Origin of the sequence: Dactylosporangium sucinum (genome assembly GCF_014647515.1) — a bacterium.
In the GTDB taxonomy this organism is placed as follows: Bacteria; Actinomycetota; Actinomycetes; order Mycobacteriales; family Micromonosporaceae; genus Dactylosporangium; species Dactylosporangium sucinum.
This window is the reverse complement of the sequence record NZ_BMPI01000088.1, coordinates 1-43,554: the sequence shown is the minus strand read 5'-3', so window position 1 is coordinate 43,554 and position 43,554 is coordinate 1. Positions and strand designations below refer to the sequence as shown.

Sequence of the window (43,554 nt, the reverse complement as noted above, 5' to 3'; positions counted from 1 at the left end):
ATCTGAACAACACCCACCCACACCCGGGGAGCCGGCCACCAGCCGGCCCCCCGGGTTTCGCGTTCCTGGCGGCCGTCAGGTGACCGGCAGCAGGCCGATCTGCTGCATCAGGGTCACCCGGTCCGGGGACACGATGAACTCGGAGACCTTGCCGTCGACGACCCGCATGAAGCCGATGCCGTAGTACAGGATCTGGTTGCCGGTCGGCGGGGCGCCCATGAGCTCCACGGTGTGCGTGCCCTCGTACCGGTACCGGAAGGCTACGGTGTTGCCCTCCGCGATGAGCTCCTCCAGCGGGTGCGTCAGGTCCGGGATGCCGTCGAAGAAGATCTTCGCGAAGTCGATGGACTCCTGCAGGCCGATGGTCGGGAATCCGAAGACGGTGAACTTGAAGTCGTCCGTGCACATGGAGACCGGGTGCTCGCGGCCCCGGTCCAGCAGCTCGAAGTACTGGCGGACAACGGCCTTGCTTGCCTCGGCGGCGCTTTCCTCGGGCATGTTCGATCCTCTCTGCCGCTCCCCGGCGAGGTACGGCGGTGTCGAGGTCGACTCTCCGGCGTCGGTGGGCCGCGCTCATCAGTCATTCGCCTGCGAGCTCGCGAGCCGCGGCGGCCGGCGACCGAGGACCACGTACTGGGCACGGCTCAGAACGGGTAGCGGGCCGTGTCGCCGCGGACGGTCACCCACCGGGTCTCCGTGAAGGCCGCCACGTTGGCCGCCGCACCGCCGAAGCGGGCGCCCGTGCCCGAGGCGCCCACGCCGCCGAACGGGGCGTTGGCCTCGTCGTTCACCGTCTGGTCGTTGATGTGCACGATGCCCGTCGGGAGGCGGTCGGCCAGCGCGAGTCCGCGCATCACGTCGCGCGTCACGATGCCCAGCGACAGGCCGTACTCGCTCGCCGCCGCCAGCGACGCGGCCTCCTCGAAGTCGGTGAAGCGGGCCACCGGGGCGACCGGGCCGAAGATCTCCTCGGCGAAGGCCGGGGTGTCCAGGCTCGCGTCGGCGAGGACCGTGGCCGGGTAGAAGAGGCGGTCGTACGAGCCGCCGGCGGCCAGGCGGGCGCCCCGGCCGGTGCTCGCGGTCACCAGGTCGTGGATCTTGTCGCGCTGGCCCGCGTCGATGACCGGGCCCAGGGCGACCTGCTCGCGGGCCGGGTCGCCGACCGGAAGGCGCGCGGCCCTCGCGGCCAGGCGCTCGACGAAGTCGTCGTACAGCCGCTCGTGGACCAGGTGCCGGCCGGTGGTCATGCAGATCTGGCCCTGGTGGAAGAAGCTGCCCCACGCCGCCAGGCCGACGGCCGCGTCCAGGTCGGCGTCGTCGAGGACGATCAGGGCGGAGTTGCCGCCCAGCTCCAGGTGGGCGCGCTTGAGGTGGCGGCCGGCCAGTTCGCCGACGCGGCGGCCGGCCGCGGTCGAGCCGGTGAAGGAGATGACCCGGACCAGCGGGTGGCTGACGATCGCCTCGCCGGCGTCGGCGCCGCCGGGGAGGACCTGCAGCACGCCCGGGGGCAGGCCGGCCTCCTCGAAGACGCGGGCGATGGTGACGCCGCCGGTGACGGCGGTGCGCGGGTCGGGCTTGAGGATGACGGCGTTGCCGAGGGCGAGGGCCGGGGCGACCGAGCGGATGCCGAGGATGATCGGCACGTTGAACGGCGCGATGACCCCGACGACGCCGGCCGGGCCGCGGCGGGCCATCGACAGGCGGGGCTGCTCGCTCGGCAGCAGCTCGCCGTAGGGGCGGCTCGGCAACCCGGCCGCCTCGTAGCACTCCTGTTCCGCGGTGTGTACCGCGAAGCCCGCCATCCCGGGGACGGCGCCCACCTCGCGGATGTTCCACCAGGAGATCTCCTCGGCGTGCGCGGCGAACAGCGCCCCGGCGCGGCGCAGGACCGCGGCCCGCTCGGGGTGCGGGGCCGCCGCCCACCCGCGCTGCGCGGCGGCCGCCGACTCGGCCGCCCGGGCGACGTCCGAGGCCGAGGCCAGTCCGGCGGTGCCGAGCGGGGCGCCGGTCGCCGGCTCGACCACCGTGCGGGTGCCGCCGGAGCCGGGGACCCAGGACCCGCCGACGAAGATCTTGCCGTCCCACTGTGCCGCGTCCAGGAACATGCCGCCGAATGTAGGACCGCGTTGTCCGCTCCATCAACACGGTGTTTCAACTATTCGAACACTGCGCGATACCCCATGCGCGTCGAGATCTCGCCGGCCGTGCGCCGCAGCGGCCCCTCGATCTTGGTGACGAGCGAGTCCAGCGAGACGGTCCACGTCGTCAGGTGGGCCGCGACGTTGATCGCCGCCACCACGTGCCCGGTCCGGTCCCGCACCGGCGCGGCGATCGAGCGCAGGCCGGGCGCCAGCTCCTCGTCGCTGACCGCGATCCCGCTCTGCCGCACCCGGGCGAGCGCGGCCATCAGCTGCTCCCGGGCGACGATCGTCTTCGGCCCGCGCCGGGCCAGGTCGGTGCGGTCCAGCAGCGTCCGCAGGGCCACCGGCTCCCGGTGGGCCAGCAGCACCTTGCCCATCGACGTGCAGTACGCCGGCAACCGCGACCCCACGTGCAGGTTCAGGTCGACGGCCACCCCGGCGCTGCGGCGGCTGCGGCAGCGCTCGACGTAGACGATGTCCGGCCCGTCGAGCACCGCCATGCTCGCCGCATACCCCGTCTCGTCCGACAGTGCCTGCAGGTGCCGGTGCGCGACCCGGGTCACCTCCATCGAGGACAGCGCCGCGAAGCCGAGGTCGACGACCCGCGGGCCGAGCGCGTACTTGCGCGTCTCGGCGTCCTGCTGGACGTACCCGAGCGCGGCCAGGGTCGCGACGTACCGGTACGTCGTCGAGCGGTTGAGCCCGACCGCCCGGGACAGGTCCGCGACGCCGAGCAGCGGGCCGGCGCTGGTGAACGCCGACAGGATCGCCAGGCCGCGCTCCAGCGACTGCGACAGGGAGGCCGGCGGGCCCGCGGGTTCCTCTGCGTCAAGGGACATGCCCAACCGTAGCAACGGCGTTTTAGTATTCGAAACACCTGACCCGAGCCGTGGGTGACGCCCCGAGCGCCGAGGAGCACCGACATCGTGACCGACGAGCTGCCCCTGGTGTCGCACCACATCGCCGGCGAGTGGGTCCCGTCGATCGGCGGCCGCGAGCACACCGACGACGACCCGTGGACCGGCCGCCCGCTCGCCCGGGTCGCGTCCGGCGACGCCGACGACGCGCGCCGCGCGATCGAGGCCGCGCACGCCGCGTTCGACGGCTGGGCCCGGGCGCTACCGGCCACGCGGCAACGGATCTTCCTCCGCGCCGCCGGTGTGCTCGATCGCCGCCGCGGCGAGATCCGGGACCTGCTGGCCGCGGAGACCGGCTGCGGCGCCCACTTCGCCGGGGTACAGCTCGACTTCTGCCAGTCGCTGCTGGAGCAGGCCGGCGCCCTCGCCTACGCGCCGACGGGCCAGGTCCTGCCGTCCGACGTGCCCGGCACCCGGGCCCTCGCGGTGCGCCGGCCGGTCGGTGTGGTCGCCGCGATCGCCCCGTGGAACGCCGCGCTCGTCCTCGCCGGGCGCGCCGTCGCAGGACCCCTCGCGCTGGGCAACACCGTGGTGCTGAAACCCTCCGAGGAGTCGCCCATGTCCGGCGGTACCATCTGGGCGGAGATCTTCGCCGAGGCCGGATTGCCGCCGGGCGCGCTCAACGTGGTCACCCACGCCTCGGGCGACGCCGGCATGATCGCCGAGGAGCTGGTCACCCACCCGCGCGTGCGCCGGGTCAGCTTCACCGGCTCCACCGTCACGGGCCGCCGGCTGGCCGAGCTGGCCGCCCGCCACCTCAAGCGCCCGGTGCTGCAGCTGTCCGGCCACAACTCCCTCATCGTCCTGGCCGACGCCGACCTCGACCACGCCGTGGAGGCGGCCGCGTACGGCGCGTTCGTCCACCAGGGCGAGGTGTGCATGTGCGCGCGCCGCATCCTGGTGGAGCACGCGATTGCGGCGGAGTTCACCGAACGCTTCACCGCGAAGGTCGCCACCCTCCCGGTGGGCGACCCGCGCGACCCGTCGACGGTGATCGGCCCGCTGATCAACCGCTGGGCCCTGTCGCTGGTCACCCGGCGCGTCGACGAGGCGGTGGCCCTGGGCGCCCGCGTGCTGACGGGCGGCACCCCGCAGCCGCCGTGCTACCCGCCCACGGTGCTGGCGGAGGTACCGCCGGAGGCCGAGATCGCGTTCGAGGAGACCTTCGGCCCGGTGGCGATCCTGGAGGTCGTGGCCGACCGCGAGGAGGCGGTGGCACGGGCGAACGCGTCCCGCTTCGGCCTGACGGCGGGCATCCTGACCGGGGACACGTACGGCGCGCTGGACCTGGCCCGGCGCCTGGAGGCGGGCATCGTCCACGTCAACGACCAGCCCGTGAACGACGAGCCCCAGATGCCGTTCGGCGGCGTGAAGGACAGCGGCTGGGGGCGCTTCGGGCTGGGTTTCGCGGCGGAGGACTTCACGGAGCTGCAGTGGGTCACGCTCCGCGACACCCCCCGCGCTTTCCCCTTCTGACCGGTCACCGAACGTTGGCCGAGTTCGAGCGCCGGCGGCCCCGACCCGTCCGGGTCACGGCCGCCGACGCCGCCGCGGCTGAGCGCTCCCGCAATGCACCTCCGCCGGGGAGATCGACGGCGTGGTGGCGGTGCGGAGGCCGCACACCCGGACCCCGCTACGCGAACTCTCCTCGCACTACGGTGCGATGCTGCGCAGCACGCAGAACTCGTTGCCCTCCGGGTCGGCCATGACGACCCAGCTCTGCTCGCCCTGGCCGATGTCGACCCGCCGGGCGCCGAGGCCGATCAGGCGCTCGACCTCGGCGTCCTGGGTCACGTCGAACGGCATGACATCGAGGTGCAGCCGGTTCTTCGTGAGCTTGTCCTCGGGGACCTTGATGAACATGACCGTCGAGGGCATCGGCTCCCGGCGGACCGCCTCCACGGTCGGCTCCCACGAGGCGATCTCGACCTGGTCGCCCTTGTCCTCGATGACCCGGTACTCCAGGACGGCCGCCCAGAACCCGGCCAGCCGATGCGGGTCCCGGCAGTCGACCACCACCTGCAGCAGTCTGCTCGTCAACGAGCCTCCCCCCGTTTCGCCGGCGTCGTTTCGCCGAGCGCGACCGACTCTACCGCGGCCGGCGGCCGGCGGCCGGCGGCCGGCGCGGCGAGCGAGACCTGTGCGCGCCTGACCGGCGCCGGACGTCGCGGGCACGGAGGCCGAGCTGCGCCTCCCCGGGGGCCGGTACGCGATCGGGCGCACCGGCGGCGGCTCGACCCGTAGGTCACGGCCGGCGGGCCTGCTCGGTGGCCGGTGTGGTGGCGACCAGGCGGCGGGGCGGCTCCGGGGTGCCCGCCAGCCGTTGCTGCTCCTGCGCGACGATCATCCGCGCCAGCTGTACCTCGGAGATGTCCACCGCGCCCGGGGCGGCCTGCGCGATCGTGCTGTGGCGGACGTACGCGTCGAAGAGCTGGGCCTTCGAGCCGAGGAGCTCGATCATCCGCTCGTCGACCGAGTCGGCGATCAGCAGGCGGTGCACCTGGACGGTACGCACCTGTCCCATCCGATGTGCCCGGGCGATCGCCTGGGCCTCGATCGACGGCTTGACCTGCGGCTCGCACAGGATCACCACCGAGGCGGCCTGGATGTTCACGCCGACCCCGGCGGCCTCGATCTGGCACACCAGCGCGGCCGGCTTCCGCGATGCGGAGAACTCGTCCACGATGCGCTGGCGGTCGGCGACCGGTGTCGAGCCGGTGATCGGACCGCGGGCGTCGGCGCCGAGGGCGGCTCCGGTGGTCTCCAGGACGTCGCGGAAGTACGAGAAGACCACGACCTTGCGGCCGTTGGCCATCGCCTCCCGGGTCAGTTCGAGCAGGCGGGTCAGCTTCGCCGAGTCGTGCGGGCGGCGGACGGCGAACGCGGCCCGGCGCATGGCCATGAAGTTGCCCTCGCGCACCGCCTCGCGGTACGCGGCCCCGTCCTCGGCGCCGAACTCCTCCCACTCGTCGACCTGGACCAGCTCCGGCAGCTCGGTGAGCACGTCGGGCTGGTTGCGGCGCAGGTACACCGGGGCCGCCGCGCGCCGGAACGCCTCGACGCTGATCGCGGCGTGCTCGGGCCCCATGCCGGCGGCGACGTCCGGCCGCAGGTGCTCGATCAGGGCGCGGAACTCGTCGATCCGGTTCTCCATCGGGGTGCCGGTGAGGAACAGCACCCGCTCGGACTCCGCCGCGACCCGGTTGACCGCCTGCGACCGCTTCGCGTTCGGGTTCTTCACGTAGTGTGCCTCGTCGACGACCAGCAGCGCGGGCCGGGGCGGGGGCAGCCCGAGCGCGCCGAGCGAGCCGAACGTGACCACGCCGACGCCGCCCGCGTTGCGCCACCGGGCCACCGCCCGGGCCCGGCCGTTGCCGTGCAGGCTGACGACCGGAATCGTCGAGTGCCTGGTGATCTCGCGAGACCAGTTGATCAGTACACTGGCCGGGCAGACGACGAGGAAGTGCGTGGCGCCGCGGGCGGCCAGGTGCGCCATGGCGGCGATGGCCTGCACGGTCTTGCCCAGCCCCATCTCGTCGCCGAGCACGACCCGCCGCTGGACCAGGGCGAACCGGGCGCCGAACGACTGGTATCCGCGCAACCGGAGGCTGTCGTTGAGCCGGGACGTGTCCAGCTGCTGCGCGCCGACCCGCTCGACGATGTCGGCGGGCAGGAACCCTTCGCTCGCCGCGACGTCGCCGCCGAGTCCGACGACCTGGCTGAGCAGGCCGTAGTAGTCCGCCGAGCGCTGCTCGAAGTCGCGCCAGGCCTGCCTGTCGCCCGGCGTTCGGACCGCGCGCGCCTCCCGGGCGGCCCGCGGCAGCCCACCGGCCTCGGCGGTCTCCACCATCGCTCGCACCCGCCGCGCCGCGTCGTCGGCGACGGCCTTGTCCCCGGCCCGCATGAACAGCCGGCGCACCCGACCCGCCGAGGCAGGTCCGGCGACCGGTAGCTCCCTCGCCAGCTCCGCGGCAAGCTTGCCCGCGTCATGCTCGTGTGCCCCGGCCGCGTGCCACACCGCGCCCCAGCGCGCGAGCGCCCGCACCAGCCGGGTCATGTCCGCGTTCTTCGGGTCGAACTCGATCCGGAACTGCAGCGAGTCCCGCGCCGCCCGCTTGAGCTGCTCAGCGGCGTGGATGGTCTTGCGGGCGGTGCCGTCACCGATGCCGGGCACGGCGGTCAGCCGGTCCGCCCCGGCCTTGAGCACGTCGGCGACCGAGCAGATCCCGTGCGCCGGCAGCTCGTCCAGCCGGGCCCGCCCGTCCACGGTGTCCTTGACGGTCTCGATGGACATCTTCCCGATCGCGGCCCAGACCTGGGGCTCGCTCGCGATGGCGTACGCCTCGACGACCTCCGCACGCGCGGCCTGGAGGATGTCGACGATCGCCCCGGCATCGTCCTGTACCTCAGCCGCCCGGGCAAGCAGCGCACGCGTCTCGCGCCGGCTCGGCGCCGTCATCGGCCCGGCCGGGGTGCCGTGGGGTACCGCAGAGACATGCCCTTGAACGTACCGACAGACCGCCCGCGGCGCTGGTTACCCCACCCCAGCGCGGCGCGTGCCGCGGGCGTCACCGGCGTATCGTCGGGTTCGTCCGCTATGCCCGGGGACCGCCTCGGCGTACGCCGGCGTCGAAAGTCTCCGGAAAAAGATGTGGGCGTGCCTGTCGATCGGGGCTGGCCGTTTTCGTAGCCCTGGTGAGAGCCCGGCACCGAGCCGGTCCGCACACCCGTTGGAGGGCACCATGACCACCACCGTGCGCACGACCCGCGCCACCGCTTCGACCATCGGTGCGTTGATCGGGACCGGCGTCGTCGCCGCGGCTGCCGCGAGCGCCGCCACCATGGCCGTCGCCGCCGCCGGCCACGCGGCGGGGATCAGCCTCGACATGGCCGGCGCCCCGATCCCGGTCTCGGGGTTCGGCGTGCTGACCGCCGTCTTCTCGCTGGTCGGCGTGGCCATCGCGGCGCTGCTGTCCCGCTTCGCCCGGCGTCCGCGGCGCACGTTCGTCCGCACGACGGTGGCGCTGACCGTCCTGTCGCTGGTGCCGGACGTGATCGCCGACGCCGGGGCGGCCACCAAGGTGCTGCTGATGCTCACCCACCTGGTCGCGGCCGCGATCGTGATCCCCGCTGTCGCGCGCCGCCTGGCCGCCTGATCCGGCGTTTCCCGTCGCCGTCCCACCGTCGAACCACCGGAAGGACCGTCATGAAGCAGTACCTGCTTGCCGTGCACTCCGTCGAGGGCGCGCCGGCGCCGTCCGACGAGCAGACGCAGACCATGTTCAGGGAGACCGATCGGATCAACGACGAGCTGCGGGCCGCGGGCGCCTGGGTCTTCGCCGGCGGCCTCCTGTCGCCGGACAGCGCCACCGTCGTGCGGATCGAGAACGGCACCACCACCATGAGCGACGGGCCGTTCGCCGAGACGAAGGAGCACCTCGCCGGGTTCTGGGTCATCCGGTGCGCGGACCTGGACCAGGCGCTGGCCTGGGCCGAGAAGTGCGCGGCGGCCTGCGGCCCGGTCGAGGTGCGCCCCTTCGACGACCTGTCCCAGGCCTGAACAGGCGCCGGTCACCCGACATGGACCTGGCGAGCATCTACCGCGCGGAGTACGGCCGCTGCGTCGCCACCCTGGCCCGCCTCCTCGGCGACATCAACCTCGCCGAGGAGGCGGTCCAGGACGCCTTCGCGACGGCGCTGCAGAAGTGGCAGACCCCGCCGCCGAATCCGGGCGCCTGGATCGTGACCACCGCACGCAACCGGGCCGTCGACCGGCTCCGCCGCGAGTCGATCCGCGAGGCCCGGCACGCCCAGGCCCTGCTGCTGCACCAGCAGGACGAGCCCCAGGAGGTGGGACCGGTGCAGGACGACCAGCTACGACTCATCTTCACCTGCTGCCACCCGGCGCTCGCTCCCGACGCGCGGACCGCCCTCACGCTCCGCCTGCTCGGCGGCCTCGAAGTACCGGAGATCGCCCGGGCGTACCTGGTCCAGGAGGCGACCGTCGCCCAGCGGATCGTGCGCGCCAAGAAGAAGATCCGCGACGCCGGCATCCCCTACCGGGTACCGGCCGAACATGAGCTGCCGGACCGGCTGCCGCCGGTGCTCACCGTGCTCTACCTGATGTTCAACGAGGGCTACGCGGCCACCGCCGGACCGCTGATCAGGACGGACCTGTGCGCCGAGGCGATCCGGCTCGCGCGCGAGCTCGCCGCGTTGATGCCCGACGAGCCCGAGGTCCTCGGCCTGCTCGCCCTGCTGCTGCTGACCGAGGCGCGCCGCCCGGCCCGGCTCGACCCGACCGGCGCACTGGTGCTGCTGGCCGACCAGGACCGGTCGTTGTGGAACCGGACACTCATCGCCGAGGGCCACGACCTGGTCCGCCGTTGCCTGCGGCGCAACCGGCCCGGCCCGTACCAGGTCCAGGCGGCGATCAGCGCGGTGCACACCGACGGCGCCGCCACCGACTGGCCGCAGGTCCTGGCCCTCTACGACCAGCTCCTCGCGCTCGCGCCGACCCCGGTCGTCGCGCTCAACCGTGCGGTCGCCGTCGCCGAGGTGCACGGACCGGCGGCGGCCCTCGCCGCCCTGGCGGACGTCGACCTCCCGGGCTACCACCGGCTGCCCGCCACCCGGGCCGAACTGCTGGCCCGGCTCGGCCGCGACGCAGCGGCCCGAGCCGCCTACGACCAGGCCATCGCGCTGGCCACCAACGAGACCGAGCGTGCCTTCCTGCAGTCCCGTCGAACCCTGCACGGCTGAGTTGCGTGCGTCCGGTCATCTCCGGCCTGCTGCGGCGCGGTCGGCGGTGCGGCGGCGGCGCAGGTGGGGTTGCGCGAGCTCCGGCGGCACGTAGGAGACGTCGATCGGGCCGAGGTCGACGCCGGGCGGGACGACCTCGTCGATCCGGTCGAGGATGTCGTCGTCGAGGGTCGTGCCGGCGCCGGCGAGCAGGTCGTCGAGGTGGGCCGTGGTGCGCGGGCCGATGATGGCCGACGTGACCGCCGGGTGGGCGACGGTGAAGGCCAGGGCGAGGTGGGTCAGCGTCAGCCCGGCCTGGTCGGCGATCGGGATGAGCCGCTCGACGGCGTCGAGCTTGCGCTCGTCGGTCATGTGTCTGGGCACCCAGTGCATCCGGGCCCGGGCGGCCCGCTCGCCGCCGCCCTTGCGGTAGCGGCCGGTGAGCAGGCCCATGGCCAGCGGGCTCCAGACGAGCGTGCCGAGCCCGTAGCGTGCGCAGACCGGGAGGATCTCGCGTTCGATGCCGCGGTTCAGGATCGAGTACGGCGGCTGTTCGGTGCGGAAGCGGGCCAGTCCGCGCCGCTCGGAGACCCACTGGGCCTCGACGATCTCCGCGGCCGGCAGGCTGGAGTGGCCGATCGCGCGCACCTTGCCCGCACGTTGGAGGTCGGTCAGCGCGCCGAGGGTCTCCTCGATGTCGGTGCCGGGTTCGGGGTGGTGGACCTGGTAGAGGTCGATGTGCTCGACGCCGAGGCGACGCAGCGAAGCATCGACCGCGGTGAGGATCCAGCGGCGGGAGTTGCCGCGCCGGTTGGGATCCGTGCCCATCGGGCCGTTGACCTTGGTGGCGAGCACGACGTCGTCGCGGCGGCCGCGCAGGGCCCTGCCCACGATCCGTTCGGTCTCGCCGTCGCCGCCGTAGACGTCGGCGGTGTCGATGAAGTTGATACCGGCGTCGAGGGCCCGGTGGATGATTCGGATGCAGTCGTCGTGGTCGGGGTTGCCGTTCGGGCCGAACATCATGGTGCCGAGGCAGTAGGGGCTGACCTGGATGCCGGTGCGGCCCAGGGGACGCGTGCGCATGCATGGCTCCTTCTCATGGCCGGGGGATCCGGCACCGGGACGAGTCGGCCGGGCTGGCGCCGCCGCGTCCCGGTGCCGGAGGGCGGGGATCAGGCGTCGGCGTACTGGGCGGCGACGTCGAGGATCCAGGTGATGCCGAAGCGGTCGGTCAGCATCCCGAACGCCGGCGCCCACTGCGCCGGGCCGTACGCCTCGACGATGGTGGCGCCATCGGCCAGCTTCTCCCACAGCGCGCCGACCTCGTCGACGGTCTCGCCGCGGACGGACAGGAAGAAGGGCTCGCCGGTCAGCGTCATGCCGTGCTCGCGCCGCGTCGCGGGCGCCGGCGCGATGCCGGCTCCGGCCTGGCTGGGCACGTCGTAGGCCATGACGCGGAAGCCGTCGCCGGCCGCGACCTGGCCCCAGACGACCTTGCCGGCGTCGGGCAGTTCCTTCGGCATCCCGAAGTCGCCGTACGTGATGACCATGATCTCGCCGCCGAACACCGACCGGTAGAACTCCAGCGCCTCCCGGGCGTTGCCGCGGAAGTTGAGGTGGGCGGTGGTGGTGATGCTCATCGAGACTCCTGGTGAGAGTTGTTTCCGGTCACGGTGTCCGGCCGGCGTCATCACCAAGGCTCGGCGGCATAGGTGACAGGATGTGGCACCTACCGTGGGTAGATTCGGACGCATGCCGAAAACCTCCGCTCGACTGCTGGCCCTGCTGTCGCTGCTGCAGACGCGCCGCGACTGGCCGGGCACGCTGCTGGCCGAGCGGCTCGCCATCAGCCTGCGGACCGTGCGCCGCGACGTCGACCGGCTGCGCGAGCTCGGCTACCCCATCGCCGCCGTCAAGGGACCCGACGGCGGCTACCGGCTCGGCGCCGGCACCGAACTCCCGCCGCTGCTGTTCGACGACGAGCAGGCCATCGCCCTCACCATCGCGCTGCAGATCGCCGCGACCACACTGGGCGACGGCACCGGCGAAGCGGCCGCACGGGCGTTGACCACCGTCCGGCAGGTCATGCCGTCCCGGCTCCGGCACCGCATCGACGCCCTCCAGATCACCGCCGTCGAACGGCCCGCCTCACGGCCGGCCGCCCCGATCGACCGCGATGCGCTCCTGGCGATCAGCTCCGCCGCGCGGGCCCACGAGATCCTCCGCTTCGACTACGGCTCCGAGACCGCGGACGAGCCCCCGCGCCGCGTCGAGCCGCACCACGTCGTCACCTGGGACGGGCGCTGGTACCTCGTCGCGTGGGACCTCGACCGGTCGGACTGGCGCACCTTCCGCGCCGACCGGATCACCCTGCGCATCCCCAACGGACCCCGCTTCACGCCCAGGGAGCTGCCCGGCGGCGACGTGACCACCTTCGTCACCGGCAGGTTCCGCGGCGCCGACGAGGGCACCGTCGCCTGGCCCTGCCAGGGCACCGCGATCCTCGACCTGCCCGCCGCCACCGTGGCCCGCTACACGCGCGACGGGATCGTCGAGGAGCTCGGCCCGGACCGCTGCCGGCTCACGCTCGGCTCGTGGTCCTGGCCCAGCCTCGCCGCCGCCCTCGCCCGCTTCGACACCGAGATCGAGGTTGCCGGCCCGGCCGAGCTCGTCGCCGCCTTCGGCCACCTGGCCCGCCGCTTCGCCAGGACCGCCGCCGGGACTTCCTGACGCTGATCTCGCCGCGGCCGCGCAGTTCCCGGGTGATTGACAAAAACTTCTTGTACGTAAAGACTTGTTTTCGCCATGAGAAATGTCGTCTACCTCGACCAGATCGAGCAGGCTGAGGCCCTGCTCAAGCCGCAGCGGATCGAAGTGCTGCGGCAGCTCGCCGAGCCCCGGTCGTGCACCGAGGTGGCGGTCGAGCTCGACCAGACCCCGCAGCGGGTCTACTACCACGTGAAGCGGCTGCTGGAGGCCAGCCTGGTCCGTCAGGTCGCCGAGCGCCGGGTGCGCGGGATCCACGAGGGGATCTACCAGGCGGCGGGCCGGTCCTACTGGCTGTCCCCGAGCCTGGTGGGCCGGATCGGGCTGCGCCAGACCCGCGACCGGCTCAGCCTGGGCTACCTGGTCGACCTGATGGAGGACGTGCAGGCGGACGTCGCCGCGCTCGACCTCACCCGGCCGGACCTGCCGTCGATCGGCGTGTCCGGGGACATCCGGGTGCGGCCGGAGCAGCGCAAGGCGTTCCTCGACGAGTTGCAGCAGACGCTGCGAGACCTGTTCACCCGCTACGGCGGTGCCGAAGGTGACGCGTTCCGGCTGGCCGTCGCCTGCTATCCGAAGGGAGATCCCGATGACCGAGTTTGACCTGCGCCTGCGCGCGGTCGTTCCGGCCCCGCTGAAGGTCGTGTACGAGGCACTGACCGACCCGGCCGCGCTGCGCGTCTGGCTGGCCGAGCACGCCGACGTCGACCTGCCCGGCAAGTACGAGTTCTGGGGCCGCTTCACGCCGGACGGCGCCGAGCCGCACCAGCGCGTGCTGCACGTGGACGAGCGCACCATCCGGTTCGCCTGGACGCTCGACGGCGTGCAGACCACGACGCAGTTCGAGGTGGCCGAGGACGAGGACGGCACGCTGGTCACGCTGAGCCAGACCGACCTGCCCCGGTTCGAGGAGGTGCTGGCCGACAGGGCCGGTGCCCGGGGCGCGCTGCAGACGTTCTGGTCGCTGGCGATCGCCAACCTGGCCGACTATGTCGCCGGTCGCGAGCTGACGCCCAAGTGCGACTTCACGTCGGCCGAGTTGCACGCCGCAATGGTGATCGACGCGGCGCCGGACGAGGTGTTCGACTCGATGATCCAGCCGGAGGTGTTCCGCCAGTGGTTCGGCGCCCACGTGGACATCGAGCCCTATGTGGGCGGCCGCTTCGCCATGGGCGGGTTCGAGCTGGACCCCGGCGGGGCCAAGTTCGTCGAGTTCGAGCCGGGCCGCAAGGCGACCCTGCTGTTCGCCGACAACGAGACCACCAGCTGGGAGCTGGAAGGCTCGGACGGCAAGACCCGGCTCACCGTGGTGCACAGCGGGTTCGACCCCGCCAACCCGCCCTACCCGGGCTGGGCCGGCTGGCTCGGCGGCCTCGCCGGGCTCCGGCGCTACCACGAACTGCCGCACTGGCGCTCGATCTGGCGCCAGGTCGAGGTCGCCGGCGTCCCCACGGGCATGTTCGCGATCGACCAGTGAGACGAGCGCCCCGGAACGCGTTCCGGGGCGCTCGTCAACCCCGGCCGACCGCCCGGCTCGTACCGCACCGAGGGCGTCTACGCTGCGCCCATGCGTACGAGTCGCCGCTGCGTCAAGTGTCAGTGCCCGCGCCTGTGGCACGTCGACCCCGTCATGATCCCCGACACCGACAGCAGCAATCTCGTCGAACTCCTGCCGGGAGTCGCCCGGTTTGCTTCCGGATCGGCGGCCGGTGGGGAGTTCGGCAAGCGCATCGAGGCGGGGCGCTTCGAGGTGTGGATCTGTGCGGCGTGCGGGTACACGGAGTGGTACGCGCTCGAGGTCAACGAGATGCTCGCGTGGCTCACGCGCAATCCCCGCTCGGGCGTGCACTACTCGGACGCCGACGCGGCGACCGGACCGGCCGCGGCCGGCTGACCTCCGGCGCGGTGGATGCAACCGGCCCCGACGGCGCTCAGGCGACCGGGAAGTTGTAGTACGTGTCCCGGATCGGCTCGTCGCGAAGGGTGTAGTGCCACCACTCCTTCGCATAGTTCGTGAAGCCGCCGGCCGACATGAGGCCGACCAGCAGCGCACGGTGCTCGCGCTGCGCCGCGCTCACGCCCGTCGCCGCCGTGTGCGCCAGCGGGTCGAAGCAGTCGAAGCCGGTGCCCATGTCGATGGTGTTGTCCGGGAACCGCTGGTCCGCCGGGGCGGTGCACGGCACCAGCGGGTCGTCCCCGCGATACAGCGGCTGCTGGGGCGCCGGCGTCGCCACCAGCGTCAGGTCGAGCGTGCTGCCCCGGCTGTGTGCGGTGGGCCCGCCGATGTACCCGTCGTCGAAGAGGGCGGACTTGTCGACCTTCGGGTAGAACTCGCCCTTCATGCGCTGGTCGGCGTCCCCGGACCAGCGGACGAAGTCGTCGACCGCCTGCTGGGGGCGATAGCAGTCGTACACCTTGAGGCTGTACCCGCGCGCCAGAGCGCTCTGCTGCACCCGGTGCAGGGCCTCGGCCGCCTGGCGGGTGACCAGGCAGCGCGCCCGCAGGTATCCGGTGACCGGCCGGCCGACGAAGTTGTGCGGGGTGGCGTACCGGATGTCGGACATGATGCTCTTGTCCACGTCCGACAGGTCCACGAAGCCGGCCGGCACCGGCGCGAGCGACACCGACGGGCTCGGCGGCACCGGGGACGGCGACCCCGGGGCCGCCGGGGCCGCGGGGGCCGCGGCGGAGGCGGACGGCGTCGGGGTGGGCCGCGCCGGCCCACCACACGCGGCCAGCAGCAGGCAGGTCATCCCGGCGATCAGCAGGCGCACGCCCGGATTATTCGGCGTGCGCGCCGGTCGATGCGGTGCCGGGCGCCCCGCCTGCCACCCGGCGAACGGCCGTGCCCGCCGCACGCGGTCGCCTGGCCGACGTCGAGCGGCGCGCCCGGTCGAGCGCGCCTTCGGTGGACGCTCAGTCCTTGGCGTTGAGGACGTCGACGACGAAGCGGAGGGCGCCTTCCGGGGCGCCCTGCGGTGGGTTGTCGCCGTAGGCCAGGCGGGGCGGGATGTCGAGTTGGACGCGGCTGCCGACCCTGACGCCGACGAGGCCCTGGTCCCAGCCGTCGATGACCTCTTGCTGGAGGTCCTTCTCACGCATGCCCACCCGGGCATCGAACGTCTGCTGCTTCGTCCACGACGAGTCGGCGATCCGGCCGTCCCGCAGGGTCATCATGACGTAGTTGACGGTGATGGTCTGGCCGGCCCGCACCGGCGCGCAGCGGCCCTCGATGAGGACCGTCTTGCCGAGCGCGGTGACGTCGGCGTTGCCGCGGGCGACCGTCGGCTCGGTCGCGAGGCGCTTGTCGAAGCCGGGCAGCAGCGGCGGGTACCCGTCCGTCGCCGGGCCGTCGCAGACGGCGGGGCCGGCCGCGCTGGACCGGTTGTCCCCGACGAGGCGCACGGCGACGAACGCGCCGGCGGCCAGGGCCAGCACGACGAACACGGCGGCCGCGACGCCGGCGATCAGCAGGCCCTTGCGCCGTCCCGCGGACGCCGGCGGCACCGGCCAGGGACCCGGCGGTGGCACCTGACCCGGGAACGGCGCGGCCGGCGCGGCCCCGGCGGGCGCTACGAATGGCGGGAGGTGCCCGGCCGGCGCGGCGGCCGCGGGCGGGAACGGACCCACCGGCGGAGCGCCCACCGTCGGCGGGAACGGACCGGCCGGCGGGGCGCCCACGGTCGGCGGGAACGGACCGGCCGGCGGGGCGGCCACGGTCGGCGGGAACGGACCGGCCGGCGGGGCGGCCACGGCTGCCGGCTCGGCGGGCGCCGGCTGCGACTGGAACGGCGCCGTCGGAGCATCGGACGGCACCTGAGGGACCGCGGCCGCAGGCGCTGCCGGTGGAGCCGACATCGCGGACACGGGCGGAGCGGAGACGACGGGCGGGGCGGACACCACGGCAGCGGACGGGGCGGCCTGCGGCGGCGGGCCGGCCGCGACCAGGGCACCCGACGCCACGAGCAGCTCCGGCTGGGGCATCAGCCGCGGCGGCACGCCCAAGGCCTGGTGCAACGCCGGAGCCGCCAACGGATGCCGGCTTCCGCCGCCCGTGAGGACGACCGCGGCCAGCTGGGCCGGGGCCAGGCCGGCCGCCTGCAGCGCCTGGCCCGCCGCGGTGGCCGCGCGGCCGAGGAGCGGGTGGGCGAGCTGGTCGAGCTGCGGGCGGGTGAGCGTGGCCTGCACCTGCAGGATCGGCACCGGCACCGCGGCCACGGGGGCGACGGCGAGGGTCTCTTTCGCCTGCCGCACCGCGTCCCAGAACGCGTGGGCGGCGGCCCGGTCCGGCAACGTCGCCGGCTCGCTCAGGCGGTGCCAGGCCGCCGGGTCGGCGGCGGCGTACGCGGCGCCGAGCTCCACCACGATCGCCGCGTCCAGGTCCAGGCCCGCCGCCTCCGGGGCGCCCTGCGAGGACACCAGCGCGAAACCGTCCGGCGTGCGGCGCAGCACCGAGGCGTCGAACCCGCCCGCGCCGAAGTCGCAGACGAGGATGCCGGCTCCCAGCGGTACCACATGATCGAAAGCCCGCGCGGCGGCCAGCGGCTCGGCGACCAGCCCCGGTGCCGGCAGGCCGGCCGAGGCCGCGGCCTGGACGAGGACCTGTCGGCGCAGGCCGTCCCAGGATGCCGGGTGGGTGAGCACGAGGCGGTCGGCGGGGCGGCCGGCCACGCGCGCGGCCTCGTCGGCGACGCGGCGCAGGACGGCGGCGACGAGGTCGGCGACCGGGAACGTGCGCGGCCCGAGCTGGACCTCGCCGTCGGTGATGCGGGCCTTCGGGTGCGGCTCGAACGCGTCGGGCCGGCCGCGCCCCGCCTCGATCGCCGCGCGGCCCGCGACGAGCCCGGCGTCGGTGAGGCACACCGCCGACGGCAGCATCGGCGAGCCGTCGAACTGCAGCGGCACGGTCCGCCGGTCGTCGAGGCCGACGATCGCGACCGTCGACGATGTCCCGAAATCGATGCCCAGCGTCACCATGGCGCCGTTCTTACCACACCCAAGGTCCATTCGGGCCCCATCTTTTCGGGCGACCGAGGTGGCGGCGGCACCGGCTCGGCCTCAGGCGCAGGTGATGCCGTTGGAGGGCGGCTTGCCGAGCGTCGCCCGCTGGTCGGCCGGCTGGTCCACCAGGCTGCCGTGCCCCGGCTCGGCCGGCAGCGCGGCACGGACGGCCAGCCGCGTCGGGTCCGCCGGATCGTACTCGACGACGAACCGGTCGCCTGGCCGTGGCGCGGCCAGCCGCGGCACCAGCCTCGTCACCACCGCCTCGAACGCCGCCGACCCGTCGGCCGGTGCGACCCGCAGCCGCAGCGTCGCCAGCGGGTCGTCGTTCACGGTGGTACCGGTGTCGGTGACCGACAGCACGGTGCCCGTCGCCGGCAGGCCGGGACCCGTGAGCGTGTCCTGCGTTGCCTCGACGGCGGCGCGCATCAGCGCCCGCATCCTGGCGCCGGCCCGCCGCGTCATCCGCCGGGTGTGCGCGGCCACGGCCAGGGTGCCGAACCCGACGAGCAGGAAGATGCCCCCGAGGAGCCAGCCGAGCTGGTTGCCCGACGCAGCGGTCGCGAAGGCGCCTGCCGCGAGCGCGGCGACGAGCACGGCCGGTAGGCGCAGCCCGCCGCCGGCGACGATGGCGATGCCGGCCACCGCCGAGCCGCCGATGAAGGCGACCAGGACGACGCCGGAGGAGATCCGGCAGTTCCCGGTCGCCTCGCAGGCGCCGAGGTTCACCATGCCGTAGGTGCCGGCTCCGGCCGCGACCGACGCGACGGAACCGATCGCGGTGGCGATGACCGCGCGGGCCTTCATGGGCCACAGCGTACGGCTAGGCCGCCGCGACGGCCTCGATCTCCAACAGCCACGCCTCGTCATAGATGCCGGTGATGACGACGGTGAGCGCCGGGCTGTGCCCGCCGAGCACCTCGTGGCGGATGCGGGAGTTGGCCTCGCGGTGCCGCCGGTCGGAGAGGAACACGGTGACCTTGACGAGGTGCTCCTTGCTCAGGCCGGCGCGAGCGAGCACCCCGAGGACGTTGTCCCACGCGAGCCGGCACTGAGCTTCGAAGTCGCCCGGGACGGCGCCGTCGGGCGTCTCGGGGACCTGGCCGCTGATGTACAGCAGGCGCGTCGCACCGGTGAGCAGCGCACCCTGGGCGTAGGAGCGACCCTGCGGGTCGATGCTGGTGATCTCCATTCGAGCCACCCTATCGATCCGCTCAGGTGGTGACCCAGACCAGGTAGGAGGGGCTCTGGTTGTGGTTCTTCCAGTCGACCGGGCGGTGGCTGACGAACGCCCAGCGGCCCTCGGCGGTCTTCAGGCAGTACGACATCGGGATCATGAAGTCGATCTCGGTCATCCGGTACGGCTTGCCCTCCGCCTCGAGCTCGCGGCAGGTGCCGACGCCCGGCTTCTTGGCGGCGTCGTGCCAGACCCCACGTCTGACCATGCGCCCGATGCCAGGGATCGGACGCAACGCCGCCCGGGCTCAGCGGTGGGTGGGCTGCGCGGCGACGGGCGGGTGCGGATGGGGCTCGAACGTGCGGTACCGCCGGAGCTGGATCATCAGCCAGGTCAGGCTGATCGCGCCGAGCACCGCGTAGACGAGCATGTTGTCGAAGCTGTCCCACAGCGCGTGCAGCGCGACAGCGCCCGCGAAGGTGAGCAGCAGGGCCGTCATGCGCCGGCCGGTCGGGGCCGCGGCGAACGCGAACAGCGCACCGGCGGTCAGGCCGGTCCAGGCCAGGTGCGCGGCGGGGGCGGTGAGGCCACGCACGAACAGGGTCTCCTCGACGGCGCCGATGTTGCCCTTCGAGGCGATGAGGGCGTTGAAGGCATACCCCATCGTCTCCAGCGCGGCGAAGCCCATGCCGCTGGCCACCCCGATCACCAGCCCGTCGGACGGCTCGTGGCGGCGGCGCAGGGTGAGCAGCAGGACCGCGGCCGGGGCGAGGAGCTTCGCGGCCTCCTCGATGAGGCCGACGCCGGCCTTCGGCAGGGTGCCGAGCGCCCGCAGGGCGTCGTACTCCAGCCAGCCCGCGGCGACGACACCCACGACGCCGCCGAAGAACGCGGTCGCGGCGATGGTGCCGGCCGGCACCTGCCAGCGCCCCGAGCGCCCCTGCGCGAACGTCACGAACGTCGCCGGGGCGGTCACCGAGCCGATGAGGATCATCGATGGCACGAAGTTGGAGTTCTGGGTCGTCACCATCGTGACGAGCACGAGCAGGTACAGGGCGATGCCGGTGAGCAGGACCCCGACCCACGCCCAGCGCCGGAGAGTCATGCCATGCAGTATTCCAGCCGGCGGCGGCCGATGGGGCGCCGCCAAGCTTCCGGCGCTCGGCCGGACGCCACCGCCGCCGTCAGCGACCCAAGCTCGTGCGCCAGCTCGGGTACCGCGGCCGCCAGCCCCGCGACCGGGCCAGCCGGTTGGACGCACCCCGGGCCCCGGGCATCCGCCCGTCGCTCTCCTCGGGCGCGGGCGCGCCGATCGCCGCGGCGAGCACCGGCAGCCACGCACGTCCCTGCGCCGGCTCGTCGTCGACGATGTTGACCGGCCCGGACGGCCAGCCGAGCGCGTCGACGGCGGCGCCCGCGGCGTCGGCGACGTGCACGAAGGACGTCACCGACCGGTCCGCGACGATGCTGCCGAGGAACTTCGCACCCGGCTCCCCCTTGAGGGCCGCGGCGACCGCGCCGCCGGGCGCGTACCAGGTTCCCGGCCCGTAGAGCGTCCCGTACCGCAGCGCGACGGCCGTGTCCACCTCGGCGACGATCTCCTCCATCGCCCGCACGGGCTCCGCAGTCGCACCGGTGTCGAGCGGCACGGTCTCGTCGGCCGGCTCCTCCCCCGGCACGTACGCGAAGGCGAGCGACTGCACGACGAACCGCCCGACCCCCGCCTGCCGGGCGGCATCGACCAGGTTGCGCGTCCCCTCCCGCCACAGCCGGCTGTTGGCCGCGTCGTCGGCACCGGCCAGGTCGGTGAGCTGATGGATCACCACGTCGGGCGCGGCCGCGACGACGAGTGCGCGCAGTCCATCGCGGTCGAAGACGTCGCCCTGCACCGCGGTCGCCCCCTGACCCCGGATCCGCTCGATGCCGCCGGCCGTCCGGGAGAACCCGGTGACGTCGTGGCCGGCGTCGAGCAGCTGGGGCACGAGCTGACGCCCGATCGCACCGGTGGCGCCGGCAACCAGGATCCGCACGGTACGACGGTACGTCCGCGCCGGGTGAGGGACCGAGATGAAAGCGGGTGCCGCCCGGGCGGCACCCGCGTGCGGGTCAGCGCAGCGCCCACTGCTGGTTGGTCTGGCCGTTGCAGGCCCACAGTTGCAGCTGGACGCCGTTGCTGCTGCTGGAGTTCGGCACGTCCAGGCAACGGCCGGACTGGCCGCCGACGAGCCGGCCCGCGGCACTGTCGGTGCCGGTGACGGTCAGCAGCACGGCCTCGCCCGCGGGCACCGTCGTCGTGTAGCCGGCGGCAAGGGTCCCGAGGTTGGTCGCGGTCCACAGGTTGCGTGCGGTGGCGGCGCCGGTCAGGCCGAGGTCCGCCCAGCGGGCGGTGATCGACGCCGCCGCGCCGGTGCGGTTCAGCAGCACGACCGCCCGGCGGCCACCGCCCGACAGCACCTTGCTGTACACCTGGAGGCCGGACCGGTCCTCGGCGACCTTGACCCCCTGCCGGCCGAGGGCGTCCTGGTCGACGGCGATGACCTCCCGGTTGGTGAGCACGGCGCGGGTCTCGGCGCTCAGCTGGTCGAGCCGGTTGCCGGCGAGCAACGGCGCGCCCGAGATGGCCCACAGGCTGAGGTGGGTGCGGTTCTGCGCGGTGGTGAACCCGGTCATGCCGGCGACGAGCATGTCGGGATCGTTGTAGTGGCCCGGGCCCTGCGCGCCGGGGTGCTGCGCGGAGTCGAATGTCCAGGACCCGGCTCATCGACGGGCGCTCGCCGTAGAAGATGATGTCGCCGCTGGTCCGCCACAGGTTCGACATGGCCGGCGCCCAGTCCCACGGGTTCGCGACGCCCCAGTTGCAGACGGAGAGCACCATGGGCCGGCCGGTCTGCGCCGTGGCCCGGCCGATCGCGTCGCTGATCGCCTGGTAGGTGCCGCGCGGGTCGAGTCCCTCGGCGGAGCCCCCGCACCAGTCGACCTTGACGTAGTCGAAGCCCCACCGGGAGAACTGCAGGAAATCCTGGTCGTAGTGCCCCTCGCTGCCGCTGCCGGGTGCGGCCGGCCGCCCGGTCGGGTAGTAGTACCCGCAGCCGTCGCGCCCCGCGTCGGTGTAGATGCCGGCCTTGAGACCCTTGCTGTGGATGTAGTCGGCGATCGCCTGCATGCCGCCGGGCCACTCGTTCAGGTCGACGGTGATGTTGCCGGCCGCGTCGCGGGTGCCCTGCCACCACCCCTCGTCGATGTTGACGTACTGGTGGCCGGCGTCCTTCATGCCCGACGCGACCAGGGCGTCGACCTGACCCTTGATGACGCTGTAGTTGATCTGGGCGGCGAAGCTGTTCCACGAGGCCCAGCCCATCGGCGGCGCGGCGAGCGGCGCGGCCGCCGCGGCGGCGGGCCGGCCGCCGCCGAGCACGGCCAGGACGCCGAAGGCACCGGCCAGCAGCAACGTGCATGTGAACGCTAACATCATCGCTGGCCGACGACCGCGCGGCAGCATCCTGGAACCCTCCGAGCGGCGGATACTGGCGACGAGGCCAGGATGGCCCACCACATCACGACCGTCAATACGTTCGAGTTGCGGGCGCCGGGCTGTGAGCGTTCACCAACCCGGGCCGGGTTGCGCAACTCCGGCCCGCGGCCTCGTGAACCAGAGCGTGGAGCCGGTCGGGCAGGCTGTACCGGGCGCCGCGGTGCGGTCCGGCCGCGGCGCCCCGGGCAGTTGCCGTGAACCCGGACCGGGGGAAGTGGAAATACCTAACGTGATCCAGGCTGAAGCGGGTGCAGACGCAGCGTCGATGCGCGCTGCCCGCATGGACCCGGGCCGGTTCGCGGATCTCTACGACCGCCACGCGGCGCAGCTCTACCGGTACGCCTACCAGCGCGTCGGCGCGGAGACCGCCGAGGACGTCGTCGCCGACACGTTCCTCGCCGCGTTCGCGCAGCGCGACTCGTATGATCCCGAGCGGCTCGACGCCCGGCCATGGCTGTTCGGCATCCTCACCCGCAAGCTGGCCCGGCACTTCCGGGCGGAGAACACGCACTACCGGGCGCTGTTGCGGACCGCGCCGGAGTCCACCGTCGACGGGCACGCCGAGCGCGTCACGGCCCGCGTCACCGCGTCCGCCGCACGCGCCCCGCTCGTCGCCGCGCTCGGTCGGCTCTCCGCCGGCGATCGTGACGTGCTGCTGCTCATCGCCTGGTGCGACCTCAGCTACGACGAGGTGGCCGCCGCGCTCGACATCCCGCTGGGCACCGTGCGGTCCCGGCTGAACCGCGCCCGGCGCAAGGTTCGCGCCGCGCTGGGCGGCATCGACCCCACCGGCGAGGTGTGATGGACCCCGACCTGCGACTGCTGCGTGAGCTCGGCGACCAGCTCGGCCCCCCGGCCGGGCAGCTGCCGGCCGGCCTGCGGCACCGGGTGTTGTCCGCGACCGGCCGGACGCCGCACCCGCGGCGCCGTGCCTGGTCCCGCGTGTGGCAGTCGGCGCTGGTCAGCGCCGCGACGGCCGCGGTCGCGGCGGCCATCGCCGTCCCGGTGGTGATCACCAGGTCGGGCGGTGACCGGCCACCGGAGACGGCCGAGGTGGCGCAACTGGCCGCGGAACGAGCGGCGGCCGGCGCGGTGGTGTCCGCCCTGCCGGGTCAGTTCGTCTACATCGAGTCGGTGATGCGCTACCTGACCGTTCAACACGGGCAGGCGCCGTCCGCGGCCGACGAAGGTCCGCTCGTGGTGCGTGAGTGGCGGTCGGTCGACGGCACCCGCGACGGTCTGGTGCGCCGGCGCCCGCTCGACCAGCCGCAGGCCGCCTGGCACGACGAGACCGTCGCCGGGTGCCGGGACGGCTACCAGAGCACCGCCGTCCCGCAGTGGCGGGTGCCGTGCGCGTCCGGGTCCAGCGTCGGTGCCGGCCTGCCGGTCGACGCCGACGCGATGCTCGCCTACCTCCGCCGCTCGGGCGGCGGCGACGACCAGGCGTTCGACAACGCCGCCCGGGTGCTGTACCTCAGCCAGCACACACCGGCGGTGCAGGCGGCGGTGTTCGCGGCGGTCGGGCGGATCCCCGGCGTCAGCGTGCGGCGCGACGTCGTCGACGTCACCGGGCGCTCGGGCGTCGCGCTCGCCTACCGCGGCCCCGACGCCGAGACCGAGCTGATCTTCGACCGGACCACCTTCGCCTATCTCGGCGTGAACCGGACGCTGCTCCGGCTCACGCTGCCCAACCAGGCCACCGAACCGGCGCCACGGATCCTGATCCGCCAGGCCGTCGAGCACGTGGCGATCGTCGACTCAGTCGGGAGTGTGCGGTGAGACGCGCCGTCGTCGTCGTGGTCGTGTTCCTGGGTCTCGCGGCGTGCTCGTCGTCCCCACCGGCACCTGAGGTGGCGAGTGCGCGACAACCCGCCGGCTCCGGGTCGGCGGGCCCGTCGGCGGCGACGAAGGAGAGCGACTACGACAAGGCACTGCGCTACACGCGCTGCCTCACCGAGCACGGGGCCGAGACACCCGACCCGGTGGAGGGCGAGCCGCTCGTCACGGCGCACGTCATCAAGCCCGGGGTGCCCGCCGAGACCATGCTGGCGCGCATGGCGGCGCACGACAAGTGCAAGCAGTTCCTGCCGGCGACCTGGCCGGTCAGGATCGACCAGGCGGAGATCGAGCGGTCCCGGCCCTACTTCGACTGCATGCGCAGCCACGGGATCGACGAGCCGATCCCCGACGAGAACGGCCTGGTCCAGAGCCCGACCGACGTTTCGTACCGCTCGAGCCCCGCGTACCGGGACGCGGTGGCGAAGTGCCGGCACCTGTACGACGACCCGGCCAACAACCTTCCCGAGAACCGATGAAGCGCTCGCTGCTGACCGCCGGCGCGGTCGGCGCCGCGGCACTGGTCGTGGCCGCGGTGGTGGCCGTCGCGCGGTCGTCGGGCCCGGCCGCCGCGCCCACGCCGGAGACCGGGACGACCACGATCACCCGCGCGACGCTCGTCGACGTCACGGTGGCGACCGGCAAGGTCGGCCACGGCCCGGAACAGCAACTGGTCAGCCGCTTGACGGGCACGGTGACGGCGCTGCCGGCGGTGGGCGCCACGATCGAGCGCGGCGCGGCCGCCGTGCGCATCGACGACCGGCCGGTCGTGCTCCTCTACGGCACGCTGCCGGCGTACCGCGACCTCGCCGCGCCGGCGGTGCCCGACCGCGCCGCCTCGCCGAGTCCCGCGCCGGGTGGCGGATCCGTCGGGGCCGACGTCAAGCAGTTCGAGACCAACCTGAAGGCGCTGGGCTACACCGGGTTCACCGTCGACGACGAGTACACCGCGTCGACCGCCACGGCCGTCAAGCGCTGGCAGCGCGATCTCGGCCTGCCGGAGACCGGGACCGTCGAGCTGGGCCGGGTCGTCTACGCGCCGGGCCCGATCCGGGTCGCCGCGCACGTCGTCACGGCCGGCCGGGTCGCCGAGGGGCCGCTGCTCACCTTCACCGAGACCGCCCGGCTCGTCACCGCGCTGCTGCCGGCGCGCAGCGCGAGTCTGGCGGCGGTGCAGACGAAGGTGACCGTGGAGCTGTCCGACGGGTCGCGGGCGGCCGGGACCGTGCGGTCGGTCCGCACGCCCGACGCCGGGACCGCCGCGTCCGCGCCGGAGCCCATGGTCGAGGTCCTCATCGCCGCCGACGACGCCGAGGCGTTCGCCGTGCCGGGCGACGGCGCGGCTCGCGTCCGGTTCGTCGCGTCCACCCGCAAGGACGTGTTGGCGGTGCCGGTCGGCGCCCTGATCGCGCTCGCCGAGGGCGGCTACGGCCTCGAGATCGTCGAGGGCGGCACGAGCCGGATCGTCGCCGTGACCACCGGCTTGTTCGCCGACGGCCGCGTCGAGGTGAGCGGGCCCGACCTCCGCGAGGGCATGACCGTGCGGACGGCCCGGTGACGGTCGTGGAGCTTCAGGGCGTCACGAAGACGTACCCGGGAAACGTCACCGCGGTGCGTGGTGTGGACCTGACCGTCGGCCGTGGTGAGCTCGCCGCGATCGTGGGTCCCTCCGGATCGGGAAAGTCCACGCTGCTCAACCTGATCGGCACGCTCGACCGGCCGACCGAGGGCCGCGTCACCGTCGCGGGGCACGACGTCGCGGCCCTCGGCGACCGCGCCCTGTCGGCCCTGCGAGCGGCCTCGATCGGGTTCGTCTTCCAGCAGTTCCACCTCGCGCCGGGGGTCAGCGCCCTCGACAACGTCGCCGACGGGCTGCTCTACGCGGGCGTGCGACGCAAGGAGCGACGCATGCGGGCCGCGGCGGCGCTGGACCGGGTCGGGCTCGCCCACCGGGCCCGCCACCGGCCGCACGAGCTCTCCGGCGGTGAGCGCCAGCGGGTGGCCATCGCCCGGGCGGTGATCGGCGAACCGGCGCTGCTGCTGGCCGACGAGCCGACCGGCAACCTCGACAGCGCGGCCGGAGCGTCCGTGCTGGAGCTGCTGCGCGCGCTCAACGCGGGCGGTACCACCGTGCTGGTCATCACGCACGACAGCACGATCGCCGACCTGCTCCCCCGCCGCATCCGCGTCCACGACGGCGTGGTGGCCGGATGAGCCGTCTCGCGGCCGGTGACGTGTTCCGGCTCGGCACCGTCGGCCTGCGCGCCCGGCCGTCACGGGCCGCGCTGTCGGCCCTGGGCGTCGCGATCGGGATCGCCGCGATGCTCGCCGTGGTCGGCATCTCCGGCTCGGGCCGGGCCGACCTGCGGCGGACCCTCGACGCGCTGGGCACCAACCTGTTGCGGGTCACGGCCGCCGAGCACGCGGTGCTTCCGGACGGCGCCGTCGGCATGATCGAGCGGATCGGGCCGGTGACCGCGGCGACCGCACTGCGCAAGCTGCCCGACGACGTGCACGTCTACCGCAACGACCGGATACCGGCGCAGCAGACCAACGGCATCCTGCCCTTCGCCGTCGACCTCGACCTGGCCGAGACGGTCGGTGCGACCGTGGCGCGCGGCGCCTGGCTCAACCCGGCCACCGCCGACTTCCCGGCGGTGGTGCTCGGCGCCGAGTCCGCCCGCCGGCTCGGGATCACCACGCCCGACCCGCGGATGGTGGTGCGGGTCGGCGGCGAGGGCTTCACGGTCGTCGGCATCCTCGCGCCGGTCACGCTGCTGCCCGAGCTCGACAGCGCCGCCCTGATCGGCGCACCCGCCGCCCGGACGTACCTCGGCGCCGAGGCGCACCCGACCACGATCTACCTGCGGGCGGCCGATGCACAGGTCACCGCCGTGCGCGACGTGCTGGCCTCGACCGCCAACCCGGCGGCGCCCTACGAGGTCGCGGTGTCCCGGCCCTCCGACGCGCTGGCGGCCAGGCTCGCCACCGAGCGCGCGTTCAACGGCCTACTCCTCGGCCTCGGGGCGGTAGCCCTGCTCGTCGGCGGCGTCGGCGTGGCCAACACCATGGTGATCACGGTGCTGGAGCGGCGCGCGGAGATCGGCCTGCGCCGTTCGCTCGGCGCGACGCGCGGCCAGATCCGGCTGCAGTTCCTCACCGAGGCCGCGCTGCTGTCGACGCTCGGCGGCGCGGCCGGGGTGGTGCTCGGCACGCTGGTCACCGCCGCCTACGCCGTCAGCCGGAGCTGGCCGATCGCGCTGCCCGCCTGGGCCGTGCCGGCCGGCCTCGGCGCGACGGTCGTCGTGGGCGCGGTGGCGGGACTCTATCCGGCCGTCCGTGCCGCCCGTCTCGCACCGACCGAGGCGCTGACCGCGGTGTAGGCCCGGCCGGCGGCGACGGTCACGAGCCCTGCGCCGCCACGGCGGACGCCCGGCCCTCGTCGCGGGCCCGGTCGAGCAGCAGCGCGAGCCGCCGCCGGCGCTCCCGGCGGACGGTCCGAACGCCGAGGACGAGCACGGCGACGAGCAGCGCCAGGGCCAGTTGCGACCACGGCAGCGCCCAGGTCGTCACGGTGGCCGAGGTCCGGCGGATGTCCGCGCCGGCCTGGTCACCGCCGAGCATTGCCGGGGTCACCTCGACGGTGGTGCGCAGGTGGCCGAGCGCCCAGACGCCGCCGACTCGGGACTCGACCGTCCGGGTTCCGCCGGGCAGCAGTTCCTCGACGTCGGTGGTGGTGAACCGTCCGGCGACCGCCACCCGGCTCGTCCCGGTGGCCCAGACGTTACCGTCGTTGGCCAGCGTGTACCGGACCCGGAGCGTGCCGCCGGCGAACGGGTTCCACGAGGGTGTGTACGTGGCGGTGACGTCCTTGACCGGCAGCGAGGCGGTGACGGTACCGCTGACGCGGGTCATGACCCGGAAGCCGACCCGGCTCTCGACGTTGACCGTGCCGCCGGCGCTCGTGACCGTCGCCGCGATGCCGGCCGGGTGGTCGCCGGGGGCGGCATCCTTGGGCACGGTGATGGTGAACGGCACCACGGTGGTCGCGTTCGCCCCGACCGTGACCTTCTCCTGGACCGCGATCCAGGTGCCGCCGTCCACCGAGGCCCGGTCGGACGGGAGCATGTTGAAGCGTCCCTTGTCGGTGAGGTAGCCGTCGGCGGCCTTCAGCGCGAAGACCACGGTGGTGTCGCTGAAGTTGCGGACCGCCAGGTGTTCGGTGACGGCCTGGCCCGGGTCGAGCGTGCGCTCGATCCAGCGGCGCCCGTCCGGGCCGCTCTGGCCGGCCGGCTGGACCGTCCACGTCAGGGTCGTGCCGCCCGGGTCCGCCGCGGCGGCGGCCGGCGCGGCGGCTACGGCGACGGCCACGGCGGCGAGGGCCGTGAGCATCCGGCGCATGGCGATCCTTCCGGCGGGCCCGGCGGGGACCCGGTCAGGGCCCCCGCCGAGGCGCGGCTACTCGAACAGGGAGAGGGTGAGGGTCGAGCTGTACTGGCCGGCGGCGACGTCGGCCGGGGTGCGCAGGTAGAGGTCGGCGTCGACGGCGTACGCGTCGCCGGCGACGGCCGCCGAGTCGTACGCCGATACCAGCAGTTCCTGGTCGGTGAGGCCGACGTTGTTGCCCGGCTGGGTCGGGTCGTCGAGGACGGTCACGACCTCTTCGCCCTCGGTGACCAGGCCGGTCTCGCCGCCGTCGACGAGGTGCGGCTTCCAGCCGAGGTGGTCGGCGGTGATCGGGGCCTGGCCGGCGGTGCCGACGAAGCTGGTGGCGCTGCCGAGCACGGCCCAGCCGGCGCCGGCGGGCACCTCGTCCGCGGTGCGGGTGTCGGTGACGGTCACCGTCGGCAGGGTGCCGGTGAACTGCCGGACCAGCAGGGTCGAGCCGTTCTCGGTCAGCACGACGGCGTTGCCCGCGACGGACAGGGCGAGGACACCGGGTTCCCGGATCTCGGCGATGTCGACCGTCACCTGGAGGTCGGCGTCGTCGCCCGGCTCCGCGAGGGCGGGCGACGGCAGTGCCACCGCCCCGGCCAGGACGGTGCCGGCGGCGAGCAGCCGGTTCCACTTGTTCATGCGATTGCTCCGTTTGTCGTCGGGGGTCAGGCGCAGGTCGCGCCGGGATAGGCTGCGGTGATGACGGTCGTGGTGCCGGCTCGGACCGTGACCGATCCGGCGCTGATCGACGCGGACCGGGTGGCGAACGACTGGTAGGCGTTCGCGCCCGGTGCCACGCCGGTGAACGTCCGGTTCCCGTAGGGCGTCTCGAGCGTGATGTCGATCGGGGCGTCGTGGTCGTTGCGGGCCTGGACCGCGACGTAGGCCTTCCCGGCGGTGCACCGGGTCTGGGCGTTCACGGTGACGGGCAGGTCGGCCCGCCGGTCGAACGTCCAGGAGTCGAGCTCGAAGAGGTCCTGGCCGGCCGGGCCCTCGTAGGTGAAGTAGACGTCGTGCACGCCGGTGGCGCCGTCGAGGGCGGCGGTCACCTCGGCCCACTCGCCGGTGGGCGCGCCGACCGGGATCGTGCCGGCCACCGGACCGGTGACGCTGTCGAGCCGCACCTGGATCCGCGCCCCGGCAGCGAGCGCACGCACCTTCGCGGTCACGCTCCTGGCGCCGCCGGTGCCGAAGTCCACCGACGACAGGGCCGTCCAGTCGCCGTTGTCGATGTCGCGCACGGCCAGGTTCGGGGCCGAGGCACCGAACTGGGCGGACCCGCCGTCGATCCTGGCGGTGGCGATGCCCTTGCTCCACCCGAGCGTCTCGGCCTCGAACACGCGGTACGGGTTGAAGTTCCGGACCTGGTCCACGCCGGCGTAGGTGCCCACGACCTGCTGGATCGTGCCGTCCGGGTGGAAGGTCAGTTCCTGGATGTGGGGGCTGCGGTACCCCTGGGTCGTGTTGCCGGTGATCCGCTTGTTGAGCGTCGGGGCGTGGTAGGTGAAGTAGTACCTGCCCTCGAACTCGAACACCGACTGGTGGTTGTTGCCGCCCGTGCCCGCGCCGAAGAACTGCGACTGGTTCGGGAACAGCACGCCCGCGTACGTCTCCTTGGGCCACGACATCGGGCTGTCGGAGATCATGTACCCGATCTGGCCGCCGCCGGGGTAGCCGGGCAGCGGCGTCTGGTTGCCGCCGAAGTCGCTGCCGCCGAAGTGCGAGGAGTACGAGAAGTAGTACTTGCCCTGGCGCTTGAAGACGTGCCCGGCCTCGAAGGCGACCGGCGCGTCGACGACGACGGCCGACCCCTGCGTGGCGACCATGTCGTCGGCGAGCTCGATCGCGCGGATGTTCTTCGGGTTGTTGAAGCGCTCGGCGGCCGGCATGCTCGTCGCGGCCGGTCCCCCGCCGAAGTACAGGTAGGCCTGGCCGTCGTCGTCGACGAGCGGCGCCGGGTCGAACTTCCAGGCGACGGCCTCGGCGCCGGGGGTGCTGCCGTTGATCAGCGTGGTCGTGCGCTCGCTGGTCCACGGACCGAGCGGCGACGCACCGGTGACGACGTTGCTCGACCCGCCCCCGTTGGCGTAGTAGAGGAAGAACTTCTCCTGGCCGTCGACCACCTTCATGGCCACGCCGGGCGCCCACGAGTTGCTGGTGAACGGTGCGGCGCCGGTCGGGCCGGCGACCTGGATCTCGCCGTGGTCCGTCCAGTTCACGAGGTCGTCGGAGGAGATCAGCGTGATCTGGTTGATGCTGCCGTAGTTGATGGCCGCGGAGACGCCGGTGACCGGGTCGGGCGCGTAGCCCTGGGTGTCATTGGTCATGTACATGTACACCCGGCCGCCGTGCACGAAGCCGAACCCGTCGGCGCCGAACTTGTGCCCGATGAGCGGGTTGTGCTCACCGGGGAGCTTGCCGACGACCTCGACGGTCTTCGACGGCGCCGGGGGTGGCGGCGCGCCGACCACCGACACGTCGTCGAGCTTGAAGTCCATGAGGTGCGTGTCGGGCGCCGACGACGGCGTCGACGTCCACGGGGTCTCGAAGAACAGCCGCGCGGTCGCGACGCTCTGGCTGGACGGGATCGTGAACGAGCCGCTGAACTGGGCCCACTGGCCCTTGGTCGCGGTGACGCTGACGAGGTTGGTGTAGGTACCCCCGCCGTAGTGCATCGTGGCGAAGAACTGCTTCGTCGCGGGACCGTTGGCGTTCTCGTACTTGATCCGGGCGGTCAGGGTGTAGGTCTGCCCGGCCTGCACCTTGCCGCTGAGGTCCTGCATCGGCCCGGACCCGGTGGTCGTGCGGCTGGTGACGAGCACCGCGCTGGCGCCGGAGTAGGCGTCCGGGGTCGATGAGAGGGTGGCGCTGTCGGTGGCGTTGCCGTTGTTGACGAACCAGCCGGTGAGGCCGTTCTCGAACCCGCCATTGACGATGAGGTTCTCGTCGGCGGCCCGGGCCGGCGCGGCTGCGGCGACAAGGCCGGCGGCGAGCAGGGCGGCCACGGCCGCTGCTCTTCGTAGGCGATGGACCACGTACGTCCTCCTTGGTTGCTGGGGTGTGCGGTACCGCGGGGCCGGCCGTCGACCGGCCCCGGGGCAACGGATGCGGGTCAGGCGCAGCTGACGGCGGTGTACTGGGCCGTCCGGACCGTCGTCACGTCCCTGCCGCCGACGGTCCCGGCGGCGCGGACGGTCACCGTGCCGGGCGGCACCGACCCGGCGCGCGTGGCGAACTGCTGGTAGGCGTTGCCGGCCGGCGCGACGGCGGTGAACGACCGCTCGCCGTACGGGGTCTGCAGGGTGAGGTTCACCGGCGCGTCGTGGTCGTTGCGGGCCTGCACGGCGACGTACGCCTTGCCGGCGACGCACCGGGCCTGCGCCGAGACCGTGACGGGCAGCGCGGGATCGGCCTTGACGACGCCGAGCCGGGCCAGCTGGTAGCTGAGCTTGCGTTCCGGGGCGTCGATCTGGTTCTGGGTGCCGAACTGCCCGGCGCGCGCCGCTGTTGCGCCGGCGAGTGCGTCCTGCATCGCGGCCCAGGCATCCTGCGGGTAGGACCGCGGGTCCAGCGTCCCCGCGTAGGCGATGGCCGCGTCGAGGGCGCTCGTGTCGAGTGGCCGGTTCTGGGCGCTCAGCGTGTCGCTGAGGTTGAAGTAGTCGAAGTCGACGCGTCCGCCGGTCTGCTGCGTCGCGTAGTTGAACAGACCGACCCGGTGGCCCATGAAGTGGGCGAGGCTGCCGTCCAGTGCCTGCGGGCCGACGCGGTTGCCCAGCTGGCTCCAGTGCTGCCCGTCGAGGCTGTAGGAGAACGTCGTCCACAGCTGTCCGACGGGCGATGCGAAGTCGAGGTCGGCCTTCACGTACACCTGGGTGGCGTTGCCCAGCGGCACTGTCGTACCGGGCACGAAGTTCTCGAGCGTCGTCTGGTCGAGGTCCACCGCGAACGGCTGGCCCCGGTTGACGACGCCCAGCGTGTTCACGCCGCCGGAGCGCTTGACCGCCACGTACGAGAAGCCACGGTTGTAGGCGGCCAGGCCGGCGACGTCGCCGTCCTTCATGCCGGAGATGTCCATCCTGGTCTCGACCGACTGGCGGGGGCCGAACGTGCGCTGCGTGAGCATGTTGCGGGCCTCCTCCAGCCAGGCCAGCTCGGACCGGTTGGACAGCTTCGTGTAGATGTACTTGCCGGTGACGACCTTGCCGTTCGTCAGCCGCAGCCAGCCGTCCCGGTCGGTCAGCGACCAGTAGCGGTTGTCGGGGGCGTGGTTCCACTCCCACACCGGGTCCAGCCGGGAGCCGTTCGGGGCGATCTCCGCCGCGGCCGGGTACTCGGTCGTCGCCGCCTGCCCGACGATCGAGACGTCGTCGATGAGGTACTCGACGGACGACGACGCCGGCTGCGGGTTGGCCCACGGCGTCTCCACGGCGAACTTGAAGTTGTTGACGTTCGCCGTCGCCGGGACCGTGTACTGGCCCGACACCGTCGTCCACTGCCCGGCCGGCACGTCATCGGCGGCCATCACCTGGACGCCCGAGCCCCAGTCCGCGGCGAGGTTGAACCGCACGGTGGCCGGCCCGGACGCGTACTTGATCTTCGCGGAGACGGTGTAGGTGAGGCCCGGCTGCAGCTTGCCGTTGAGGTACTGGTTCGGTCCCGAGCCGTTGAGCGTGCGGTTGCCGACCCGCAACGCCGCCGCCCCGGTCGCCGGGCCGGTGGTGTCCAGGGCGAGGGTGGCGCCGAACTGGGCGGCCCACGGCGAGACGGTCCCGGCCTCGAAGCCCGGGTTCTGCACGAGCTCGACGCCGATGAGCGAGTCGTCGTAGGTGGGCGGTGCCGGGATCGTCCACTGCTCGTCCATGTACGCCTTGTGCGGCGCGTCGTTGTCGAAGTCGTCGGAGCCGACGATCGACTTCTGCCGCTCGAACAGCTCCTGCTCCGGGGTCAGCCGGATCGGCTTGGCGAAGACGCCGTCCACGGGCACGACCCCGTTGTTGCCGAAGGTCGGCCAGCCGTCCTGCCAGGTCGCCGGGATGAGCGCCGGGATGCGGCCGACCGGGAACGTGTCGCGGAAGAACATGCCGTACCAGTCGGTGCCGCCCCCCTGGCGGGCGATCGGCACGAGGCTGCCCTGGGCGAACCCGTTGGAGTTGAGCACGCCGCGCGCCTCGTAGGTGTTCACGCCCCCGGCCGAGGTGTAGCGCCCGAGCAGGTCCCGCGAGCGGAACATGACGACCTGGCGCCCCTGGCCCGACGGCCACGTGATGATGACGCAGTAGTAGTAGCCGTCGATGTAGGAGAACTGGGCGCCCTCGAACAGGCCGCCGATGAACGGCCGGCCGGCGTAGTCGCCCGCGGTGAAGATGTTCGGGTAGTCCTGTGCGATGGCCGTCAGGTCGCCGTTGAGCCGCACGGCGCTCGTGCCGCCGGAGCCGTAGAAGATGTACGGCGTGCCGTCGACGTCGAAGAACAGCGACGGGTCGTGCAGGGCGCGCCCCAGGGCGGTCCGCTGCCAGGCGCCGTTCTCGATGTCGTCGGTGCGGTAGAGGTACGCGCCGCCGAGGTTGTTGGTGTTGAAGACGGCGTAGAACATGCCGTCGTGGTAGCGCAGCGACGACGCCCACTGGCCCTGGCCGTACGAGTTCTGGCCGTTGCGCAGGGAGAAGCCGTCGCCGATGCTGGCCCGGTCGAAGACGTAGTTGACGATCTCCCAGTTCACGAGGTCGTACGACTTCATGATCGGTGCGCCCGGGCTCAGGTGCATCGTCGTGCTGATCATGTAGTAGATGTCCCGGCCCTCGCGGTTGGCGGCGGCCGGGACGCGTTCCACGCTGATGTCGGGCACGTCGGCGTTCAGCAGCGGTACCGAATATGTGCCGTCGCCCTTGTCGGTCGACGTGTAGGAGGAGCGCGGGGACCAACCGTCGGCGGCGTGCGCCGGGCCGGTGGCCACGAGACCGGCACACAGCAGCGCCCCGACCATGACGGACGGGATCGTGGCAATGCGTTTCCATGCGGCAGCGAGCACCATGAACATAAGCGGCGACTCCGGGCTGATGTGGACGCGGGGCATCGGCCGGAGAGACCAGGTCGGCGGGTTCCGACAGGGCGGGCACTCCGGACACGAATGCGACGGGCCCTCATCATGTGATCGCTAACATCCGAAAGTCAAGGGATGTTCGATACGGTCGCGAAACTTTTGCGAAACACGATTCTGGAAACGCTCCCAAACGCGAACCGACCTGTAGTTCAGGCGGTCGTCAAGCGGATCGCCAGCCCGACTCACCCATTTGACCTCGGCATATGCCGGTCGACAGAACGTCGATGAACTCAACCACATCGATTCATTCGAAATGGGCGACGCTTCGGATTCTCGGGCGACCCGCCAGGCGTACGAGACATAACACATTTCCCGTGGAAGATTTGTGTTATGCCGAGGCCACCGGTTCGGTCGCGGTTGACATATCGGCCCGGAATGCGGACGCTGGTCGGCAGGTATCCACGCCGCGATCGTCAGAGCGCCGTCACGGTCCAGTGGTTGTTCGGGCTGGTGTTGGGTGCCCACAGGGCGACGGTCGAGCCGACCACGCTGCTGCCCATGCCGTCGAGCGCCGTCCCCGTGCCCCGGTTGACGATCTGGCAGCGGCCGTTGCCGACATCGGCGAGCCGCCACTGCTGGTTGTTGCCGCCGTTCCACGCCGCCTGCCGGCAGGCGGCGCCGTTGGCGGTGCTGCCCCAGCTGTCGAGCACCATGCCGTTGGTGCGGTTGACGATGCGGCACCAGCCCCCGCCGAGGTCGACGAGTTGCCACTGCAGGTTGGTGCTGCCGTCCCAGGTCCACTGCTTGAGGTTGGACCCCGAGGCGACGTTGCCGCCGCTGTCGAGCACCAGGCCGGTGGTCGCGTTCGCGATCCGCACGTACCCCTGCGGCACCGGCGGCTGCTGGGCGGTCAGGCGGTAGGTGCGCACGGCCAGCCCGGGCAGCTGGACGACGTCGGCCTCGGGTCTGGTGACCGCGACGGCGGTCCCGTTCGTGGCGTCGGTGACCGTGACGGTGCCGGTGAGCATCCGGCTGCGCACCTTGGCCATGCCGTCGCGGTCGAACCTGACGGTGATCTCGGTCGCCTGGCCACCGCTCCACCGGGCGCCGACGGTGTAGCCGCCTCGGCCGCGCAGGCCCTGCACCTGCCCGGCCGGCCAGGCCGACGGCAGCGCGGGCAGCACGTGCAGCTCCCCCGTGTGGCTGTGCAGCAGCATCTCGGCGATGCCGGAGGTGGCCCCGAAGTTGCCGTCGATCTGGAACGGCGGGTGCAGGTCGAACATGTTCGGCGCGAGCCGGGCCGGCGTCACGAGCAGGCGGATCAGGTCGTGGGCCCGGGTGCCCTCCTCCATCCGCGCCCAGTAGTTGATCTTCCAGGCGAGCGACCAGCCGGTGCCGTCGTCGCCGCGCAGTTCCAGGGTCCGCCGGGCCGCGGTGAACAGCGCCGGGGTCCCCCGCCTGGTGATCTGGTTGCTGGGGTGCAGGCCGTACAGGTGGGAGATGTGCCGGTGGTACTGCTCCGTCTCGACCCAGTCGTACAACCACTCCTGGATGTTGCCGCGGGAGCCGACCTTCATCGGCGCGAGCCGGTCCCGGGCGGCCAGGACCCGGCCGCGCAGGTCCGCGTCGACGCCGAGGACCTGCGCGGCCTGGGCGACGCCGTTGAACAGGTCCCGCAGGATCTGGTTGTCCATGGTCGGCCCGGCGCAGACGCTCACGCCCGAGTGGTGGGCGAGCTCCGGGGAGTTCGACGGGTTCGTGACCAGGTACCGCAGCGCCGGCTCCTCGACGAGGGTGTCGAGGAAGAACTGCGCGGCGCCCTGCATGGCCGGGTAGTTCGCGCGCAGGAACGCAAGGTCGCCCGTGAACAGGTAGTGGTCCCAGATCATCGTGGCCAGCCAGGCTCCGCCGGTCTGCCACATGCCCCACAGCGCGCCGTCGACGACCGACGATCCCCGCCAGGCGTCGGTGTTGTGGTGGGTGACCCAGCCACCCGCGCCGTACTGCACCTGCGCCGTGCGGGCACCGGTCACCGCCAGCTCGCCGATCATCCGGAAGACCGGCTCGTAGCACTCGGCCAGGTTGGTCGAATCGGCCGGCCAGTAGTTCATCGGCAGGTTGGCGTTCAGTGTGTACTTCGAGTCCCACGACGGACTCAGCGAGTCGTTCCAGATGCCCTGCAGGTTGGCCGGCTGCGTGCCCGGCCGGGAGGAGGAGATGAGCAGGTACCGGCCGAACTGGAACAGCAGCGCGGAGAACTGCGGGTCGGCGGTGGTCGCGTGCCGGGAGATGCGCACGTCGGTCGGCTGGTCGGCCGCGGCGGTGCGGCCGAGGTCGAGCGTGGTGCGGTTGAACAGCTGCTGGTAGTCGGCCACATGCCGGGCGCGCAGCTGGTCCCAGGTCCGGGCCGTGGCCGCGGTGAGGTACGTGCGGGCCCGGCCCTGGTGGTCGCCGCTGGTGTCGCGGTAGTTGACGTAGCTGGTGCCGATCGAGATCAGCACCGTCGCGCTGGTGGCCCCGCTGACCTGCAGCGTGCCTGCGGAACTGCTCACGGTTCCGCCCTCGGCGACCGCCCGGGCCAGTGCGTGGAACCTGACCTTGCCGGCCAGGCCCCGCTGGTCGCCGGAGATCCCGTCGACGGCCGCCGTCGCCGTGTCGGGGCTGGAGACCGTCGTGCGCTGCGGGCTGTCGAACCTCGCGGAGAACGTGATCGCGCCCGACCGGTCGGCGGTCAGCCGCACCGCGATCACCTGGTCCGGCGCGCTCGCGAGCACCTCCCGCCGGAACCGGGTGCCGTTCTGCAGGTACGACACGCCCGCGACGGCCGTGGTCAGGTCCAGGAACCGGGAATACTCCGACACCCCGGCCGTGCCGCCGGCGAAGGTGAGCCGGAGGTTGCCCATGATCTGGTACGCCAGCTGCGCCGACGGGATGCCGAGCAGGTTCTGGTCGACAAGGCTCTGCGCCTGGCTCCACTGGTTGGCGAAGACCAGCTGCCGGATCTGGGCCAGGGCGGCGGCGCCGCGGGGGTTGCTCTGGTCGTACGGGCCGCCCGCCCAGATGGTGTCCTCGTTGAGCTGGATCCGCTCCACGTCGGTGTTGCCGAACACCATGGCGCCGAGGCGCCCGTTGCCAATCGGCAGCGCCCGCAGCCAGTCGGTGCCGGCGCTCTGCTCGTACCACAGCGCCAGGTCGCCGGCGGCCCGCACCTCCGGCGGGGCCGCCGCCGAGGCCGGCGACGCATCCCAGACCAGCGGCGCGACCGCCGCGCCCGCGCCGGCAGCGCCGGCCTTCAACACCTGCCTGCGGGTCACCTCAGCCATGTCGTGCGGCTCCTCACGCTTGGAACGAGACGTCGTCGACGTACAGGGAGTCGGTACCGGCTGCGGTCTCGACGTAGAACGTGGCGCCGGTCAGCGTGCCGGTCCACGAGACGGTGGCGGTGCCGGTCAGCAGCGTCCAGCCGTTCGGGTTCACGGCCGTCGCCGGGGTCAGGGAGACGTAGCTGGTCGTGCCGCCGGCGGTGAGGGCGAGGGTCGCCTTGGCCGACGGCGTGCCGCTCTGGCTGCGGACCCAGGCGTTGGTCGTGTAGGTGCGGCCGTTGGTCAGCCGCGAGGTCACGTCCTGGCTGGGGCCGTTCCACGCGGCGGTGCGCCCGGTGAGCGACAGGGAGCGGGCGCCGCCGTGCGCGGCCGCCGTGGTGGCGGAGAGGGTGCCGCTGCCGAACACGCCCCAGCCGGTCGTGCCGTTCTCCGCGGTGCCGTTCGTGAGCAGGTCGGCGCTCCCGCCCCCGGTGAACTGCCACCAGTTCACGTTGAACAGCGAGCCGCTGCCGCCGGTGAACCGCAGGTACAGGTCGTGGGTGCCGGTGGCGCCGGTGACGGGGCAGGTGACGCTCGTCCAGGTCTGCCAGCCGCCGGTGCCGGGCACGGTGCATGTGCCGGCGAGTGTGCCGTTCACCCCGTCCAGGCGCAGTTCGATGCGTCCGCCGGCGGCGGCCGAGGCCACCCGGGCCGTGAAGGACGTCGCCCCGGCGCCGAAGGCGGCGCCCTTCACCTTGATGTAGTCGCCGTTGTCGATCCAGCCGACGTTCATGCCGCCCTCGCCGGCCGGCTCGGTCTCCACACCCGACTCCCACGCGATCGTCTCCGCCTCCTGGCGGATGTAGGGGTCCAGCGTCCCCACCTGGGGTGCGCCCGAGGAGGTCATGTTGATCGTCGGGATCGTGCCGTCGGCGTTGTAGCTGAACTTCTCCACGGCGACCGACCGGGTGAAGCCGCCGCCGCCCGGCAACGCGCCGTTGTGGTAGAAGAAGTACGATCCGCCGTTGTAGTCGATGACGCCGGCGTGGTTGGTGAAGCTGCCGCCCTGCCGGGGCATGACCGTGCCGCGGTAGGTCCACGGGCCGGTCGGGCCCGGCGCCGTCGAATAGCCGATGAACTCGGAGCAGCACTCGGCCGCGAAGACGTTGTAGTACAGGCCGTTGCGCTTGTAGACCCAGGGTCCCTCCTCGTAGAGGGTGGGGCGGCTCGTGTTCCCGCTGCGGGTGCCGAATCCCGCGGTGGTGAGCGGGATCTGGGCCGGGCTGCCGGAGTACGAGATCATGTCGGTGTTGAGCCGGACGTACCACAGGTTGGGGTTGCCCCAGTAGAGGTACGCCTGGCCGTTGTCGTCGATGAAGACGGTGGGGTCGATCTCGCCGTTCTCGACGAGCGGGCGGCCGATGGCGTCGGTGAACGGTCCGGTCGGGCTGGTGGACACGCCGACGCCGATCGCCATCCGGCCGGTGGCCCGGTTCGTCACGGGGACGTACCAGTAGAACTTCCCGTTGCGGTTGACGACCTGGCCGGCCCATGCGTCGGACTTCGCCCAGCTGAACGTCGCGAGGCTCATCGGGGAGCCGTGGTCGGTCCAGTTCACCATGTCGGTGGAGGAGTAGACCCGCCAGTCCTTCATCGTGAAGTAGGTGGAGGCGTCCTCGTCGTGGCCGGTGTAGAGGTAGACGCGGCCGTTGTACACCAGAGGCGCGGGGTCGGCGGTGTAGATCGTCTGGACGATCGGGTTGTCGGCCCGGGCCACCCCTGGCACCAAGGCCAGCGCGCAGAGCAGGCCGGTCGCCCAGGCCATTCGGCGGAACTTCACAAGAGTCTCCTCGGCAAGGCTAGGTCCGGGTCCAGCGCTGGTTGGCGGCGGCGGTGCAGGACCACAGGATCACGGTGGTGCCGTTGGCGGTGTTGTTGCCGTTGACGTCCAGGCACAGGCCGGACTGGGCGTTGCTGACGGTGCCGTCGGCGCCCAGGTTCCAGCGCTGGTTCGCGCCGCCGTTGCAGTCCCACAGCTGGGCCTTCGCCCCGGCGGTGGCGTTGAGCGGCGCGTCGAGGCACTTGCCGAGGGCCTGGATCGTCTGGCCGCTCACCGTCCAGCGCTGGTTGGCGGCGCCGTGGCAGTCCCAGATGACGGGCTGGGTGCCGTTGGCGGTGCCGCTGTTGGGCACGTCGAGGCAGCGGCCGGACGCGGCGCTGACGAACGCGGTCGGCGTGGTGCCGGTACCGCCGCCGCTCACGCGGTAGACGACCGTGCCGTGCCCGGGCACGCTCGCGGTGATGGCGCCGCTCGTCGTGCTGGTGGCGCCGGTCCAGGCGTCGCGGAGCGTGAAGCTGGTCCCGGTCTTGCCGACGGCCGCGGCCGTGGTGGAGATCGTGGTCGTCGCGCTGCCCTGGTTGAACAGCGCGACCGCGACGTCGCCGTTGGCCAGGCGCTTCGCGAGGACGCGGCGGGTGCCGTCGTTCGACACCTGCATGGCCTGCAGGCCCAGGGAGTCCTGGTTGACGGCGATGAGGTCCTGGTTCTTCAGGATGGCCTGGGTGGCCGAGCTCATCGAGCGGATGTCGTTGCCGGCGATGAGCGGCGAGGCCATGACCGCCCACAGGGCGAAGTGGCTGCGCATCTCGGTGTCGGTCATGCCGCCCCGCCCGACCTCGAGCATGTCGGGGTCGTTGAAGCGGCCCGGTGCGGCGTACCCCGCGAGCGGCACGGTGACGTTGACGATGTTCTGGATGCCCATCGGATAGCCGTTGGTCTGCCCCGTGTCCCACGCGTTGGTGATGTCCTCGGTGGTACGCCACAGGTTGGCCACGTCGCCCCAGTTGCGCTGGGGCCCGGTCTTGGCGTGGATGCTGTTGGGGTTGATGCTGTAGACGATCGGGCGACCGGTGGCGGCGAGGGCGTCGCGCATCTTGGCGAAGGTGGCGACCTGGTCGTTGATCGTGCCGTTCGGTGAGCACCAGTCGTACTTGAGATAGTCGACGCCCCAGGCGGCGAACTGGCGGGCGTCCTGGGCCTCGTGGCCCTGGCTGCCGGTGGCGCCGGGATAGGAGCCGAAGTACTGGGCGCAGGTCTTGTCCACCGGCACCTGGTAGAGGCCGAACTTGAGCCCCTTGCCGTGCAGATAGTCCCCGAGCGCCTGCATGCCGCTGGGGAAGCGCGACGGGTCGCCCTGCAGGTTGCCGGCGCTGTCCCGGCTGGGGTTGAACCAGCAGTCGTCCACGACGACGTACTGGTAGCCGAGGTCGCGCAGGCCGCTGCTGACGATCGCGTCGGCCATCTGCCGGATCAGTGACTCGCTGATGTTGCAGCCGAAGCTGTTCCAGCTGTTCCAGCCCATCGGCGGGGTGCGGGCCACGCCGTTGTCCAGGGCGTTTGCGGGCGGGGTCCGCAGGATGGCCGTGACGACCGACAACAGCAGCAGCATGGTGACCAGGCGCTTCATCGCAGCGTCCAGCGCTGGTTGGCGGCGGCGGTGCAGGTCCACAGGATCACCGTGGTGCCGTTGGCGGTGGCGTTGCCGCTGACGTCCAGGCACAGGCCGGACTGGGCGTTGCTGATCGTCCCGTTGGCGTTGACGCTCCACCGCTGGTTGGCCCCGCCGTGGCAGTCCCACAGCTGAACCTTGGCCCCGGCGGTGGCGCCGGTCGGTGAGTCCAGGCACTTCCCGACCGACCGCAGGGTCTGCCCGTCGACCGTCCAGCGCTGGTTGGCGGCGCCACTGCAGTCCCAGATGATGGGCTGGACGCCGTTGGCGGTGCTGCCGTTCGGCACGTCGAGGCAGCGGCCGGAGGCGGCGCTGACCAGGGCCGAGCCGGTGGGGGTGGCGGGGTCGCCGATGCTGCCGGGCACGGAGCGCAGCGCCGCGTACCAGGTGGCGGCCATCTTGTCGTAGCCGGTCGCGGTGGGGTGGATGCCGTCGATGAGGTCGGCGGTGGTGAGGGCCGCGTGCATGTCGACGAACCGGACGCGCTTGCCGGCGTCGACCTTGCTCTGCACGATGCCGGGGATGGCGGCGTTGAAGGTGCGGGCGGCCGCCTCCTGACCGCCGTTGCTCAGCGGGATGATGCTGGCGACGAACACGTCCGCGGCCGGCGCGGCGGAGGTGATGTGGTCGATCAGCGTGGAGAGCCGGCCCGGCGCGCCGGCGACGTTGAAGTTCTGCAGGATGTCGTTGGTGCCGATGTGCAGCAGGACGGTGCGCGGGGTCGTGGTCCGCAGCCACCCGGCGATGTTGGCGTCGATCTGGTCGATCCGCCATCCGGGATGGCCCTCGTGGTCGTGGTCGCCGAGGGCGGCCGGCCCGTTGAACTGGGAGCCGACCAGGTCGACCCGGTAGCCGCCGGCCGCCATCCGCTGCCACAGGCCGATGCGGTAGCCCCCGGGGACCTGGGTGCCTTCGGTGATGGAGTCGCCCAGGGGCAGCACGCGTACGCCCCCGTTGGACTCGGCCGCCGCGACGCCGGTCCAGGTGACCAGGGCGACCGCGGCCAGCGCGACGGTTGCCGCCGCCGTGACGATCCATCGCTTCCTCGTACGCATGACTGCCCTCCTCGGGGTCGGCCTGCCGCTCCCGCGTCGGCGGCGGGAGCGGCAGGACGGATCTTTTGGCTAGCGCTGCAGGGTCAGTACGCCGGGCCGGTACGGCAGGAGGCCGTAGTCGCCGCCGGAGCTGGGGCTGCGGCCCTGGTAGAGCAGCTGCAGGTTGCACGGGTCGACGGTCTTGGTCTGGTCGGGGTTGCTGCGGACCAGGTCGCCGTGGCTGATGTCGTTGGTCCAGGTGGCGCCGCTGTTGGCCTTGCCGGCGAAGGGGTTGCTCTCCGTCGCGGCCTGCGGTGTCCACGAGCCGCTCAGGCTGGAGGACGTGAACGAGCGGAAGTAGCGGCCGTTCGCGCCGATCGCCTCGACGAGCATCAGGTACTGGTTCTGGCCCTGGACCTTGTAGACCTCGACCCCTTCGAAGAGGTTGTTGGTCGTGTCGCTCATGATCTGGGTGTAGCTGGAGCCGAAGCTGCCGGGGAAGTTCCCGATCGGCATGCTGGCCCGGTAGATCTTGCCGTTGTCGCCGGCGAAGAACAGGTACATGTTCGTGCCGTCACCGATGATCGTCTGGTCGATCGGGCCGGTGCCGGAGCCGGAGATGCTGCCGGAGAACAGCGTCTGCGGCGACGACCAGCCGTTGGCGTTGGTGGGGTCGCTCGACGTGCGGTAGTTGAACGCGGCCCCGCCCCACTGGTAGGTGAGCACCCAGATGTTCTTCGGGGCGAAGTAGAACAGGGTGGGCGCGACCGCACCGAACGACATGCCGTTCTGGCTGGCCGAGGCCATGTCGGACCAGTTCGTGAACAGGCCGAAGTTCATCGAGCCCCACGTCGAGCCGGTGTCGTGCGTCGTCGCGTAGACGAGATGCCGGCCGTTGTAGACGACGTTGGTGAAGTCCTTGAGCGAGACCCACCCCGACTTCGGGTTCGCCAGCGAGCCGGTCGACGTCCAGCGGTACGTCGACGGCAGCGTGCACGTCCCGCCGGTGTTGCCCGGTGTGGTCGGGGTGGTGCCGCCGACGCGGACGAGCTGCCACTGCTGGTTGGTGCCGTCCCAGTCGCTGTACTGCACGACCGCGCCACCGTCGGCGGTGGAGGCGT

The 43,554-nt window shown here is 72.7% G+C and carries 39 protein-coding genes and 2 pseudogenes; 15 read left to right on the top strand and 26 right to left on the bottom strand.

Annotated elements, in window-relative coordinates; all coding sequences use genetic code 11:
- Positions 1–75: 75 nt before the first annotated feature.
- The 3 genes from IEZ31_RS49490 to IEZ31_RS49480 all read right to left on the bottom strand — a co-directional run bounded on the left by IEZ31_RS49490 (position 76) and on the right by IEZ31_RS49480 (position 2,980).
- Positions 76–498, bottom strand: a complete 423-nt coding sequence (locus tag IEZ31_RS49490) for an ester cyclase (protein ID WP_190257107.1) — start codon at positions 496–498, stop codon at positions 76–78.
- A 146-nt stretch (positions 499–644) separates the two neighbouring features.
- Positions 645–2,105 (bottom strand): aldehyde dehydrogenase family protein, encoded by a 1,461-nt coding sequence (locus tag IEZ31_RS49485; RefSeq protein ID WP_190257106.1) that lies wholly within the window; start codon positions 2,103–2,105, stop codon positions 645–647.
- A 50-nt stretch (positions 2,106–2,155) separates the two neighbouring features.
- Positions 2,156–2,980, bottom strand: a complete 825-nt coding sequence (locus IEZ31_RS49480; protein WP_190257105.1) for an IclR family transcriptional regulator — start codon at positions 2,978–2,980, stop codon at positions 2,156–2,158.
- Between the two features lie 87 nt (positions 2,981–3,067).
- Here IEZ31_RS49480 and IEZ31_RS49475 point away from each other — a divergent pair, with 87 nt between their 5' ends.
- Positions 3,068–4,534, top strand: a complete 1,467-nt coding sequence (locus tag IEZ31_RS49475) for an aldehyde dehydrogenase family protein (protein ID WP_190257104.1) — start codon at positions 3,068–3,070, stop codon at positions 4,532–4,534.
- A 177-nt stretch (positions 4,535–4,711) separates the two neighbouring features.
- Here IEZ31_RS49475 and IEZ31_RS49470 read toward each other — a convergent pair whose 3' ends face one another.
- Together IEZ31_RS49470 and IEZ31_RS49465 are read right to left on the bottom strand one after the other, a co-directional pair.
- A complete protein-coding gene (locus IEZ31_RS49470; RefSeq protein ID WP_190257103.1) occupies positions 4,712–5,098 on the bottom strand; it encodes a VOC family protein in 387 nt (128 codons plus the stop codon).
- Between the two features lie 205 nt (positions 5,099–5,303).
- Positions 5,304–7,517, bottom strand: a complete 2,214-nt coding sequence (locus IEZ31_RS49465) for a DEAD/DEAH box helicase (RefSeq protein ID WP_190257102.1) — start codon at positions 7,515–7,517, stop codon at positions 5,304–5,306.
- A gap of 283 nt (positions 7,518–7,800) precedes the next feature.
- On the opposite strand from IEZ31_RS49465, the gene IEZ31_RS49460 reads away from it, so the two are divergent.
- Genes IEZ31_RS49460 through IEZ31_RS49450 form a run of 3 tightly spaced genes read left to right on the top strand, consistent with a single transcriptional unit; the run spans position 7,801 to position 9,820 of the window.
- A complete protein-coding gene (locus IEZ31_RS49460; RefSeq protein ID WP_190257101.1) occupies positions 7,801–8,214 on the top strand; it encodes a DUF6069 family protein in 414 nt (137 codons plus the stop codon).
- A gap of 50 nt (positions 8,215–8,264) precedes the next feature.
- Positions 8,265–8,618, top strand: coding sequence for a YciI family protein (locus IEZ31_RS49455; RefSeq protein WP_190257100.1), 354 nt, complete (start codon positions 8,265–8,267; stop codon positions 8,616–8,618).
- A gap of 20 nt (positions 8,619–8,638) precedes the next feature.
- Positions 8,639–9,820 carry an RNA polymerase sigma factor gene (locus IEZ31_RS49450; protein ID WP_190257099.1) on the top strand — a complete coding sequence of 394 codons (1,182 nt, stop codon included), beginning with the start codon at positions 8,639–8,641 and terminating at the stop codon, positions 9,818–9,820.
- A gap of 15 nt (positions 9,821–9,835) precedes the next feature.
- Here IEZ31_RS49450 and IEZ31_RS49445 read toward each other — a convergent pair whose 3' ends face one another.
- Positions 9,836–10,882, bottom strand: a complete 1,047-nt coding sequence (locus IEZ31_RS49445; RefSeq protein ID WP_190257098.1) for an aldo/keto reductase — start codon at positions 10,880–10,882, stop codon at positions 9,836–9,838.
- Between the two features lie 89 nt (positions 10,883–10,971).
- Positions 10,972–11,439, bottom strand: a complete 468-nt coding sequence (locus tag IEZ31_RS49440; RefSeq protein WP_190257097.1) for a VOC family protein — start codon at positions 11,437–11,439, stop codon at positions 10,972–10,974.
- A gap of 112 nt (positions 11,440–11,551) precedes the next feature.
- On the opposite strand from IEZ31_RS49440, the gene IEZ31_RS49435 reads away from it, so the two are divergent.
- From IEZ31_RS49435 to IEZ31_RS49420, 4 genes are all read left to right on the top strand, one after another.
- On the top strand, positions 11,552–12,529 hold the full coding sequence (locus tag IEZ31_RS49435) for a helix-turn-helix transcriptional regulator (protein ID WP_190257096.1): 978 nt from the start codon (positions 11,552–11,554) through the stop codon (positions 12,527–12,529).
- Positions 12,530–12,604: 75 nt separating this feature from the next.
- Positions 12,605–13,168 (top strand): helix-turn-helix domain-containing protein, encoded by a 564-nt coding sequence (locus IEZ31_RS49430; protein ID WP_190257095.1) that lies wholly within the window; start codon positions 12,605–12,607, stop codon positions 13,166–13,168.
- Positions 13,155–14,042 (top strand): SRPBCC family protein, encoded by an 888-nt coding sequence (locus tag IEZ31_RS49425; protein WP_190257094.1) that lies wholly within the window; start codon positions 13,155–13,157, stop codon positions 14,040–14,042. Before IEZ31_RS49430 ends, IEZ31_RS49425 begins: the two co-directional genes overlap by 14 nt.
- 90 nt (positions 14,043–14,132) lie before the next feature.
- Positions 14,133–14,459: a hypothetical protein gene (locus IEZ31_RS49420; RefSeq protein ID WP_190257093.1), complete on the top strand. Its 327-nt coding sequence runs from the start codon at positions 14,133–14,135 to the stop codon at positions 14,457–14,459.
- Between the two features lie 37 nt (positions 14,460–14,496).
- Here the strand turns inward: IEZ31_RS49420 and IEZ31_RS49415 are convergent, their stop codons facing one another.
- The 9 genes and pseudogenes from IEZ31_RS49415 to IEZ31_RS58735 all read right to left on the bottom strand — a co-directional run.
- Entirely contained in the window at positions 14,497–15,339 is an 843-nt protein-coding gene (locus IEZ31_RS49415; protein WP_229837053.1) for a M15 family metallopeptidase, read from the bottom strand.
- Positions 15,340–15,481: 142 nt separating this feature from the next.
- Positions 15,482–17,572, bottom strand: coding sequence for an Hsp70 family protein (locus IEZ31_RS49410; protein WP_190257092.1), 2,091 nt, complete (start codon positions 17,570–17,572; stop codon positions 15,482–15,484).
- A 51-nt stretch (positions 17,573–17,623) separates the two neighbouring features.
- A complete protein-coding gene (locus IEZ31_RS49405; RefSeq protein ID WP_190257091.1) occupies positions 17,624–18,373 on the bottom strand; it encodes a hypothetical protein in 750 nt (249 codons plus the stop codon).
- A gap of 16 nt (positions 18,374–18,389) precedes the next feature.
- Positions 18,390–18,758: a RidA family protein gene (locus IEZ31_RS49400; protein ID WP_190257090.1), complete on the bottom strand. Its 369-nt coding sequence runs from the start codon at positions 18,756–18,758 to the stop codon at positions 18,390–18,392.
- Between the two features lie 22 nt (positions 18,759–18,780).
- Positions 18,781–19,011 carry a hypothetical protein gene (locus tag IEZ31_RS49395; protein ID WP_190257089.1) on the bottom strand — a complete coding sequence of 77 codons (231 nt, stop codon included), beginning with the start codon at positions 19,009–19,011 and terminating at the stop codon, positions 18,781–18,783.
- A gap of 39 nt (positions 19,012–19,050) precedes the next feature.
- Complete coding sequence (locus IEZ31_RS49390) at positions 19,051–19,848, bottom strand: PrsW family intramembrane metalloprotease (protein WP_190257088.1); 798 nt, start codon at positions 19,846–19,848, stop codon at positions 19,051–19,053.
- 79 nt (positions 19,849–19,927) lie between these two features.
- On the bottom strand, positions 19,928–20,773 hold the full coding sequence (locus tag IEZ31_RS49385; protein ID WP_190257087.1) for an NAD-dependent epimerase/dehydratase family protein: 846 nt from the start codon (positions 20,771–20,773) through the stop codon (positions 19,928–19,930).
- A 76-nt stretch (positions 20,774–20,849) separates the two neighbouring features.
- The gene (locus tag IEZ31_RS58740; protein WP_268241760.1) at positions 20,850–21,011 is read right to left on the bottom strand and encodes an RICIN domain-containing protein; all 162 of its coding nucleotides are present in this window, start codon (positions 21,009–21,011) and stop codon (positions 20,850–20,852) included.
- Positions 21,012–21,452, bottom strand: a pseudogene (locus IEZ31_RS58735) (alpha-amylase family protein); the annotation flags it as partial. It abuts the gene before it with no gap.
- A gap of 74 nt (positions 21,453–21,526) precedes the next feature.
- Between IEZ31_RS58735 and IEZ31_RS58730 the strand changes: the two are divergent.
- The gene (locus IEZ31_RS58730) at positions 21,527–21,673 is read left to right on the top strand and encodes a hypothetical protein (RefSeq protein WP_268241759.1); all 147 of its coding nucleotides are present in this window, start codon (positions 21,527–21,529) and stop codon (positions 21,671–21,673) included.
- Here the strand turns inward: IEZ31_RS58730 and IEZ31_RS59915 are convergent.
- Positions 21,643–22,101, bottom strand: a pseudogene (locus IEZ31_RS59915) (glycoside hydrolase family 27 protein); the annotation flags it as partial. The gene IEZ31_RS58730 and the pseudogene IEZ31_RS59915 overlap by 31 nt on opposite strands.
- Positions 22,102–22,540: 439 nt before the next feature.
- Here IEZ31_RS59915 and IEZ31_RS49375 point away from each other — a divergent pair.
- The 6 genes from IEZ31_RS49375 to IEZ31_RS49350 are packed head-to-tail and all read left to right on the top strand — an operon-like array spanning position 22,541 to position 27,494.
- A complete protein-coding gene (locus IEZ31_RS49375) occupies positions 22,541–23,077 on the top strand; it encodes an RNA polymerase sigma factor (RefSeq protein WP_190257086.1) in 537 nt (178 codons plus the stop codon).
- Positions 23,077–24,054 carry a CU044_5270 family protein gene (locus tag IEZ31_RS49370; RefSeq protein ID WP_190257085.1) on the top strand — a complete coding sequence of 326 codons (978 nt, stop codon included), beginning with the start codon at positions 23,077–23,079 and terminating at the stop codon, positions 24,052–24,054. The genes IEZ31_RS49375 and IEZ31_RS49370 overlap by 1 nt, the downstream gene beginning before the upstream one ends.
- On the top strand, positions 24,051–24,590 hold the full coding sequence (locus IEZ31_RS49365) for a hypothetical protein (protein WP_190257084.1): 540 nt from the start codon (positions 24,051–24,053) through the stop codon (positions 24,588–24,590). The genes IEZ31_RS49370 and IEZ31_RS49365 overlap by 4 nt, the downstream gene beginning before the upstream one ends.
- Positions 24,587–25,669 (top strand): peptidoglycan-binding protein, encoded by a 1,083-nt coding sequence (locus IEZ31_RS49360; protein WP_190257083.1) that lies wholly within the window; start codon positions 24,587–24,589, stop codon positions 25,667–25,669. Before IEZ31_RS49365 ends, IEZ31_RS49360 begins: the two co-directional genes overlap by 4 nt.
- Positions 25,666–26,325 (top strand): ABC transporter ATP-binding protein, encoded by a 660-nt coding sequence (locus tag IEZ31_RS49355; protein WP_190257082.1) that lies wholly within the window; start codon positions 25,666–25,668, stop codon positions 26,323–26,325. Before IEZ31_RS49360 ends, IEZ31_RS49355 begins: the two co-directional genes overlap by 4 nt.
- Positions 26,322–27,494: an ABC transporter permease gene (locus IEZ31_RS49350; RefSeq protein ID WP_190257081.1), complete on the top strand. Its 1,173-nt coding sequence runs from the start codon at positions 26,322–26,324 to the stop codon at positions 27,492–27,494. Before IEZ31_RS49355 ends, IEZ31_RS49350 begins: the two co-directional genes overlap by 4 nt.
- A 19-nt stretch (positions 27,495–27,513) precedes the next feature.
- Here IEZ31_RS49350 and IEZ31_RS49345 read toward each other — a convergent pair whose 3' ends face one another.
- From IEZ31_RS49345 to IEZ31_RS49305, 9 genes are all read right to left on the bottom strand, one after another.
- A complete protein-coding gene (locus tag IEZ31_RS49345) occupies positions 27,514–28,512 on the bottom strand; it encodes a hypothetical protein (RefSeq protein WP_190257080.1) in 999 nt (332 codons plus the stop codon).
- Positions 28,513–28,569: 57 nt separating this feature from the next.
- Positions 28,570–29,187: a hypothetical protein gene (locus tag IEZ31_RS49340; RefSeq protein WP_190257079.1), complete on the bottom strand. Its 618-nt coding sequence runs from the start codon at positions 29,185–29,187 to the stop codon at positions 28,570–28,572.
- Positions 29,188–29,213: 26 nt separating this feature from the next.
- Positions 29,214–31,583: a family 43 glycosylhydrolase gene (locus IEZ31_RS49335; protein ID WP_190257078.1), complete on the bottom strand. Its 2,370-nt coding sequence runs from the start codon at positions 31,581–31,583 to the stop codon at positions 29,214–29,216.
- Positions 31,584–31,660: 77 nt separating this feature from the next.
- Positions 31,661–34,621: a beta-xylosidase family glycoside hydrolase gene (locus IEZ31_RS49330; protein ID WP_229837052.1), complete on the bottom strand. Its 2,961-nt coding sequence runs from the start codon at positions 34,619–34,621 to the stop codon at positions 31,661–31,663.
- 440 nt (positions 34,622–35,061) lie between these two features.
- Positions 35,062–37,911 (bottom strand): glycosyl hydrolase family 95 catalytic domain-containing protein, encoded by a 2,850-nt coding sequence (locus IEZ31_RS49325; RefSeq protein ID WP_190257077.1) that lies wholly within the window; start codon positions 37,909–37,911, stop codon positions 35,062–35,064.
- A gap of 13 nt (positions 37,912–37,924) precedes the next feature.
- The gene (locus tag IEZ31_RS49320) at positions 37,925–39,730 is read right to left on the bottom strand and encodes a family 43 glycosylhydrolase (protein ID WP_373294825.1); all 1,806 of its coding nucleotides are present in this window, start codon (positions 39,728–39,730) and stop codon (positions 37,925–37,927) included.
- 19 nt (positions 39,731–39,749) lie between these two features.
- Positions 39,750–41,339: a glycoside hydrolase family 27 protein gene (locus IEZ31_RS49315; protein WP_229837055.1), complete on the bottom strand. Its 1,590-nt coding sequence runs from the start codon at positions 41,337–41,339 to the stop codon at positions 39,750–39,752.
- 14 nt (positions 41,340–41,353) lie between these two features.
- Positions 41,354–42,454, bottom strand: a complete 1,101-nt coding sequence (locus IEZ31_RS49310; protein ID WP_190257076.1) for a ricin-type beta-trefoil lectin domain protein — start codon at positions 42,452–42,454, stop codon at positions 41,354–41,356.
- 69 nt (positions 42,455–42,523) lie between these two features.
- The coding region (locus IEZ31_RS49305) for a non-reducing end alpha-L-arabinofuranosidase family hydrolase (RefSeq protein ID WP_190257075.1) at positions 42,524–43,554 on the bottom strand (1,031 nt) is incomplete at its 5' end.

Bases quoted from the DNA above. Each gene is read 5' to 3' on its own strand.
- IEZ31_RS49490 (WP_190257107.1), bottom strand. From the start codon at position 498: ATGCCCGAGGAAAGCGCCGCCGAGGCAAGCAAGGCCGTTGTCCGCCAG.
- IEZ31_RS49485 (WP_190257106.1), bottom strand. From the start codon at position 2,105: ATGTTCCTGGACGCGGCACAGTGGGACGGCAAGATCTTCGTCGGCGGG.
- IEZ31_RS49480 (WP_190257105.1), bottom strand. From the start codon at position 2,980: ATGTCCCTTGACGCAGAGGAACCCGCGGGCCCGCCGGCCTCCCTGTCG.
- IEZ31_RS49465 (WP_190257102.1), bottom strand. From the start codon at position 7,517: ATGACGGCGCCGAGCCGGCGCGAGACGCGTGCGCTGCTTGCCCGGGCG.
- IEZ31_RS49460 (WP_190257101.1), top strand. From the start codon at position 7,801: ATGACCACCACCGTGCGCACGACCCGCGCCACCGCTTCGACCATCGGT.
- IEZ31_RS49455 (WP_190257100.1), top strand. From the start codon at position 8,265: ATGAAGCAGTACCTGCTTGCCGTGCACTCCGTCGAGGGCGCGCCGGCG.
- IEZ31_RS49450 (WP_190257099.1), top strand. From the start codon at position 8,639: ATGGACCTGGCGAGCATCTACCGCGCGGAGTACGGCCGCTGCGTCGCC.
- IEZ31_RS49445 (WP_190257098.1), bottom strand. From the start codon at position 10,882: ATGCGCACGCGTCCCCTGGGCCGCACCGGCATCCAGGTCAGCCCCTAC.
- IEZ31_RS49440 (WP_190257097.1), bottom strand. From the start codon at position 11,439: ATGAGCATCACCACCACCGCCCACCTCAACTTCCGCGGCAACGCCCGG.
- IEZ31_RS49435 (WP_190257096.1), top strand. From the start codon at position 11,552: ATGCCGAAAACCTCCGCTCGACTGCTGGCCCTGCTGTCGCTGCTGCAG.
- IEZ31_RS49430 (WP_190257095.1), top strand. From the start codon at position 12,605: ATGAGAAATGTCGTCTACCTCGACCAGATCGAGCAGGCTGAGGCCCTG.
- IEZ31_RS49425 (WP_190257094.1), top strand. From the start codon at position 13,155: ATGACCGAGTTTGACCTGCGCCTGCGCGCGGTCGTTCCGGCCCCGCTG.
- IEZ31_RS49420 (WP_190257093.1), top strand. From the start codon at position 14,133: ATGCGTACGAGTCGCCGCTGCGTCAAGTGTCAGTGCCCGCGCCTGTGG.
- IEZ31_RS49410 (WP_190257092.1), bottom strand. From the start codon at position 17,572: ATGGACCTTGGGTGTGGTAAGAACGGCGCCATGGTGACGCTGGGCATC.
- IEZ31_RS49405 (WP_190257091.1), bottom strand. From the start codon at position 18,373: ATGAAGGCCCGCGCGGTCATCGCCACCGCGATCGGTTCCGTCGCGTCG.
- IEZ31_RS49400 (WP_190257090.1), bottom strand. From the start codon at position 18,758: ATGGAGATCACCAGCATCGACCCGCAGGGTCGCTCCTACGCCCAGGGT.
- IEZ31_RS49395 (WP_190257089.1), bottom strand. From the start codon at position 19,011: ATGGTCAGACGTGGGGTCTGGCACGACGCCGCCAAGAAGCCGGGCGTC.
- IEZ31_RS49390 (WP_190257088.1), bottom strand. From the start codon at position 19,848: ATGACTCTCCGGCGCTGGGCGTGGGTCGGGGTCCTGCTCACCGGCATC.
- IEZ31_RS58730 (WP_268241759.1), top strand. From the start codon at position 21,527: ATGATGTCGCCGCTGGTCCGCCACAGGTTCGACATGGCCGGCGCCCAG.
- IEZ31_RS49375 (WP_190257086.1), top strand. From the start codon at position 22,541: ATGCGCGCTGCCCGCATGGACCCGGGCCGGTTCGCGGATCTCTACGAC.
- IEZ31_RS49370 (WP_190257085.1), top strand. From the start codon at position 23,077: ATGGACCCCGACCTGCGACTGCTGCGTGAGCTCGGCGACCAGCTCGGC.
- IEZ31_RS49360 (WP_190257083.1), top strand. From the start codon at position 24,587: ATGAAGCGCTCGCTGCTGACCGCCGGCGCGGTCGGCGCCGCGGCACTG.
- IEZ31_RS49350 (WP_190257081.1), top strand. From the start codon at position 26,322: ATGAGCCGTCTCGCGGCCGGTGACGTGTTCCGGCTCGGCACCGTCGGC.
- IEZ31_RS49345 (WP_190257080.1), bottom strand. From the start codon at position 28,512: ATGCGCCGGATGCTCACGGCCCTCGCCGCCGTGGCCGTCGCCGTAGCC.
- IEZ31_RS49340 (WP_190257079.1), bottom strand. From the start codon at position 29,187: ATGAACAAGTGGAACCGGCTGCTCGCCGCCGGCACCGTCCTGGCCGGG.
- IEZ31_RS49330 (WP_229837052.1), bottom strand. From the start codon at position 34,621: ATGCCCCGCGTCCACATCAGCCCGGAGTCGCCGCTTATGTTCATGGTG.
- IEZ31_RS49325 (WP_190257077.1), bottom strand. From the start codon at position 37,911: ATGGCTGAGGTGACCCGCAGGCAGGTGTTGAAGGCCGGCGCTGCCGGC.
- IEZ31_RS49315 (WP_229837055.1), bottom strand. From the start codon at position 41,339: ATGCTGCTGCTGTTGTCGGTCGTCACGGCCATCCTGCGGACCCCGCCC.
- IEZ31_RS49310 (WP_190257076.1), bottom strand. From the start codon at position 42,454: ATGCGTACGAGGAAGCGATGGATCGTCACGGCGGCGGCAACCGTCGCG.